The 56554-nt window shown below is 61.9% G+C and carries 53 protein-coding genes and 4 pseudogenes (1 of these 57 only partly in view); 24 read left to right on the top strand and 33 right to left on the bottom strand.

The genetic code is table 11. The features are described from left to right. Positions 1-725: 725 nt before the first annotated feature. Genes ACUSIJ_RS14115 through ACUSIJ_RS14105 form a run of 3 tightly spaced genes read left to right on the top strand, consistent with a single transcriptional unit; the run spans position 726 to position 3726 of the window. Complete coding sequence (locus tag ACUSIJ_RS14115) at positions 726-1520, top strand: enoyl-CoA hydratase/isomerase family protein (RefSeq protein ID WP_449309036.1); 795 nt, start codon at positions 726-728, stop codon at positions 1518-1520. Next, positions 1520-2566: a CoA transferase gene (locus ACUSIJ_RS14110; RefSeq protein WP_449309035.1), complete on the top strand. Its 1047-nt coding sequence runs from the start codon at positions 1520-1522 to the stop codon at positions 2564-2566. The genes ACUSIJ_RS14115 and ACUSIJ_RS14110 overlap by 1 nt, the downstream gene beginning before the upstream one ends. Continuing rightward, positions 2563-3726: a CaiB/BaiF CoA transferase family protein gene (locus tag ACUSIJ_RS14105; protein ID WP_449309034.1), complete on the top strand. Its 1164-nt coding sequence runs from the start codon at positions 2563-2565 to the stop codon at positions 3724-3726. Before ACUSIJ_RS14110 ends, ACUSIJ_RS14105 begins: the two co-directional genes overlap by 4 nt. 18 nt (positions 3727-3744) lie before the next feature. Here the strand turns inward: ACUSIJ_RS14105 and ACUSIJ_RS14100 are convergent, their stop codons facing one another. From ACUSIJ_RS14100 to ACUSIJ_RS14080, 5 genes are read right to left on the bottom strand one after another with little or no spacing between them, the layout of a single operon-like run. After that, positions 3745-4668 carry a LysR family transcriptional regulator gene (locus tag ACUSIJ_RS14100; protein WP_449309033.1) on the bottom strand — a complete coding sequence of 308 codons (924 nt, stop codon included), beginning with the start codon at positions 4666-4668 and terminating at the stop codon, positions 3745-3747. Between the two features lie 42 nt (positions 4669-4710). Beyond that, on the bottom strand, positions 4711-5688 hold the full coding sequence (locus tag ACUSIJ_RS14095) for an ABC transporter ATP-binding protein (RefSeq protein WP_449309032.1): 978 nt from the start codon (positions 5686-5688) through the stop codon (positions 4711-4713). Further along, positions 5681-6730: an ABC transporter ATP-binding protein gene (locus ACUSIJ_RS14090; RefSeq protein ID WP_449309031.1), complete on the bottom strand. Its 1050-nt coding sequence runs from the start codon at positions 6728-6730 to the stop codon at positions 5681-5683. Before ACUSIJ_RS14090 ends, ACUSIJ_RS14095 begins: the two co-directional genes overlap by 8 nt. 1 nt (position 6731) lies before the next feature. Further along, positions 6732-7613, bottom strand: coding sequence for an ABC transporter permease (locus ACUSIJ_RS14085; protein WP_449309030.1), 882 nt, complete (start codon positions 7611-7613; stop codon positions 6732-6734). Between the two features lie 49 nt (positions 7614-7662). Beyond that, positions 7663-8604: an ABC transporter permease gene (locus ACUSIJ_RS14080; protein ID WP_449309029.1), complete on the bottom strand. Its 942-nt coding sequence runs from the start codon at positions 8602-8604 to the stop codon at positions 7663-7665. A 486-nt stretch (positions 8605-9090) separates the two neighbouring features. Here ACUSIJ_RS14080 and ACUSIJ_RS14075 point away from each other — a divergent pair. After that, a pseudogene (locus tag ACUSIJ_RS14075) lies at positions 9091-9318 on the top strand (FAD-binding protein); the annotation flags it as partial. Positions 9319-9642: 324 nt separating this feature from the next. On the opposite strand, the pseudogene ACUSIJ_RS14070 reads toward ACUSIJ_RS14075, so the two are convergent. The 5 genes and pseudogenes from ACUSIJ_RS14070 to ACUSIJ_RS14050 form a co-directional block, all read right to left on the bottom strand. Further along, positions 9643-9827 (bottom strand): annotated as a pseudogene (locus ACUSIJ_RS14070) (transposase); the annotation flags it as partial. A 648-nt stretch (positions 9828-10475) separates the two neighbouring features. Continuing rightward, the gene (locus ACUSIJ_RS14065) at positions 10476-11417 is read right to left on the bottom strand and encodes an SRPBCC family protein (protein ID WP_449309028.1); all 942 of its coding nucleotides are present in this window, start codon (positions 11415-11417) and stop codon (positions 10476-10478) included. Positions 11418-11421: 4 nt separating this feature from the next. Continuing rightward, positions 11422-11904: an SRPBCC family protein gene (locus ACUSIJ_RS14060; protein ID WP_449309027.1), complete on the bottom strand. Its 483-nt coding sequence runs from the start codon at positions 11902-11904 to the stop codon at positions 11422-11424. Beyond that, a complete protein-coding gene (locus tag ACUSIJ_RS14055) occupies positions 11901-12242 on the bottom strand; it encodes an ArsR/SmtB family transcription factor (RefSeq protein ID WP_449309026.1) in 342 nt (113 codons plus the stop codon). The genes ACUSIJ_RS14060 and ACUSIJ_RS14055 overlap by 4 nt, the downstream gene beginning before the upstream one ends. 177 nt (positions 12243-12419) lie before the next feature. Next, positions 12420-12740: a putative quinol monooxygenase gene (locus ACUSIJ_RS14050; protein ID WP_449309025.1), complete on the bottom strand. Its 321-nt coding sequence runs from the start codon at positions 12738-12740 to the stop codon at positions 12420-12422. A gap of 458 nt (positions 12741-13198) precedes the next feature. On the opposite strand from ACUSIJ_RS14050, the gene ACUSIJ_RS14045 reads away from it, so the two are divergent. From ACUSIJ_RS14045 to ACUSIJ_RS14035, 3 genes are all read left to right on the top strand, one after another. Next, entirely contained in the window at positions 13199-14158 is a 960-nt protein-coding gene (locus ACUSIJ_RS14045; RefSeq protein WP_449309024.1) for an ABC transporter ATP-binding protein, read from the top strand. Beyond that, a complete protein-coding gene (locus ACUSIJ_RS14040) occupies positions 14155-14916 on the top strand; it encodes an ABC transporter permease (protein WP_449309023.1) in 762 nt (253 codons plus the stop codon). The genes ACUSIJ_RS14045 and ACUSIJ_RS14040 overlap by 4 nt, the downstream gene beginning before the upstream one ends. Before the next feature lie 84 nt (positions 14917-15000). Then, entirely contained in the window at positions 15001-15354 is a 354-nt protein-coding gene (locus ACUSIJ_RS14035) for a DUF2200 domain-containing protein (protein WP_449309022.1), read from the top strand. A gap of 478 nt (positions 15355-15832) precedes the next feature. Here the strand turns inward: ACUSIJ_RS14035 and ACUSIJ_RS14030 are convergent, their stop codons facing one another. Further along, the gene (locus tag ACUSIJ_RS14030; RefSeq protein ID WP_449309021.1) at positions 15833-17080 is read right to left on the bottom strand and encodes an MFS transporter; all 1248 of its coding nucleotides are present in this window, start codon (positions 17078-17080) and stop codon (positions 15833-15835) included. A gap of 163 nt (positions 17081-17243) precedes the next feature. On the opposite strand from ACUSIJ_RS14030, the gene ACUSIJ_RS14025 reads away from it, so the two are divergent. Then, positions 17244-17879, top strand: a complete 636-nt coding sequence (locus tag ACUSIJ_RS14025; protein WP_449309020.1) for a LysR family transcriptional regulator — start codon at positions 17244-17246, stop codon at positions 17877-17879. Positions 17880-18344: 465 nt separating this feature from the next. On the opposite strand, the gene ACUSIJ_RS14020 is transcribed toward ACUSIJ_RS14025, so the two are convergent. Beyond that, positions 18345-18932 (bottom strand): glutathione S-transferase family protein, encoded by a 588-nt coding sequence (locus tag ACUSIJ_RS14020; protein ID WP_449309019.1) that lies wholly within the window; start codon positions 18930-18932, stop codon positions 18345-18347. A gap of 65 nt (positions 18933-18997) precedes the next feature. Here ACUSIJ_RS14020 and ACUSIJ_RS14015 point away from each other — a divergent pair, with 65 nt between their 5' ends. The 6 genes from ACUSIJ_RS14015 (at position 18998) to ACUSIJ_RS13990 (ending at position 23396) form a co-directional block, all read left to right on the top strand. Continuing rightward, the gene (locus ACUSIJ_RS14015; protein ID WP_449309018.1) at positions 18998-19723 is read left to right on the top strand and encodes a helix-turn-helix transcriptional regulator; all 726 of its coding nucleotides are present in this window, start codon (positions 18998-19000) and stop codon (positions 19721-19723) included. A gap of 198 nt (positions 19724-19921) precedes the next feature. Next, positions 19922-20671, top strand: coding sequence for a type I methionyl aminopeptidase (map, locus tag ACUSIJ_RS14010; RefSeq protein WP_449309017.1), 750 nt, complete (start codon positions 19922-19924; stop codon positions 20669-20671). Between the two features lie 299 nt (positions 20672-20970). Next, positions 20971-21564 (top strand): ankyrin repeat domain-containing protein, encoded by a 594-nt coding sequence (locus tag ACUSIJ_RS14005; RefSeq protein WP_449309087.1) that lies wholly within the window; start codon positions 20971-20973, stop codon positions 21562-21564. A gap of 85 nt (positions 21565-21649) precedes the next feature. Continuing rightward, positions 21650-22198 (top strand): AAA family ATPase, encoded by a 549-nt coding sequence (locus tag ACUSIJ_RS14000; RefSeq protein ID WP_449309016.1) that lies wholly within the window; start codon positions 21650-21652, stop codon positions 22196-22198. A gap of 53 nt (positions 22199-22251) precedes the next feature. Then, entirely contained in the window at positions 22252-22812 is a 561-nt protein-coding gene (locus ACUSIJ_RS13995) for an RNA polymerase sigma factor (RefSeq protein WP_449309015.1), read from the top strand. Continuing rightward, on the top strand, positions 22809-23396 hold the full coding sequence (locus ACUSIJ_RS13990; protein ID WP_449309014.1) for a hypothetical protein: 588 nt from the start codon (positions 22809-22811) through the stop codon (positions 23394-23396). Before ACUSIJ_RS13995 ends, ACUSIJ_RS13990 begins: the two co-directional genes overlap by 4 nt. Positions 23397-23799: 403 nt before the next feature. Here the strand turns inward: ACUSIJ_RS13990 and ACUSIJ_RS13985 are convergent, their stop codons facing one another. Then, complete coding sequence (locus ACUSIJ_RS13985) at positions 23800-24888, bottom strand: 4-oxalomesaconate tautomerase (protein WP_449309086.1); 1089 nt, start codon at positions 24886-24888, stop codon at positions 23800-23802. A 109-nt stretch (positions 24889-24997) separates the two neighbouring features. Between ACUSIJ_RS13985 and ACUSIJ_RS13980 the strand changes: the two genes are divergently transcribed. Next, positions 24998-25924: a LysR substrate-binding domain-containing protein gene (locus tag ACUSIJ_RS13980; RefSeq protein ID WP_449309013.1), complete on the top strand. Its 927-nt coding sequence runs from the start codon at positions 24998-25000 to the stop codon at positions 25922-25924. A gap of 429 nt (positions 25925-26353) precedes the next feature. Here the strand turns inward: ACUSIJ_RS13980 and ACUSIJ_RS13975 are convergent, their stop codons facing one another. From ACUSIJ_RS13975 to ACUSIJ_RS13920, 12 genes and pseudogenes are all read right to left on the bottom strand, one after another. Then, on the bottom strand, positions 26354-26785 hold the full coding sequence (locus tag ACUSIJ_RS13975; RefSeq protein ID WP_449309012.1) for a nuclear transport factor 2 family protein: 432 nt from the start codon (positions 26783-26785) through the stop codon (positions 26354-26356). A gap of 107 nt (positions 26786-26892) precedes the next feature. Next, positions 26893-27876 (bottom strand): Bug family tripartite tricarboxylate transporter substrate binding protein, encoded by a 984-nt coding sequence (locus ACUSIJ_RS13970; protein ID WP_449309011.1) that lies wholly within the window; start codon positions 27874-27876, stop codon positions 26893-26895. A 721-nt stretch (positions 27877-28597) separates the two neighbouring features. Further along, complete coding sequence (locus ACUSIJ_RS13965) at positions 28598-29575, bottom strand: D-2-hydroxyacid dehydrogenase family protein (RefSeq protein ID WP_449309010.1); 978 nt, start codon at positions 29573-29575, stop codon at positions 28598-28600. Between the two features lie 186 nt (positions 29576-29761). After that, the gene (locus ACUSIJ_RS13960) at positions 29762-30784 is read right to left on the bottom strand and encodes an aldo/keto reductase (RefSeq protein ID WP_449309009.1); all 1023 of its coding nucleotides are present in this window, start codon (positions 30782-30784) and stop codon (positions 29762-29764) included. Between the two features lie 236 nt (positions 30785-31020). Next, the gene (locus tag ACUSIJ_RS13955; RefSeq protein ID WP_449309008.1) at positions 31021-31818 is read right to left on the bottom strand and encodes an HpcH/HpaI aldolase/citrate lyase family protein; all 798 of its coding nucleotides are present in this window, start codon (positions 31816-31818) and stop codon (positions 31021-31023) included. A 38-nt stretch (positions 31819-31856) separates the two neighbouring features. Next, positions 31857-32702 carry an FAS1-like dehydratase domain-containing protein gene (locus ACUSIJ_RS13950; RefSeq protein WP_449309007.1) on the bottom strand — a complete coding sequence of 282 codons (846 nt, stop codon included), beginning with the start codon at positions 32700-32702 and terminating at the stop codon, positions 31857-31859. Next, positions 32702-33829 carry a CaiB/BaiF CoA transferase family protein gene (locus tag ACUSIJ_RS13945; RefSeq protein WP_449309006.1) on the bottom strand — a complete coding sequence of 376 codons (1128 nt, stop codon included), beginning with the start codon at positions 33827-33829 and terminating at the stop codon, positions 32702-32704. Before ACUSIJ_RS13945 ends, ACUSIJ_RS13950 begins: the two co-directional genes overlap by 1 nt. Next, positions 33829-34989 (bottom strand): acyl-CoA dehydrogenase family protein, encoded by a 1161-nt coding sequence (locus ACUSIJ_RS13940; RefSeq protein WP_449309085.1) that lies wholly within the window; start codon positions 34987-34989, stop codon positions 33829-33831. The genes ACUSIJ_RS13945 and ACUSIJ_RS13940 overlap by 1 nt, the downstream gene beginning before the upstream one ends. A gap of 66 nt (positions 34990-35055) precedes the next feature. After that, positions 35056-35298 (bottom strand): annotated as a pseudogene (locus ACUSIJ_RS13935) (aldehyde dehydrogenase family protein); the annotation flags it as partial. Positions 35299-35433: 135 nt separating this feature from the next. Then, complete coding sequence (locus ACUSIJ_RS13930; protein ID WP_449309005.1) at positions 35434-36372, bottom strand: LysR family transcriptional regulator; 939 nt, start codon at positions 36370-36372, stop codon at positions 35434-35436. Positions 36373-36501: 129 nt separating this feature from the next. Continuing rightward, positions 36502-36716 (bottom strand): annotated as a pseudogene (locus tag ACUSIJ_RS13925) (IS110 family transposase); the annotation flags it as partial. Between the two features lie 132 nt (positions 36717-36848). Continuing rightward, on the bottom strand, positions 36849-37016 hold the full coding sequence (locus ACUSIJ_RS13920; protein WP_449309004.1) for a hypothetical protein: 168 nt from the start codon (positions 37014-37016) through the stop codon (positions 36849-36851). A gap of 93 nt (positions 37017-37109) precedes the next feature. Between ACUSIJ_RS13920 and ACUSIJ_RS13915 the strand changes: the two genes are divergently transcribed. Continuing rightward, positions 37110-38084: a Bug family tripartite tricarboxylate transporter substrate binding protein gene (locus tag ACUSIJ_RS13915; protein ID WP_449309003.1), complete on the top strand. Its 975-nt coding sequence runs from the start codon at positions 37110-37112 to the stop codon at positions 38082-38084. 89 nt (positions 38085-38173) lie between these two features. On the opposite strand, the gene ACUSIJ_RS13910 is transcribed toward ACUSIJ_RS13915, so the two are convergent. The 6 genes from ACUSIJ_RS13910 to ACUSIJ_RS13885 form a co-directional block, all read right to left on the bottom strand. Then, on the bottom strand, positions 38174-39193 hold the full coding sequence (locus ACUSIJ_RS13910; protein WP_449309002.1) for a cyclase family protein: 1020 nt from the start codon (positions 39191-39193) through the stop codon (positions 38174-38176). Positions 39194-39562: 369 nt separating this feature from the next. Beyond that, positions 39563-40258, bottom strand: a complete 696-nt coding sequence (locus ACUSIJ_RS13905; RefSeq protein WP_449309001.1) for a GntR family transcriptional regulator — start codon at positions 40256-40258, stop codon at positions 39563-39565. Positions 40259-40355: 97 nt separating this feature from the next. Further along, a complete protein-coding gene (locus tag ACUSIJ_RS13900) occupies positions 40356-41858 on the bottom strand; it encodes a tripartite tricarboxylate transporter permease (protein WP_449309000.1) in 1503 nt (500 codons plus the stop codon). After that, on the bottom strand, positions 41858-42301 hold the full coding sequence (locus tag ACUSIJ_RS13895) for a tripartite tricarboxylate transporter TctB family protein (protein WP_449308999.1): 444 nt from the start codon (positions 42299-42301) through the stop codon (positions 41858-41860). The genes ACUSIJ_RS13900 and ACUSIJ_RS13895 overlap by 1 nt, the downstream gene beginning before the upstream one ends. Before the next feature lie 71 nt (positions 42302-42372). Continuing rightward, positions 42373-42681 (bottom strand): DUF4387 domain-containing protein, encoded by a 309-nt coding sequence (locus ACUSIJ_RS13890; RefSeq protein WP_449308998.1) that lies wholly within the window; start codon positions 42679-42681, stop codon positions 42373-42375. Between the two features lie 9 nt (positions 42682-42690). Then, positions 42691-44082, bottom strand: coding sequence for an acyclic terpene utilization AtuA family protein (locus tag ACUSIJ_RS13885; RefSeq protein ID WP_449308997.1), 1392 nt, complete (start codon positions 44080-44082; stop codon positions 42691-42693). Positions 44083-44777: 695 nt separating this feature from the next. On the opposite strand from ACUSIJ_RS13885, the gene ACUSIJ_RS13880 reads away from it, so the two are divergent. Continuing rightward, complete coding sequence (locus ACUSIJ_RS13880) at positions 44778-46748, top strand: ABCB family ABC transporter ATP-binding protein/permease (RefSeq protein WP_449308996.1); 1971 nt, start codon at positions 44778-44780, stop codon at positions 46746-46748. A gap of 140 nt (positions 46749-46888) precedes the next feature. Here the strand turns inward: ACUSIJ_RS13880 and ACUSIJ_RS13875 are convergent, their stop codons facing one another. Both ACUSIJ_RS13875 and ACUSIJ_RS13870 read right to left on the bottom strand, forming a co-directional pair. Beyond that, the gene (locus ACUSIJ_RS13875; protein ID WP_449308995.1) at positions 46889-47725 is read right to left on the bottom strand and encodes an SAM-dependent methyltransferase; all 837 of its coding nucleotides are present in this window, start codon (positions 47723-47725) and stop codon (positions 46889-46891) included. 26 nt (positions 47726-47751) lie between these two features. Then, positions 47752-49122 (bottom strand): APC family permease, encoded by a 1371-nt coding sequence (locus ACUSIJ_RS13870; RefSeq protein ID WP_449308994.1) that lies wholly within the window; start codon positions 49120-49122, stop codon positions 47752-47754. 450 nt (positions 49123-49572) lie between these two features. On the opposite strand from ACUSIJ_RS13870, the gene ACUSIJ_RS13865 reads away from it, so the two are divergent. From ACUSIJ_RS13865 to ACUSIJ_RS13835, 7 genes are all read left to right on the top strand, one after another. Then, on the top strand, positions 49573-50292 hold the full coding sequence (locus ACUSIJ_RS13865; RefSeq protein ID WP_449308993.1) for a response regulator: 720 nt from the start codon (positions 49573-49575) through the stop codon (positions 50290-50292). Next, entirely contained in the window at positions 50289-51737 is a 1449-nt protein-coding gene (locus ACUSIJ_RS13860; protein WP_449308992.1) for an ATP-binding protein, read from the top strand. Before ACUSIJ_RS13865 ends, ACUSIJ_RS13860 begins: the two co-directional genes overlap by 4 nt. A gap of 421 nt (positions 51738-52158) precedes the next feature. Continuing rightward, entirely contained in the window at positions 52159-52818 is a 660-nt protein-coding gene (locus ACUSIJ_RS13855; RefSeq protein WP_449308991.1) for a hydrolase, read from the top strand. Between the two features lie 174 nt (positions 52819-52992). Then, the gene (locus ACUSIJ_RS13850) at positions 52993-53244 is read left to right on the top strand and encodes a XapX domain-containing protein (protein WP_449308990.1); all 252 of its coding nucleotides are present in this window, start codon (positions 52993-52995) and stop codon (positions 53242-53244) included. A 5-nt stretch (positions 53245-53249) separates the two neighbouring features. Further along, on the top strand, positions 53250-55181 hold the full coding sequence (locus ACUSIJ_RS13845; RefSeq protein WP_449309084.1) for an amidohydrolase: 1932 nt from the start codon (positions 53250-53252) through the stop codon (positions 55179-55181). Between the two features lie 2 nt (positions 55182-55183). Then, the gene (locus ACUSIJ_RS13840) at positions 55184-55603 is read left to right on the top strand and encodes a DoxX family protein (protein ID WP_449308989.1); all 420 of its coding nucleotides are present in this window, start codon (positions 55184-55186) and stop codon (positions 55601-55603) included. Continuing rightward, positions 55600-56554 carry the 5' portion of an MFS transporter gene (locus ACUSIJ_RS13835; protein WP_449308988.1) on the top strand. It continues 635 nt past the right edge of the window, so 955 of the gene's 1590 nt are visible here — the first part of the coding sequence; its start codon is at positions 55600-55602; its stop codon lies off the right edge, out of view. Before ACUSIJ_RS13840 ends, ACUSIJ_RS13835 begins: the two co-directional genes overlap by 4 nt.

Here is a 56554-nt window from a genome sequence, read left to right as displayed (position 1 = left end):
CGATAGTCATTTGTTTGTTCCCGGCGGCGGCGACCAATCGATCGGCGCCGATGTCCCGGTCTTCAGCTTCGTGCCGGTCTGGATCGCTGATCCTCGCCTCATTCATCGCGGAAGAAGCGGCTTCTGCTCGACGAAGTCACCGTGGAATACCCCCGTCACTCCAGTTCGACGCGTCTCATGCAAGAGCGGGCCGTCTCCTGCACATCTCGGCAATCGGCGACAATCGATCTTGCATTAAGAATTCAATCAGGTCCAGCCTATACCGGAGCTCTTAGCCGTTTGACGCCCTGTTGGGACCAGGCGTCCCGCCTCCTCGCGGCGTTGCCTGCTCTCGGATAGACGAGGTGCATGACTTTTGCTCATGCTTGAACTTCCAAACAATCGTTCGTAGATTCCGTAACGCTGATGTTAATAGAAAATTCAAATGAAACTGTTGATAAGAGAGGAGGACATAAGAGGATAAATTATTGCATTTCTCTCGACAAAAATCATAAAATAATATTGCATATACTATAATATAAATGCAATGCTCGGCTCGATGACTGCATTCCCAGCGCGGCGCGTCGAGCCTCGGGCTTGCTCCGGAAGAGGCACGGCATCGGAACCGGATCGGCTGCAGCGTTTCCGCTTGCCGCTCGATCACATGACCCCCGTGATGTCCACATGCGGCCGTCGAGGGGCGGCATGAGATTCCGGATGTCGGTCCTCAGAACAGGGAGGCAGGAATGTCACACGTCACCACGCAGATTTGCGACGAGATTAAGCTGTTCCGGAAAGCTGAATACGCGATCCTGCAGATCGACCGCGAGGCAAAACGCAATGCGATGAACCGCAGCGCCCGGATGGGTATGCTCAAAGCCTTGGATCAGGTCAGGGAAGACTGCCCCGTGGTCGTGCTCACAGGAGCCGGCAAGGCGTTCTGTTCGGGAATCGACCTCAAGGAGCGCAGCGCTGACGTCGAGCGCGGCGCCGCTACCGGCTCCCAGGAATGGGCGGACGTTAATGTGGCTATCCGCCAGCATCCAGCCATCTTCATCGCGGCCGTGAACGGCATCGCGCTCGGCGGCGGCGTTACCCTGATCAATGTCTGCGATCTTGCCCTTGCGGCGGAAGATGTCGAGATCGGCATGCCAGAGCAGATGTATTCCACCTATCCGGGCCTTGCGGGCCCCGCGACCCAGTTGTCCCTCTCGCGCAAGCGGGCGGCATGGATGGTTCTTACCGCGGAGCGCATATCGGCTCAGACCGCGTTGGAATGGGGCCTTGTCAATGGCTGCATGCCGGCGGCGGAGCTGCTGCCGACAGCCGAGGCCCTGGCCGGAAAGATCGCCACGTTCAACCCGATAGCCCTATCCGCCTCAAAGCAGGCGCTGGATCGCATTCCCGCGACCATTACCGACTGGCGCCAGGCATTCGCCTATGGCGGACTTACCAATGCCGGCATCCGCCTGCGGATAGGCACCAACAACCCCTATACGGGCTTCCTCGATGCCGGCTCGTCGACGAAGGGGCCGGAGTGATGGCCACGTCAGCGATAGCGGGAGCGCCGTCATGGACGCCACTCACCGGAATTCGCATCGTCGAACGCTTCGGCGGGGAATCGACAGAACTGGGCATCGTGGCGGTGTCGTTCGCGGGCACGCTTGCCTCGCGCCTTGGCGCGACGGTGTTCCGCGCCCTCGACCCGTCCGCCGATCCGTTGCGTCACCGGCCGCCGCGGTTGCCGGATGGCACCAGCGCGCTGTTCCGATTTCTCACCTCGTCAAAGATCTTTGGCGAGGTGCTGGGCGGCAGTGACCACCATTATGTTCTGACCGACGACGCGGGCGTCGCATCGAGCGGCGCGACGGACCGCGTGATCCACGTCAAGCGGAGCTTCGACGCCGAAGGAGGCAGCCGGCCCCAGAGCGAGCTCACCATCCAGGCGGTTGCCGGTCTGCTCGACATCATGGGCGAGGAGGGACGTCCGCCCCTGCCGCTTCCCGGCAATCAGGCGGCTTACACGGCGGGCCTCGCGGCGTTCAATGCCCTGCTTGCCGTGCATCTGTCGGAACTCCTGGGGCGGCCGCGCGCGGCCGCGCAGGTCGGCATCGCCGAAGCGGCAACCTGGGTAAACTGGAAGCATCAGCTCGACAGTGTCAGCAACGCCCGCGAAGCGGGGCGGGAGCAGCGCGACGAATGGGTGGCGATGCCCTGCGCGGACGGCTTCATCGCCGTCGTCTATCGCGACGGCGACATCCAACGCCTCGCCGAGTTGATTGGCGACCCACGTCTCGCCGCCCCGGAGTTCCGCACCCGGCGCTCGCGTCAGGCGAACCTCGTACGCTTTCAAGGTCTCGTCGCCGACGCCTTGCGCACGCGTACCAAGGCGGACATCGCGACCGCCTCCGCGCGGCTGCGGCTTCCGCTGGCGCCCGTGGTCGCTCCCCACGAGCTTGCCGAGGACGAGCAGATGATAAGGCGCGGCTTCTTTGCCGAGGAGGACGGATCGCGGGTTCCGCGCCTGCCGTTGCTGTGGCGCGGACCGACCGCCTCGGACAATTCGAGTGAGGAGGGTCTGCCGTGACGTCGCCCGCCTATGAAGTTCTGAAAGGCATACGCGTCATCGATCTGGGGATGATCACCGCGGGTGCGAGCACGTCGGCGATCCTTGCTGATCTCGGCGCCGAGGTGATCAAGGTCGAAGGACCGAACTATCTGGACCCTTTCCGCGACTGGAACGGAAAGGCCGAGGCTGCCGATTGGTGGAACAGGAGCCCCTCCTTCGTCGCCACCAACCGAAACAAGCGAGGCGTATGTCTGAACCTCAAGACGGATCACGGGAGAGACGTGTTCCTGCGGCTGGTCGAGGAGAGCGACGTCGTGGTCGAGAATTTCCGCGTTGGCGTGCTTGAAGGCCTCAGGATCGATTATGCGACCCTATCGAAAGTGAACCCGAGGATCATTCTCGCCTCCATTTCGAGCCAGGGAGCGACGGGACCACAGGCGAGAAACGTCTCGTTCGGATCGACGCTGGAGGCGTCCAGCGGATTTGCCTCCCTCATCCGCTATCCCGACACGGCGACGCCGCATATCACCGGGCGCTCGCTGAATTATCCCGATCAGGTCGTGTCGCTGTTTGCCGCCGGCATGGTCATGAGCGCCATCGTAGATCGGCACCGCACCGGCCGCGGGGGTCACATCGACATGTCCCAGCGGGAAGTCACCTCCTACCTCATCGGCGAGGTGCTGCTCGCGGCCCTCAATGGCGGCAGCCTGGAAGAGACGGCCCCGACGGACGACAATCCTCTCGAAGGCGTATTCGCAAGCCGCGGTGGCGAATGGGTCGCGGTCAGCCCGGGGGACGATGCGAGGCGGTCCCTGCCCGCCCTGTTGGGAGCCAGTCCCTCCGAGCCTGTGCTCAGGGAATGGATAGCCGCCCGGTCGGGCAGGGAGGCGGTCGCACAGCTGCGCGCGGCGGGGTGCGCGGCGGAGATCGCCGTCACCGGAGCGAACAGGCGCACATCCGACCGGTTCGCTGTCGCCGGCGCCTTCGCTGCCGATCCGGAAGGCAACATGGTGAAAGGTCTTCCCTTGCGGATCGGGTCGCGGGACGTAGATATAATGCGGTGCGCGCCGGAGCTGGGCGAGCACAATCACGAACTGGCGGCGGCCCTGGGCATGTCGGAACAGGAATATCGCGCCCTGTGGGAGGATGGCATATTCGCCGACAAGCCGTCAGCATGAGCGCGCGCATGATCAGCTCTAGCGCCGGTCCGCCCGCGCGTATCCGGCAATGTCCGCAAGCATTTCCCTGTCCTCGACGGTCTCGGCAAGGATCCAGTCGCGGAAACTCCTCAAGGCTGCGGACCGGGAGTGCTGAGGCATGCAGGCAATATAGTAGGCCTTCGAAACCTCGACGATCATGGGAAGTGGCGCGACCAGCGCGCCGCTTCGCAGGCCGGCCTGCACGAATTGGGGCTGGGCGACCGATACGCCGAGGCCCTTCTCGGCAGCGACCAGCGCCATTGCCGACGACTCGAACCGAAGGCTGCGGCTGGTATCCAGCTCTCTCAGGCCGACGCCCTCCAGCCATGTCGGCCATTTCGAGGGCGCGGCGACCGAGTGGAGAAGCGGCGCGTTGACCAGCTCGGCAGCGTCGCCCGCCGGAAGGAACTCCGTCTGCACGGCTGGACTGCAGACCGGCATCAGTGCCATCGGAAACAGGCGGTCCGCCAGATAGAAATCTCCCGGCCCGCTGCGGATCACGGCATGCACACGCTCCTGCTCGGGATCGATCGGCCTTGTGGACGCCGTCAGCTGCAGGTCGATATGCGGATGCATGTCCTGGAATTTCTTCATCCGCGGTATTAGCCAGAACATGGCGAATGTCGTATAGGAACGGATGTGAAGGATTTCCTTGCCGCGGGCCGCTCGCTCCGTCGCCCAGGCCATGCGCTGAAAGATGTCCGCCAGCTCGGTCTTGTAGCGCTCTCCCTCCGGCGTCAACACCAGCAGGCGCGGCTTGCGCACGAACAGCGCCACGCCGAGCCAATCCTCGATATGTCGGATATGGCGGCTGACGGCCGATTGCGTGACGTTCAACTCCTCCGCCGCCTTGGTGAAGCTGAGGTGGCGAGCCGCCGACTCGAACGCCCGGATCGATGAAAGAGGCGGTAGCTTCGGCATCGCGGGAATTTCCCGGCAGCGGCGGTTTCACATCCGGCCCGCTCAATCGTAGAGATGGCAGGCGACGGTGCGGGTCCCGGTCTTGGCCGCTAGCGCGGGGCTCTCGACCTTGCAGCGGTCGAAGGCCGCCGGGCAGCGGGTGTGGAAGTGGCAGCCGGAGGGCGGCGACACCGGGCTTGGCACGTCGCCCTTGAGCACGATGCGTTTCGGGCGCCGCCGCGGATCAGCGATCGGTGCCGCCGACAGCAGGGCCTGTGTGTAGGGATGCAGCGGTTCCGTGAATAGAGCCTCTGTCGGCGCCAGCTCAACGATGCGCCCGAGATACATCACCGCGACCCGGTCGCTGATGTGGCGGACTACGCCGAGATCGTGGGCGATGAACAGATAGGCCAGCCCCAGGTCCCGCTGCAGGCGCATGAACAGGTTGATGATCTGCGCCTGCACCGACACATCCAGCGCAGAGACCGGCTCATCCGCGACGATCAGCTCGGGATCCAGCGCCAGCGCCCGCGCGATGCCGAGCCTCTGCCGCTGGCCGCCCGAAAATTCGTGCGGATAGCGCGCCGCCGCGTCGGCGCGCAAGCCGACGCGCGCGAACAGCGCCGCCACCTGCTCCCGACGCTCGGCGCCCGACAGCAGGCCGTAATTGTGGAACGGCTCCGCGACGATGGCGCCGGCGGTCGACTTCGGGTTCAGCGACGAATACGGGTCCTGAAAGACCACCTGCATGCTGCGCCGATGCTCGCGCATCTGCGCCCTCGAGGTCTTGGCTATGTCGGTGCCCTTGAGCAGGACCTTGCCGCCGGAAGGCTCCACCAGCCGCAGAATGGTCTTTCCGGCCGTCGTCTTGCCACAGCCGCTCTCGCCGACGAGGCCCAGCGTCTCCCCCCTCTCCAGGGTGAAGGAGATGCCGTCCACCGCCTTCACGCTCAGGCCCGATCCGCCGAGGAAACCGCGATGGAGCTGGTAATGCTTCTGCAGCCCTTCAACCTGGAGAAGCGGCGTTGATGTCTCAGGCATGGGTGCTCCCCGGCATCTCCTTGGCGTACCAGCACGCCGCCCAATGACCGGGCTGGTGCTCTTCGAGCGGGGGCTCGACGAGATGGCAGCGCTCGGTGGCGAACTGGCAGCGCGGTGCAAAGCGGCAACCCGGCGGAAGCGCGTACAGCGGGGGAACCAGTCCCGGTATCTCCGCCAGCTCGCCGTTGCCGCCGCGCTCTTTCTCGACCGACGGCATCGAGTGCAGCAGCCCGACCGTGTAGGGATGCAGCGGGGTGCTGAACAGCTCGGTAACCTCCGCCTCCTCCACCTTCCTGCCGGCATACATCACGACGACCCGATTGGCGGTCTCGGCGATGACGCCGAGATCGTGGGTTATCAGCACGATCGCCGTCTGGGTGCGTTGCTGCAGCTCTGCCATCAGTTCCAGGATCTGCGCCTGCACCGTGACGTCCAGCGCGGTGGTCGGCTCGTCAGCGATCAGCACTTTCGGGCTGCAGGCAAGCGCCATGGCGATCATCACGCGCTGGCGCATGCCGCCTGAAAGCTGGTGCGGATATTCTTTCAGCCGCCGCGCGACGTCCGGGATGCGCACCAGTTTCAGCATCTCCCCCGCCCAGTCGAGCGCGGCGCGGCGGGACAGCCCCTCGTGCAGGCTCACGGCCTCGGCGATCTGGCTGCCGACCGGCATCACCGGGTTCAGCGACGTCATGGGCTCCTGGAAGATCATCGACACGTTCTTGCCGCGTATCCGCTGCATCTCGCGGTCGCTGAGATCCAGCAGATTCGTCCCCTCCAGCATGATGCGCCCGCCCACCGTCTGGCCCGCCGGCCGCGGCACCAGGCCGAGGATCGACAGCGCCGTCACGCTCTTGCCGCAGCCGGACTCCCCGACCACGCCCAGCGTCTCGCCGCGGCCGACACTGTAGGACACTCCATCGACCGCCTTTGCAACGCCCTCCCGGGTGAAGAAGTAGGTCTTGAGATCCTCGACGCTCAGCAAGGGCGCTCCGTCCGCCGTCGATGGCGATGAAGCCTGCCCTTCCGACACCAGGTGAAGCATCTCAAATCCTCCGCGCCATCCGCGGGTCGAGCATGTCGCGCAGCCCGTCGCCCAGCATGTTCACTGCGAAAACCATCACCGCCAGGAAGCAGCTCGGAAACAGCACCCCCCACATCCCCAGCTGAATCATTGTCCGGCTCTCCGCGATGATGTTCCCCCAGCTCGGTATCTCCGGCGGTGTTCCGACGCCCAGGAAGCTGAGATAGGCTTCGGCGAGGACGGCGGCGGCGCAGATATAGGTCGCCTGCACGATCAGCGGCGGGATGGCATTCGGCAGCACATGGAAGAACAGGATTCGCGGGAACCGCGTGCCGACCGCCTCGGCCGCCTGGATGTAGGGTTGCTCGCGGATCGACAGCACAACCGACCGGATCAGCCGCACTACATGCGGTATCTCCGGTATCGCGATTGCCACGATGATGAGCCAGATGCTTTCGCGCGTCAGGGCCATCAGTGCGATCGCCAGCAGGATGCCCGGTATCGCCATCAGCGCATCCATCACCCGCATGACGATCGCGTCGACGCGCCTCACGAATCCGGTGATGACGCCGATGACGCAGCCGAAAATCATGCTCAGCAGCGCCACCCCGACCCCGACGACGAGAGATACCCTGCCGCCATAGAGCGTCCGCGCGAACACGTCGCGGCCATGGCTGTCGGTTCCGAACAGATGCTCGGCCGACGGCGGATGCATTCGGACGGTGCCATCAAGGCGAATGGGATCGTAGGATGTCAGCAGCGGCGCGGCGATCGACACCGCGGCGATGGCGAAAAGCAGCCCCCCGCCCAGTGCGAAGGTCGGATGCCTCCTGACGAAGTTGAAGATGACGCTCTTCGACCGCACCGGGACGTGTTCAGCGGGACTTGCCGCAATTTCCGTCACGTGTTCCTCCATAGCTTAGGGACACATTCATAGCCGCAGCCGAACAGCATCAATAGCGGATACGCGGATCAAATAATGTATAGCTTAGATCTATCAAAAGATTTATTACAACATACGTGAAGGCGCATACCAAGATCACGCCTTGTATGACAGGATAGTCGCGAGAATTTACCGCATCTATTGTAAGTCTCCCGATTCCGGGAATGGCAAAAACGCTTTCTGTCACAACGACGCCGCCGATGAGCGAGGCCAGGCTCAGACCGATCGTGGTTACGATCGGAATGGCGGCGTTCTTCAGGGCGTGCCGGAACAGCACTGCGCGCGTGCTGACGCCCTTGGCGCGGGCCGTTCTTATGTAATCCTCGTTGAGAATTTCCAGCATCGTCGAGCGCGTCATGCGCGACAGCAGCGCCGTATAGATCAAGCCCAGCGCGACGCACGGCATGATCATATGCCTGATGAACGGAACGAATCCGTCAAAGATGCTGCGATATCCCTGAACGGGAAGGAATCTCCACTCGATAGAGAAGCGGAACACCAACAGATAGGAAATCAGGAACACCGGCAGCGAAAAGCTGATCACGGCAAAGGTCATGATAGCCCGGTCGATCATGGTTCCATGCTTGACCGCGGCAATGATGCCGAGCGGAATTGCCAGAGAGATCGAGAAGATGAGCGTTAGCACCGTGATGGAAATCGTCGGTTCGATCCGTTGCAGGATCAAGCCCAGTACCGGCCGCTGGTTGAAGACCGAATTTCCTAGATCGCCCTGAAGAAGATTTCCGAACCAATGGATGAACTGCATGAGCAGGGATTGGTTGAGCCCGAGCTGCTCACGAATACGCTCGACATCCTGCGCCGTCGCATCGTCACCCGCAATAAGCTGCGCAGGATCGCCCGGTGCCAGGCGCATCAAAAGAAATACTACGACCGCGACCGTAACAAGAATCGGAATCGCGGCCAGCAGACGCCGAATGGTGTACGCTAGCATTGTCATTTTCCTTGGACGCCGCGGCGATCAAGCGCCGTCGTTCTTGTTGAGCTCAGCGATTTTTCCATACAATGAAAAGTCGTAGTCTCTTGAATTATGAATTCAATCGTACATGGCCGGCACGAATCTGTCAACTTGAGAGCCTTGTCCGGACGGCGCCTGATGCCGGTGGCGCCCGTCGGAGTGAGTCGCGGACTCCAGGCGGCCGATGCGGCGCTCGCTCTCCGGCGAGCCGGGTCGACGGTTCGTCGCCGTCGGGTACGGCGATCGCCGGCGAAGGAACGGCCCCGATGCCTCCGGGAGGCATCGTAGTCAGCACCGGACCAAATCCTGTTAACGGCCGAGCAACAATTGAATCATGAATGCAATTATACTGAAACAATGTCTGGGAAGCAGGCAGGAGTTTTGCCTGCGCGGCCGCTGCGCCGGTGCCACCCTTCACCGAGATCATTCGAGATGGGCTTCGGGAACCATCAATGACGATATATGGCGGATCGGAATCGACGGACAATGAGCGGCATGCAGACACGGAAATATGAAGCGGACGTCGTCGTGGTCGGTTTTGGCGGCGCCGGAGCCCGCGCGGCGATCGCAGCAGATGAAGCTGGCGTCGACGTTATCCTCATCGCGAAGCAGCCGGAGGACCGGCATTATCCGAATACGCGAATGAGCGGCGGCGGATTTCACAGCCCCCATCAGGACGGCAATCGCCAGGCCCTGAAGGAATATGCCAAGGCCATGTTCAGCGGGGAGAACCTGCCATACAGCCTTGAAGGCGAGCAGCCCGACATGTCGGAGAAGCTTGCGGAGGTCTGGGCGGATCTTGCTCCTCAGAACGAGGACTTCATGTGCAGCCTCGATCCGGCCTTCAAGACGTTCAAGCTGAGCAATGCCGCCTTTCCGGATTTCCCCGGTGCGGCCGAATCCGGCTATGCAGTGGTCAGGAGCACCTATACCGGACGCTCCGACGAGGAATCGCGGGCCCGGAACACACGGGAAGCCAGCAAGGACGAGAAGGAAGCCGGCGAGGCCTTCTATATAGATCGTCTTTGCCGGACCGTACCGAGGTGGTACGTCACGCCTCGTCCGCCAGTCTTCAGGATGTGCAGGATACCGCTAATGACGCGCCGGTCATCGACCCGGCGGGCACCCGGCTGGTTCTTCGGTAGATGTGGTTCCAGTGCCGCCCAGGCTTCGTCCGAGAGCCAGAATAGATCGCGCATGGCTTCCCCCGTGCAAAAAACCATCCACGAACAGAATCGGCCAATCTTGACAAGAGTTTGATAAAGTCCCCTACCTAGACGATCCCACAGTGAACGACAACGCCGCACGCATCGCGGACAGGCATTCCGTAGTCAACGGACGGCCGTTATCAGAAACAATTGGGATGCTCCCCAGCCTGAACACCCTCCGTCACAGCGCGACTCTCAAGCCTGGCTTTTATCGGGCCGGACGCTGGCCCCAAATGGAGGTGGCGGGTTAAGTGGCGGGCGCGGTGCCATAAACGGCAAAACCCGCCTTTCTGGCGATTAAGCTATTGATTTAATTGTGATAATATGGTTGCGAGGGCCGGCAACCATCTTTATTTGCAATTCTTCTCGACGTATCGGCATCTCCTTGAATGGGTTGCGTCTGAGGACGCTGGAGGGTTAGTGCGAGTAGCGGCGTAGTTTGGGCCGCACACTTCTATTTTTTGATAAATTTATGATATCATAAATTTTTTTAGAACAAGCACGGAAACTGGATCGGTCACTTTCATAAGACTCCGCTCGGAACGTCAGCCCCTTTATGAAGTGCCAGCTTCGCCGCCACGTCGCGGAGTGCTCGACCAGGCGGATCGAAATCGCATTCGCTTCGGTGGCCGCGGCTTTTCATTCGGCGCCGACGAAGCGCGCCAGCTTGCCCAGGGTCTGGAGCCCCAGTTCCACCGCACCGAAGCCCCTGGCCTCCTGGAACTCGGCCGCCGTGCTGAAGACCATGCCCAGCGTGACCTTCGTCGCGCCATTGGCATCCTCGAACGAGGCCCAGGCGTCGGCGTGCTTCGGCCCGTTCTCACCCCAGAGAAGCGTATAGCCGATGCGGTCTTCAGCCCGGACCTCGCCATACAGGTGGTGGTTCGGGAAGACGGTGCCATCCGGCGCGATCATGTCGAAGACCCATTCCCCGCCCGTCCGCAAGTCGATCCTCTTGGTCCGGCAGGTGAACCCGTCCGGCCCCCACCATTGCGGCAGGGTTTCCGGGTTCATCCAGGCGCCCCAGACGACGTGGCGCGGCGCCTTGATCACCCGCTCCAGCACCATGGTCCGTTCAGCCACGCCCGCCAGATTGTCCAGCCCCGCGTCGAAGCCCTGCCGGTAACCCGCCTCCATATCCTCGGCCAGCGAGGACAGCTGCACCGTCACCACAAGCCGGCTGCCCTCGCCCGCATCTGCGAACTCGGCCGTCACCAGCGCCGCCGATTGCGTGACGCCTTCGCTCCGCGATTCTTTCCTTGGAGCGAATTCTGATCGATCAAACGATTCCGTTTGATCGGAAGGCGCTCTGGAGATCACCTCGTAATTCACGCTGCGTCGTGCGGGCTGCAACGCCAGCCAGCCGCAATCGCAGCGGATGTCGGGCTGGCCTGCCACCTTGCACAGCGAGACCTCGCGCCCGCCCACCTTTGTGTCGGCCTCCAGAAACTCTACCGTGACCGAGGGCGCAGGCGCGGCCCAGACCGCCCGCGCGGCAGGCGCCGTCCAGGCCTGCCACAGGGTGGCGACAGGCGCGGCCACCTGCCGCTCGAAAGTCAGCGTCACGAAACGACCGCTCATATCATCAGCCCCCTGTCACCAGCCCTTTGGCATAGGCTTCCAACTGCGTCACCACCGTGCCCCAGCCGTCGAAGAAGCCCATGTCCTCATGCGCCTTGCGGGCGTCGGGATTGCGGTGGCGGGCAATTGCCGTATAGGTCGTGCCGCCGCCCGGCGCATCCGACAGCAGCAGGATCGCGGTCATGAAAGGCTCGGGCGCGGGCTTCCAGCCTTCGGTATAGGCATCCGTGAAGACCAGCTTCTCGCCCGGTACCACTTCCAGATAGACGCCCTGATTGTCCATCACATTACCTTCCACATCGAAGATCGTGTTGAACCGCCCGCCGACCCGCAGGTCGATGTCCACCGCCGTCACCTTGTGCGGCGCGGGAACGAAGAAATGCGGGATATGCTTCGGCTCCGTCCAGCATTCCCAGATCAGCTGCCGCGGCACGGCCAGCGTGCGGGTAAAGCTCAGGTCGGTGTTCGGATCGAGATCCGGTTTCATGTCTCACGCTCCTTCATCAGTTTCATCACGTAGTCGTCCAGGCGGTCGAGCCGGGCTTCCCAGATGGTCCGCTGTTCATCGAGCCATGTTCGCACAGGGGCCAGCGCCTCGGGCACGATGGCGCAGGAGCGTACCCGACCGTCCTTCGATGTGGCGATCAATCCCGCCTCCTCCAGTACCGCAAGGTGCCGCATCACCGTCGGCAGACGCAGCCCCGTGGGCTTGGCGAGCTCGGTTACCGGTGCAGGCCCCTCGGCCAGACGCGTCAGGATCGACCGCCGGGTCGGGTCCGCCAGCGCATGGAACAGCTCCGAGAGATCGGGATCATGCTTAGTCATAAGACTAACTATAATCAGCCTCCATGCCGTGGCAAGAAAAAACTTTGCCGATCGACTAAGTTTCCTCCGCGGTCTTTCGATGTATCTACGATATGGCGCTAGATACCGCATCGGTCGATGGCCTTGCAGGCCATAAGGCGGCTTTCCCTCGCTTGAACCGCCGGGGATGCCTCCTGCTCATCCGGCCTGCTGTCGGTCCGCCGTTGCGCTCCAGAGGGGCGACAGGATCGTGATCTCGCGCTCGGCCTCGAGCAGATCCGGCAGTGCCTCGTGCCAGGACCGACGATAAGGACGGTTCAGCTGCACGTTGATCACGTCCTCACGGCTGGCCCATGTCTCATGGAGCACGAATTCGTTCGGCCGCTCAGTGACCTCAGAAAGCCGGGCGTCGATGAAAGTATCCTCGTGGCGCATCCGGTCCAGGACTCCGGTCAGCAGGTCCAGAAACCGCGCGCGCTGCCCGGGGCGCACGATGAAGCGGATCAGATAGGTTTCCATTGTCTTCTCCTTTCTGCCAGTCTGCGAGAGAGTGGGGGAGGAACCCGCGGCGGAATACTGGTGGCAGGGGCGATGGCACGCCATGACCTTGGAGGTCATATCCTGCGCAGAAGCTCTCGATAGAATGGGCTCGAAAAGGAGGCTCCTCACCATGACAGTTCCGGGCAGCACGACGATCTCGGGCGCAACCGGCGGGTTCACGACCCGTAGGGACGGCAGGTCCGCACGGGGACCGTGGGCGGGGTTGGTGTCAGCCGTTCATCCGAGCCGCTGTGGACGTCCACCCCCCGCCCCCCTGCGTCAGCTTGATAGTCAGGCGAGTCAGCCGCTCTCTGATGGCCTCGCTCCGATAAGAATGTGATTTGCGATGCGAAAAGGGGCCTCTTGCCGATCGGGCTGGTGGCGTCTACCGCCGGGGAGACCTATATGCGCCGGACCAGCCCGCACAGGATCGCATCATGCAGCCAGTCATATCCGTCAGGAACCTGACGAAGACCTACCAGAACGGCTTCGACGCACTGAAAGGCGTCGACCTCGACATCGCGGAGGGCGAGATCCTCGCTCTGCTGGGGCCGAACGGCGCCGGCAAGACCACGCTGATCTCCATCGTTTGCGGCATTGTCAACGCCAGCGGCGGCAGCGTCACCGTCGCCAGCCATGATATCGTGCGCGATTACCGCGCCGCGCGCAGCCTGATCGGGCTGGTGCCGCAGGAGATGCATGTCGACTCATTCGAGACCGTCTGGGCCTCGGTCTCCTTCTCGCGGGGCCTGTTCGGGAAGAGGCACGACGACGCCAAGGTCGAGGAGGTACTCTCCGACCTCTCTCTGCTCGACAAGAGGAACGAGAAGATCATGGCCCTGTCGGGCGGCATGAAGAGGCGCGTCATGATCGCCAAGGCGCTGGCGCACGAGCCGCGCATCCTGTTTCTCGACGAGCCCACGGCGGGCGTGGACGTGGAACTGCGCAAGTCCATGTGGGAGTTGATCCGGCGGCTCAACCGCTCCGGCGTCACCATCATCCTCACCACCCATTACATCGAGGAGGCGGAGGAGATCGCCGACCGCGTCGGCGTCATCAACCATGGCGAGCTGGTGCTGGTCGAGACCAAGGACACGCTGATGCGCAGGATGGGTGAGAAGGTGCTCACCGTCGAGCTGCGCGAACCGCTGGCCGCCGTGCCGGCCGCGCTGTCGTGCTACAACCTCTCGCTCGACGCGGGCGGAACCAGCCTTACCTACAGCTACGACGTGAACGCCGAGCGCACCGGCATTTCCGCGCTGCTCTCCGACCTGCACAGCGAGGGCGTCGCCATGCGCGACATCTCCACCAGGCAGAACTCGCTCGAGGAGATCTTCGTCAACCTCGTGCGGCAAGGCGCTCAGAAACAAGACGCGCAGAAGGAGGCGGCCCAATGAACCTGCTCGCGATCCGCGCCATCTACAGGTTCGAGATGGGGCGCTGGTGGCGCACTTTCTGGCAGAGCATCGTGTCGCCGGTCTTGTCCACCTCGCTTTATTTCGTCGTCTTCGGCGGCGCCATCGGCAGTCGCATGGAGGACATCGGTGGCGTCTCCTACGGCGCCTTCATCGTGCCGGGCCTGATCATGATGACCATGATCACCCAGGCGATCGCCGTCGGCTCCTTCGGCATCTACCTGCCGAAATTCACGGGCACGATCTACGAGATCCTGTCGGCGCCGGTCTCGCCCATGGAGCTGGTGGTCGGCTATGTCGGCGCGGCGGCCACCAAGGCCGTGGCCCTCGGCCTGCTGATCCTGGCGACGGCGGCGCTGTTCGTGCCCATCCAGATCACGCATCCGGTCGTCATGCTCGCCTTCCTGGTGCTGACGGCGGTGACCTTCGCGCTGTTCGGCTTCATCATCGGCATCTGGGCCGACAATTTCGAACGGCTCCAACTCATCCCCATGCTGGTCGTCATGCCGCTCGTCTTCCTCGGCGGCGCCTTCTACTCGATCGACATGCTGCCGCCCTTCTGGCAGACGGTCGGCCACTTCAACCCGGTGCTCTACCTCGTCAGCGGCTTCCGCTGGTCCTTCTACGAGCACGCCGACGTCGCAGTCGGTGTCAGCCTGGCGGCAATCGGCGCCTTCCTGGCAGCGTGCCTCGTCGCGATATGGGCTATCTTCCGCGCGGGCTGGCGGATCAAGAAATGAGCGGCGTGGCAGGGGAGCAGCGACCGGATGTCAAAAATCGGCCGATAATGGCCTAAATCCGCAGGGGCTCAGGAGCAGAAACTCATGACGAAACACAGGATCTATACGACCAGCCTCGCAAGCGTTTATCCGCACTACGTTGCGAAGGCAGAAAGAAAGGGACGCACAAAAGCAGAGGTCGACCAAATCATCTCCTGGTTGACGGGTTATAGTCAGAATGAGCTGCAAGCTCAACTGGAAAAACAGACTGACTTTGAAACATTTTTTGTAGAGGCTCCTGAAATCAATCCCTCGCGAGCCTTGATCAGTGGTGTGGTTTGCGGTGTCCGGGTGGAGGATATCGAGGAACCAACAATGCGAGAAATTCGCTACCTGGATAAACTCATTGACGAGTTGGCGCGGGGAAAGGCGATGGATAAAATTCTGCGAAAGAATTGATGGCTAGAATGCTCCCCGTTTCACCGTCCCCAGGCGGACGGGGCAGACACCGCGTTCAGCCGCCAATTGAAACAGGTCGTCATCCGAGCGAGGCGGGAGGGGATCAGGCGCAAGAATATACCGTCATGCTCGGTGGATCTCCTCCGGGAGCAATGTTCACCATCGCCTGCGAGAGCTCGGTCTGTTTCCGGCCCGAAGCGGTTATTCGACAGTGCCGACTGCGACTGCCTTTCCGATAGCGGCCGTTCTGCTCTCCGCGGCGCGATAGGTACGGCATGTCGGCGATGCGGGACGGACCGGACGTTAGCCCAGGGCTTTTCCCTGCCGCAACTCATGTCGCGAAACTTCTGCCATATGCGGCAAGGATGCGCGACACGTCCGCGCCCGGAAAATCCGACCCTCGGCGAAGTGGCGCAGGCTTCAGGAGTTCCGCGACATCCCATGGACCGGAATGCGATCGTCGGCGCATGTTTGCCCTCTATTCTTTGACCTGAAGCTTGGTGTCTCCGGGTTCGGGCATAAGGGCGACTATCCCGGCCGCTACAAGAGAAAAGGCGGCGCTGATCGCAATTGGCAGGATATAATTGCCGAAGACATCGAAAGCATCACCCGCGAGCCTTGGGCCGAGCAGCGTTCCGATTGACATCGCCGTATAAAGGATGCCGATAATGCCAAGAGAATTATGGGTGCCGTAATAGTCAACGCATAGCGCGGGAAACAGGGCTACAAAGCCCCCATACGCGGCTCCAAAAACAAATGCGAATAGATACAATTGCCATGCAGAACTCGAACCCATCCACCATAGCAGCATCAAAGCAAGGGTAGCGAATACCGCCGCGAGAGTCCTTCTTCGACCCAAACTGTCAGCCACGCCGCCGCCAATGAACCGGCCAAAAGTGCTGCCAAGACCAAGCGCGCTCAGTATCCAGACGGCAGCGTTGTGGGACAGCCCCTGATCCTCGGCATATGGCACGAGATGAACGAATGGGATGAATGCCCCAATCGAAATAAGCGCCATCGAAAGATAGAGCAGCACGAACGTGCGGGACTTAACAGCCTCAAAGAGACCGATTTCCTCGCTTAGTGGCGGTGAACTATTCGTCGCGACGCTGCTGGCAGGAGCCGCAACAGCCAGCGGGGCTTTCTTGACAAACAGCAGCGCAAATCCACCTGCGCTGACCATCAAAAGCCCCAGCACTGCCCATGCGATCCGCCACCCGAACGCATCAATGAGATGAGCAGCAACCAATGGCATGCAAAGCGTGCCGAGGCCGATACCTGAAACAGCGATCCCTGACGCAGTACCTCGGCGGGTGCTGAACCACCCCTGGACCGCGCCAATGGCCGGCACATAGGAGAACCCAATGGCTATCCCCGCACCTATCCCGAATCCGATATAGACTTCCCACAATGCTTCTGCCCGAGCTGCGACGAGTATTCCAATGCCACCGATGACGACCCCCAATAGGCCGATCCTTCTCGGGCCGTATCGGTCGGCCAATGGTCCGCTGACGCCGCCCAATGCAAAGTAGAGCGGCACTGCGATGGAGAATGCCATTGAGACGGCGCCTCGCGAGGCCGAAAACTCGTTCTGAAGCGAGGCGATAAATGACGCGAAGCTGTAGGCCAGTCCGAAAGTGAAGAACATAACCGTGAACGCGCCCGCGACGACCGTCCATCCCTCGCGTGGGGCGGTCCTGCCGATATGATCCAGGATACGCGCCATCAGCAACTCCACGGTTCAACTTCACGGCTCCTGCTCAGGCAGCCATGTTTTGCGTGCTATTGTCCGCTCCCGTGCGCATTGTGCAAACCAGCTTTCGTCTCTGGTAGCCGCAGAAAATCTATTGCAAAATCGAGCCATCGCCGAACAAAGGAGGCGCGATCACGTGACCCATTTGCTTCCACCACTCAATGCGTTGCGAGCCTTTGAGGCTGCGGCACGACATCTCAGCTTCAAGCTCGCCGCGCATGAACTTCATGTAACGCCAGGGGCAGTCGGGCAGCAGGTGAAGGCCCTTGAGGAGCGCCTTGGGGTGAAGCTCTTTCAGCGGATTCATAGGCAATTGATTCTGACGGAGGCTGGCCAGACCTACCTGCCGCCAATCCGTGACGCGTTCGGCCGAATTGCTTCAGCGACGGCAGCGCTCGTGCCACAAACGACAATGGTTGTCGTCAATCTGGGCTTGCATGCGGGTTTCAATTGGGCCGAACTACGCGCGGAACTCAACCGGTTCCGTGAAACCCATCCGGCTATCGGGGTGCGGGTTAACCATCCCGCAGGATTGCATGAGCTGCTTGACGGCAAGATCGATCTTCTCGTGGACCGAAGCCTGGGGCATCATCCAGGATATCGGTGCGACCAACTCATAAGCGGTCATCCCGGCGAGTTTCTGATTTGCCCGGAGGGCACCTCCGACTGCCCGGAAATAGAGACAGTGAGGTCCTGGCTCCTGGTTGAAAGCGCATCTTGCCTAGTTTCCCGGCGACATGAGTTGGCGGCGGGGCCGATGAGCCAAGCGTGAAAATGATGCTGCCATATTTCCTGGCTGCACGGAGAAGAAGCGTTTTCGTCATTCCGGTGTCTCCCATGCACCTATTCGCCACCCCGAGCCGAGATTGATGTTCGGGCTTTCCGGGCTTTCGGAGCGAGAGATTGGCGCGGATGTTCGATCAGGAAAGGTTTCGTGAAACGTCGAAAGAGGCGACAGCTTCGCATTTGAACGACACGCGTACGTCTCAACCTCCGCTCAGGGCTCAATGCATCGGACGGCAGCGTGGAGCAAGTCGTGCTGCCACCGTCATCGGTCGTCTGACGTTCCCGGCCCCAACCGGTCACTTGAGGTCCGCGCAGCGAAACCGGGAGGTCGTTGTCGGCGATGCGGGACGGACCGATCGCGAGTCTATCTGACAGGCGCATCCTGCTCGGGCGTCGCCACGCCGGGCGCAGCCCCCGTATCGGCTAGGAGCTGCGCGTAAGGTGGACGGCGTCAACGCTCTCCGGTCATCCGAACCGCGGGCCGGTCCATGCAGCGGGCGACCCAGTCCCGGATCGCCGCCGTGCTGGGCAAGGCATCGCCGAACCAGGCGAAGGGAGCCGCGCACAGGAGATCGGCGGCGCTGTACTCCTGCCCCAGAAGATAGGGCTGCTTCGTCAGCACCTCGTCCAGCCGTGCAAGCGCCGTGTCATAGTCGCGCAGCGATGCCTCCACCGCCGGGTGTTTCACCCCGGCCCAGCCCAGAATGGCAACGGGCTCGAATACGCCCTGATACCAGGCCAGCCAGGACAGGTAGCGCCCACGCTCGGAATGCCCGACGGGACGCCCCAGCCCCGCCTGCGGGAAACGATCTGTCAGGTAAAGGATGATCGCCGCCCGCTCGCGAACGTGATCCTCGCCGTCGGTCAGATAGGGCACCTTGCCCTCGGGATGCGGATTTGCCGGGTCTCGCCCGCCCGACCCGTCCTGGCGCGGGATGGTCACCTCGACCGTTTTGACCTGGTCCTCGATGCCAAGCTCGAGGATCAACTGCTTTACGCTGGTCGAGCGGCTTTTGGGCGCATGATAGAAGGTCAGCATGATTTGACTCCGTCGCTGTTTGCACCGACAACCCTAACGCGCCCCTACTGACAGAAGGTGACAGGATGGCCCGGACCGACCGGCTGATGCGCCTGATGGATACGATGCGCCGCCTGCCCGCCCCGGTTACGGCGGCGCGGCTGGCCGAGGAAACGGGTGTCTCACCACGCCAGCTTTATCGCGACATCGCCACGCTGCGGGCCGGGGGCGCCCTGATCGATGGCGAGGCGGGTTTCGGCTATGTCCTGACCGAGGATCCGGCCCTGCCTCCGCAAAGCTTCTCGCAGCTGGAAATCGAGGCGCTTTTGCTCGCGGTGCAGTCGCTGGACCGGATCGGGGACGCCGAGATGGTCGCGGCTGCACGGGAGGCCATGGCGCGGATCGTCGCCACCCTTCCCGAACATCAGGCGCGGCAGTCGCTGCATGCGATCACGCGCAGTTTCTCCGTCGGACCGGAGCGCGATCCCCCGGCCATCGACCTGGCCGTCCTGCGCAGGGCCTGCTGGGAGGAAGAGGCGGTGAAGATCGTCTATACCGACCTGAAGGGCAGCGTGTCCGAGCGGCTGATATGGCCACTCGGCCTGTCCTACGGCGACCGCAACCTGATGCTTCTGGCGCATTGCAGGCTGCGCATGGATTTTCGCCTGTTCCATGTCAATCGGATCGCCTCGCTGGAGCGGACGGCGGAAAGCTTCCGCCCGCAGCGGGTGCCCCTGATGCGGGACTATCGCCGGAGCAGGCTGGACACCAGCTCATACCGGGGGTCGTCGTCCGGGCCGGAAGTGGCTTAGCAACGCCGGCGTGCTGGCGGGCTGTCAGATTTGTGCCGGCCCCATACCCGCCCTTCAGGTAGCGCTGGTCGCTTCCCAGAAGCGACCATTCGTGCTTGCCGCAGCGCAATCCGCACGACGGTGTCGGCGATGCGGGACATTCCCGACATTCGCCGCTAAAATGTCCAACTTATCCGCTGCTTCAGAAGAGACGGAAGAATGACGATTACAAACCAGGACGAGCTGGACGGGATGAAGGAAGTCGGCCGGATCGTTGCCAACACCATGCAGGCCATGGCGAAGGCGATGGAGCCCGGCATGACGACCCGGGAACTGGATGAGATCGGTCGCGGGTTGCTGGAGCGTGAGGGCGCTTTGTCCGCGCCGCAAGCCACTTACGATTTTCCGGGGGCGACCTGCATCAGCGTGAATGAAGAAATCGCTCACGGCATCCCCGGTGACAGGGTGATTGGGCCGGGGGATCTGGTCAACATCGACGTATCTGCCTCGAAGAACGGCTATTTTGCGGATACCGGGGCGACCTATCGTCTCGCGCCGGTGCGCCCCTCGCTGGATCGTCTTTGCCGCGACGGAAAACGCGCCATGCGGATCGGCATTGCGCAGGTTGGCAGTGACAAGCCGCTGGCAGGCATCGGAAAAGCCATCGGGCGCTTCGCTTCGGATCGCGGCTACACGCTGATCCGCAATCTCGCCAGCCATGGCGTGGGCCGGTCGTTGCACGAATATCCCGAAGCCGTTGCGACCTGGCCCTCTCGTGGCGAGAATCGCCGCATCAACAAGGGGCTTGTGCTGACAGTCGAGCCATTCCTGTCTACGGGTGGACTCTGGGCGACCGAGGGGGACGACGGCTGGACACTCTACAGCGAACCCTGTGCCCCTGTCGTGCAGTATGAGCACACGGTTGTTGCGACGGATCGAGGGGCAATCGTGGTTACATTGCCCGGCTGAACACACCCGCTTCGGGCACGAAGCGTTGGACGGCAGCGTCGTGCTGCGGCCAGCGCCAGTCGGACGACGTGTACGGCCCTGAGCTGACGTTCAGTTTCCCCATCCGGGCAGTACCGGCTTTGCAAACAGGGTGCCCGATAGCTACTCTCCCAGCGGAGACGCTGTGGGCGCCCGTCAAGGCACGCCGCCGGCCCAATGCGCGAACGAGGAGGAGCACGACCATGCTTCGCCGTCTGGTTATCCTTGGTGCCGCTCTGCTGGCGCTGACATTAGCTCCTGTCATGGCTTTGGGGGAAACGATGGGCGAGACGCCTCTGCACACGGCGGCGAAACGGGACGATGTCGCGCGGATCGAGACGCTTCTGTCCGATGGCGCGGATATCGAGGCGCGTGACGACAGCGGCGCTACCGCCCTGCTCGTCGCAACCCATGAAAACACCGTTGCCGCGGCCCGGGCGCTGATCGCAGCCGGCGCCGACGTCAATGCGAAGGACAAGATCAGCGACAGCCCGTATCTCTACGCCGGCGCACGGGGCCACCTCGACATTCTGAAGCTGACTTTGGCGCATGGCGCCGACCTGAAAAGCACCAACCGCTTCGGCGGCACCGCTCTCATCCCCGCTTCGGAACGTGGTCATGTCGAGACCGTGCGCACACTGATCGAGGCCGGGGTCGATGTCGATCACGTCAACAATCTCGGCTGGACCGCCCTTCTGGAGGCCGTCATCCTGGGCAACGGCGGCGAACGCCACCAGCAGATCGTCGAGCTGCTCATCAAGGCCCGCGCGGACGTCAATCTTGCGGACCGCGAGGGCGTTACGCCGGTTCAGCACGCCCGCAGCCGGGGCCACCGTGAGATCGAACAGCTTCTCCTTGCCGCAGGGGCGCGATGAAGATGAACGGTTCCCCATGCGGATACCGTGGGGGCGTCGCCATGAAGGCGGTATCGCCACCGGGCCGGCCGCCCGCGAGACATCGATGAACAGGTTCGTCGTGATTTCCGGATGCTCCGGCGGAGGCAAGTCGACCTTGCTCGAGGAACTCGGCGCGCGCGGTTTCGCGGTGGTGCAGGAACCTGGCCGGCGGATCGTCAGGCAGGAGCTTGAAACCGGCGGCCCTGCGTTGCCCTGGATCGATGTGATCGCCTTCGCGCGCCGCGCCATCGAAATGGCGCTGGCCGACCGCGTCGCGGCAGGTCGGCGGGCGGGATGGATCTTTTTCGATCGCGGGCTCGTCGATGCCGCCGCAGCGCTCCAGCACCTGACGGGCGAGCCGGCGCTTGCGGAACTGGCGAGGGTGCACCGCTATCACGCGCGGGTCTTCCTCACGCCGCCGTGGCCGGAGATCTACGCGAACGATCCGGAGCGGCGCCATGGTTTCGACGACGCGGTGGCGGAACATGAGCGGCTTGCCGCAGTTTATCCCATGCTCGGCTACGAAACCGTGATGCTGCCGAAGACCGACGTGTCGGCACGGGCAGATCTCATGCTGAGCCTGTTGCCGGACGATCCCGGCGATGCGACATAGCTTGCCGCTTGGATCATGTGTAAGAAATCCGCCCGCCGGGCGACTGACTGACCATGAGCAGCGAACGGGCATACATAAGCGACGCGGATACGGCCGTTCCGGCGGATGCCGACAGCCGTTACGCGCTTGCGGTCGAGCTTCTGGGAGCGGCGCTCGCGCGGCTTGCGGCAGGCTACGAGGCAAATCCGGCCGAGCGGCAGGACCTGTTGCAGGATATCCATCTCCAGCTCTGGCGCAGCCTCGCGCGTTTCGACGGCCGTTGCTCACTGAGGACATGGGTCTATCGCGTGGCGCACAATGTCGCCGCCGACCATGTCGCGCGCTCGCGCCGCCGGGGCCGCACGGCCAGTCTCGACGATGCCGATGCGGCGGCAGATAAAGCCGCTCCCTCCCATGAGGCGGTCGTGTCGGACCGGCTGGCGCTGTCACGGGTCTACGACCTGCTCTACGGTCTGGCGCCACTCGACCGGCAGGTAATGCTTCTCCACCTCGAAGGCGAGAGCGCCGCCACAACAGCCGAGGTCTGCGGCCTGTCGTCCGGCGCGGTCGCCACCCGCATCCATCGCCTCAAGCGTTTTCTGGCGGAACAGTTCAAGGGGGAAGCGCAACCATGACGAAGACGATTCACGATCACTGGAAGGAGCAGGCCATGACGACGGCAGGACTCTCGCTCGATGACCTCAGGCGGCGCGAAACGCAGATCGACCGCGCCACGCGGCGGCGGAACATGCTGGAGTATGTCGCGGGAGGAGCCGCGGCAGCGTTTCTGGCGGTCATGAGCGTCTTCACCTTCATGCGTGCCGAGGATGCGGCCGATTTCGTGCTCGCGGGCGGATTCGCCTTGCTCGTTGCCGGCATGCTCGTCGCCGGCCGCCATCTCCACCGCAACAGCCGGAAGCTCCACACCGACCTCGCCCAAAACGGCATCGCCCATCTGAGGCGGCGTCTCGAGCGCGAACGCAACTTGCTGCGCTCGGCCTGGCTCTGGTATGTCGGGCCGATGGTGCCGGGCTTTGCGCTCATCTATGCAGGCGCGTGGATGGCGAGCCCAGACAATCCGACCTTCCCGCTGGTGGCGGGCGGTCTGACGTTCCTGTTCCTGATCGGGGTGGCATTTCTCAACCGCCATGCCGCGAAAAGGATCGGGCACGAAATCGACGAGTTGGAGCGCACTGCCCCGCGCCGGGAGAGAGCATAAACACATATTCTTGAATGCTACAGCAAATCTGGCCGATCTTCCCGCCGATCCTGGCTGTAGCGACCGGTGCACGATTGGCCGATGTCAGCCGGATCTACCTGATTGATATAAAACGGATAATTTCGCTCCAAGCCGGAATATGGCCGATCCTGTCCACAGTTCTCCATCGCGGCCGGCTGCTCAAGCGGCAGCCTTTAACTCCCTATCTGGCAGGACGACCAAGCGTGCCAGTCGCTCCGATCGCTCATCGATCAGCTCGCCAAATTTATACTGTAGTCGCGGCTCTCGTGGTTCTTCAGCAAGGCCCAGGGTGGCTCCAACAAGGCACCGCGCGACCAAGCTTTCTGACATTGTATGATTCTGCCTCACTTTGTGGGGTGAGTCTCACGCAAGCTTAGACTGCCTATCCCTCAAGATTGAGGGCGGTCTGTTCCGGCCGCACAAGAACCGCACCTTCGAACAACCTTCTCGCCGTGCGGATTACGGATGCAACGGGTGTGCGGCCGTCTCTCATCTCAACAGCTACATCCAGCCGGCCTGCAGAATGTGCAAATGATAGCGTCACCGGCAAAGTGATCGCTCCGCACAGCTCCGCCGCGATCGTTCCAAGCGTGGCACACGCGCTGGCGAGAGCGATTGAGCCAGTGATTGCAAGCGCCGTGTGGCATTGGTGCGGCATGAAATAACGTGTCGTCAGGTGTGCGCCATTGGTGCCTTTAGCGATGAGTATCGGCTTGGGGATCACCCGATCTGCGGTGTCCGCCAGACCCATCAACTTGCCTGCGGTAATGCGGATATTCTCCAGGCGCTGAAGGAAATCTCTGTCACGATTGAGTTCAGCGGGCATTTCCATGGCCGTTTTGCCAAGGTCCCGGGCACGAATAAGAACAACCGGCATAGCTGCATCGATGCAGCTGACCTCGATCCCTTCGATCATATCTTTCGCCGCACCGGTTGGAAGCAGGGCACCCGTCTTCGAGCCGGCCGAATCCAGGAATGTGAGCGCAATCGGCGCACCCGATCCGGGCACTCCGGAAATCGAGGTGGCGCCACGATAGGCAACGCTTCTATTGGCCGTCGGAATACGTGCCTCGATCACCTTACCGGTATTCACGTTGTGGATACGGATCATCGTCATCTCGGATTCGACAATGACCAGTCCGGACTCGATGGCGAAAGGTCCAACCCCGGCAAGCATGTTGCCACAGTTGGGTCCAGTGTCGACAACATTCTCATAGACGTTCACTTGCGCGAACAAATAGTCCACGTCAGCATCCGGTCGCCGCGATGGCCCGACGATGGCAACCTTGCTCGTTAGAGGGTGTCCCCCTCCGATTCCATCTATCTGCAACTCGTGTCCCGAGCCCATCGCTGCAAGCAGAATGGCATCGCGCCGCTGCGGCTCTTGAGGCAGGTCTGAAGCCAGGAAGAACGGCCCACGTGAGGTCCCTGCCCGCATAAGGACACACGGAATTCTTTGTAGGTCATTCATATGAGCAACCCAATCAATGCACAAAAGGGAACGACCATCGACTTGCATTCCGATAGTACCCTGGTGGCTTTAAGTTGACAAATGCAATGTTCGGAGCTATTAATTACGAATGCGTATAAATCTTGAATTGCTGGATCTGAGGGTGTTCCTTGCGATTTTGGAAGAGGGCAGCTTTGTGGGAGCGGCCGAAACGCTGAACCTCTCTCAGCCAGCACTGAGCCGTCGCATAAAGCATCTTGAGGCGTCGATCGGGGCGGTTCTGCTCGAGCGCACGACGCGCCGTGTTACTGCCACGTCTGTTGGGCAGAAACTTCAGCCGATATTCGCGCGCATGATCGATGAGCTAGAGATGTCGATCCTGTCGATGAGTGAAACCGGCAATCGGCAGTCGGGTATAGTGACCATAGCCAGTGTGCCGACTGCGGCTTTCTACTTCCTGCCTCGGGTGATTAAACAATTCAACGCGCAGCATCCGTGCATACGTTTTCGTATCTATGATCTTCCCGCGCATGAAGGCTTGCAGAGCGTTGCCGACGGACATACGGAGTTTGGAATCAATATGCTCGGGTCCGCCGATTCCGATCTTCGCTTCACGCACCTCATGGACGATCCGTTCGTGCTCGCCTGCCATCGGGACCATGCACTGGCGCAACAGGATAGAGTGCGATGGACGGATCTTGCTGGCTTTCCACTTATAGGTGTCAGCCGCCATAGCGGTAACAGGACGATACTCGACAATGCCCTGGCAAAGCTCGACGTTGATCTCGACTGGTTCTACGAGGTCAATCATCTTTCGACTTCGCTTAGCCTGCTCGAAGCCGGGCTCGGCGTTTCTGTCCTTCCCAGACTTGCCACGCCTCAGGGCAATCATCCGTCGATAGTCATCCGGCCGATCGAGGATCCGGTCGTCATCCGACCCATCGGCATTGTCGAAAGGCGGGCCGGTCGGCTTTCACCGGCCGCTGCTCGTTTCCGGGGTATGCTAATCGAAAGCTGGAGCGGCGCCGGAAGCGGGCAGCGAGACTGCAGTTCCTGAGCTTTTCGAAGGGCCGCTTGATCGGGTTGCGCCATTTGTATGTGTGTCGATCGCGCATGTTGGGTCGCGCTGATTCCTTTTGGCTGGGATGGCATCCCCTCGTTCAGCCGGAAGCAAAGGCCCGATCAGCGTCCGCTCCTCATCCGACATCCGATCCGTTCGCCCAAGAATACCGCCAAATCGGAACCTTTGACCGGATCAAAGGACGCTCAGTCGGGACGCGTGCGGCCGGGCTCGCGCAGAACACTGTCTCCTGCCTGCATCCACGGCTGGCGCAAGCCATGAACAACTATCTCTACATCTGCCAGGCTTTGTCTAAGACTACAACTTCGCTTGTGACGTTCGAAGATATCATGTCTTGCGAATTCATCTGTAAACAATGGGCTGCAGAATCTCAAAGATTAGACATAAGTCCAATCCATCAAATACCTAAACCGATTGCTGGAAAAGCCGTTTCACTTCGCGAAACTCAAACCGCCATCCGTCAGGGGTCCGCACGTAGCGGTCATGCCATTCGCCCATGCTGTAGGCACCGCCGAGTGGAAGTGGAAATTCTGGATCGGGAACACCTGCATCGTGCCGAAACACGATGTAGTAAGAAACCGCCGACGCGTGGTTCTCATCCTGAACATTGACGACAGTGTTGGCGGTGAAATGGCGGCTGATCGCCGTTGGCGGGCGCGATGACGATGACAACATTTGCTGGTGCCCGGTGTAAGGCTTACCGCCGCGGATCCAGGTGCCGTCCGGAACGAAGAGACTGACCGCTTCGGCAACTTGTCCGCGATCGGACAGCTGGGCATGGCGATAGAGCAGGTTCCTGCAGTCATGTTCGATCTGTCTGTGCAGATTCTCGTCCATCTCGAATCTCGTTTGGTTAGGAGGGGATGGGGCTGCCGGAGGGGAAACCCGCCAGCAAGCGATCATGGCCATATATGCGGCGGAGATCAGGTCAGACTCGGCCTTTGCTATTGAACGGTGAAAATACCGCGATCAATGAGATCCTTCAGCACATTCGTATCGCGCTGGATCAACGCCTTGGCATCCTCCGGCGAGCCGGTCTTGACCATGTTGCCGAACTGGATGAACTTCTCCTTGATGTCGGCCCGGTTGAGGTATGCCACGACCTTTTCGTTGATTTGCTCGACCAGTTCGGGTGGCAGGTCCCGCGGAGCAGACAGCATGTACCAGCCACTGGAGACCGCGTCCGGATAGCCAGCCTCGATCGCGGTCGGTATTTCTGGAAGTTCCGGAAGGCGCGTATCTCCCATTACCACGAGCGGTTTGAGGCTGCCATCGTGGATGCCGGGAAGGAAGCCGCTCGCACCAATTCCGGTCGAAATATCGATTGTGCCCGCCATCAGGTCTGCGATGCGCTCGCCAACGCCGCCATAGGGAACGGCTGTAAGCTTCGTGCCGGTGGCTTCCTGCAGGATTACGGCCGACAGGTGCCCGAGGCCGCCGAAGCTGGAGACACCTACATTGACCTCTCCGGGGTGCTCTTTGGCGTGTTCGACCAACTCTTGCAGGGAATTCGGCGGGAACTTGGCGCTGGCGGTCAGCATGAAGGGAGATTCGGCGATCTGGGCGATGGAGACTAGGTCGCGATCCGGATCGTAAGGCAGGTCCTTGCCGAATTTCACGTTGACCAGCGGAGCCTGCGACGTCACCATCAGCGTATACCCGTCAGGCTTGGCTTTGGCGACAATGTTAGCGCCAATAGCCCCATTCGCGCCGGGCCGAAAGTCGACCACGACCGGCTGCCTGAATGCTTCCTGAAGAGCGACCGCAACCGTACGTGCAACCGGGTCGGCACCACCGCCCGCTGCAAAAGGGACGACGATTGTGATCGCCCGCTCAGGCCACGCTTGTGCCTGCGCGCCAAAACTTGCGAGCGTTCCGACGACGATCGTCGTCAGGGCGGTAAATGTGTTCCCTAGTCTTTTTTTCATTTCATTCGTCCCAGCTTTTTTGGTCCAAATGTTGTGATTGACGACGCGAAAGTAGACTGAAGCCCAGCCATCTACTCGGATCGCGATCTTGCGCTTCAGTTTCCGCCGCTGGCATCTTGGGCGATTTGCGTGACGATCTGAAAGGGGCGTTGAAGGCTCAGATCAACAACCACCAGTAAGGCTCCACCAGGTATCACGTCACGGTAATCTCGTGATTGCCTTCCCCTTTTGTGCCGGCTGCCTCACGGCATTTCGTTCTAACCGACCGGCCATGTCAGCCTCCACGTCTGCACGCCCGTTCCACAATCGTCCCTGACGCGTCAGGGGCCAGTGAAACACCCACCGGTAGCCTTACGAAGACAGGCAAAACACAGACGTTGCCGCACGGACCGTCAGAAGTCGGCTCGTAATCCCAAGCGGGATTGCCGCATAGCTCCTTCGGGAAATTCGACCATCAATCCGTAGCATCTGACAATCAACTAGAGTATAACATTATTCCTTATATGATGCTTGTCAAGTGAATTCGCCAGGTGTTCATCGGGAACTGCAATCGATCTGAAGGAAGCGCCAGAGCAGTTTGACAATGGCTTGCCATTCAACCAGTCCGCGTCAGTCCCCCCACCAGCGTGATCAAGAAATCACGCGAGCGCCACGCTAACTGCCAAGCAGATCAGGCCGGTGGGAACGCCCTTCCCGTTCATCCCCGCTCGCTCAACGCCAATTAATGGTTGGTGCGAGAATCCCGTTCATCGCCAAGCACCCGTATGGGCGATTGCTCCAAGAAGGCAGCGATATCCGCGACGGCGTCCTCGAAGAACACACGATATCCCTCCTCGGTGACATACCCTATATGGGGAGTGAGCAAGGTGTTAGGCGCCTTGGCCAATGGGTGGTCGGCACCGTTCAGCGGCTCGTCATCGAAGACGTCGAGGGCAGCGCCTGCAATCGTGCCTTTCTCGAGAGCATCGACGAGGGCGTCCTGTTGAATGATCGGCCCGCGCGACGTGTTGATGATGATCGCACCGGGCTTCATTGAGGCGAGTTCCTTCTCGCCGATCAACCCCCTCGTCGTCTCGCCCAGCACTATGTGGATAGTGACGATGTCGGATTGACCAAGCAGGTCAGGCAGCGGAATGCACTTTGCCCCCGCGGCGGCCGCTCGCTCATCGGTCAGGTTCGGGCTCCACGCGACGACATCCATGCCGAAGGCCTTGGCATAACCGGCCACCTCTGTTCCCTTCCTGCCAAGGCCTATAATGCCGAGGGTCTTACCCCTGAGGCCGCGGCCGAGCTTCGTCTGCCATCGGCCCTCACGAAGCGCACGATCTTCGGTCGCAATCTGACGCATATGCGCCATAATCAGCGTCCAGGTAAGTTCCGCCGTCGGATATCCCAATCCCCTCGTCCCGCATACCACAATGCCCTGTGACTGAGCGGCCTGCAGATCGATAGCGCTATTTCGGCGTCCGGTCGTCACCAATAACCGCAGCCCCGGAAGACGTCTCAGCAACGATGCCGGAAAAGGGGTCCGCTCGCGCATCGCGACGATGACGTCGAAGTCGCTGAGCCGGGCCACGAGGTCGTCTTCGTCGCGCAAATAATCGTTGAACGCGACAACCTCGCAATCAGACAGCGAATCCCAGTCCGCCAGCCTCAGCGCGACATTCTGATAGTCGTCCAAAATGGCGACTCGGACCATGGTCTGCCCTCCTCTATAAGTACGGACACCCCATCGGGCGATACTTCAATCGCCAGATACTTCCGTATATTCGTCACGCACTACGACCAACGCACAATCTATTTCACAGGCTTCGCTCATCTCACGACGGCAAATGATCAATTTCCTGAATATCGATCCGGCCCAGGTTCTGTTGCGCCATTATATTCAGGAGCGTCGCAGGTTCGGACTTGCATCGAATGGCATGGGACTACAGTCCGTCATCGGCCTTCGGTTCACGGCTCTTGACGTCGACTCCAACCCGACCCCGACGAGATGGCCGAACAACATGTGGATATTCTCGGTGTCTTCGGCCGGTAACGGAGGCCGCGTGATGGAGGTGACGTTGCTGTGAACGTGTTGAGGGTTTCCTGTCCCGAACACCACGACATTCACGCCGGCCTGATGACGAACGAAGCGGTATGCAGCGTCAACAACGGTTTGGGCTCCTCCCTCGTGGATCAGAAAGTCGAGTGGGTTTTCCTTGTGGTCGAGCTCCGCAGGCAATTGCCCCGCGGCACAGAGCTCCCTCACCTTTGCGCGTAGAACCTCGCCATTCGCAAAGATGTTGCGAACGGCATACATTCCCACAGCGCCGGTCTGGTTTGCCTGGAGCCGCGGAAGCAGTTCGTGGCGCGCATTCTGGTGCATCATGTGAAAAGCCAGCAGCATCACCTCGAACTCAGTATGCGCCGTTGCGCGAAGCAGAAGAAAATGATGGGGATCATCGCCTGACTCGGTGAGTCCGATGTGGCGGATCTTGCCGCTCTCCTTGGCTCGAAGCAGAACGGGAAGCACCACTTCCACCAAATGAGCAAAATTCTCCGGCCGCGGTGCATGCGGCTGGTAGACATCGATATAGTCCGTCCTCAGCCTCTTCAAAGAAGCATCGATATTATGTGCGATTTTATCGGCGGAATAGAGCTCGCCTTGCCGATGCACGCGCCCCTTGGTGGCGATGACCAGCGTGCTGCGATCACGGCCGCGGATACCCAGGCCGACGGCTCCCTCGCTCTCATAAGCTTCCGCAGTGTCGATGTAGTTGACGCCAAGATCGAGCGCAACGCGGACAATGTCAGCGGCCTCGGCCTCCGTCTTGCCATGCGACAGGCCGAGACGGCTGAAACCGCCGCACCCAAGCCCGGCAACACTCACGGTGAGGCCAGTTCGTCCGAGCGTTGTGTAGTCCATGGTTTTCCGCTTTCGCAATGCCTTTCATAAACTATACAACATATTATTATAACATGATAGATGCGAGAGGAGCCGATTAAAGGGCATACCAAGGCTGAAAACGATCGGCGTGCAAAGGACTTTTTTGGAGACTGTCATGGACTTGGTGAAGACGCCGGTGTCGGTTCGGCGCGCCACACCTCCGCATCATTCAGGAGACCGGAAATCAATATGAGCTGGGGCAGATCGGCCACGGCTCACCGGGCCTGCACGAGGATGGCGCGGGCGCGGATGCGTACCGGCTCATCCACCATGGCGCCGTCGACCGAGACCGCGCCGTCGCCAGACGCCAGCACCTGCCGCGCCCAGGCGATCTCGGCTTCCGTCGGAGCGAAAGCACGTTTCACTTCGGCGATCTGCTTCGGGTGGATACATAGTTTTCCCGTGAAGCCGAGCGCACGCGCATGGGCAGCATCTTCATGGGTGACAGTGGGATCATCAAGCTGCACCGTCACGCCATCAATGGGCGCGGCGATCCCTGCCAGTCGTGACGCGAGCACCAGCTCCGATCGCGGCGGCAGCAGGACCTCACGCAGGTGGGCGCAACCCAGATCGGCGCAGAAATCGATGGAGCCGAAGGCCAACCTCGCCACACCTTCAGCCGCCGCGATGGTGCACGCATTGGCAAGGCCGCGAGCGCTTTCGACCAGCGCGATGACCGGATGGCCAAGCACCCGCGCCACCGCAGTCACCGCCCCGGCCTCTTCCGCCTTGGGCAGCATCACAGCCGCTACCGGCAGCGGGGTGACCGCCGCCACATCGGCCTCGTGCCACGGCGTGCCGATCGCGTTGATGCGCACGATCACCGGCATATCTGTGAAGTCGCTGGCGAGCGCAGCGCGCGCGGCATCCTTCACCTTGGCGGCGACGGCATCCTCCAGATCAAGGATCACCGCATCCGCTCCCGAGGCGGCCGCCTTGGCGAAGCGCTCGGGGCGGTTGGCGGGAACGAAGAGCGGCGCGCGGATGGACCCCAGATCCACCTTTCTGCCCAAGCCTGCCTTTCTGCCCGGGCCTGCCTTTCTGCCGAAGTCTACCATTCTGCTCTGGCCTCCATCGCCACAGGGCCGCCGACGCGGGCAGTCCACAGTTTCAGCGCAGCCCCGTCTTCCGCTGCATTGATAGTAAAGTCCGCGTTGTCGAACAGTGGTGAAAGACTGCGGAACGAAAAGCGCGCAGGTGCCCTCCCCCGGACTTCGGCGGCAAGATGGAGCAGCAGCGTCGCCTGCATCGGCCCATGAACGACAAGGCCCGGATAGCCCTCGACGCCGCGCGCGTAGGGTGCGTCGTAGTGGATGCGGTGGCCGTTGAAGGTGAGCGCCGAATAGCGGAACAGCAGGGTCGTGGTCGGCATGATGCTGCGACGGTGCGCTCCCTCCGGGGCGGCGGTGGGGGGTGCGGTCGGCACTGAAGCCGGCTTGGCCCCTTCGGCATCACGATAAACGATGTCCTGCCGCTCAGTGAGGGCCGCGCGGCCACCGGCACTGATGCCGTGCTCTACCGTGACGAAGCATAGTTGCCCCGACCTGCCCTCTTTCAACGCCACATCGATAATCCGGGAGGAGCGCGTCACCGTCTCGCCGACGCGGATATCGTCGTAGAAGGTGAAGGCGCCGCCCGCCCACATTCGACGCTGCAACGGCACCGGCGGCAGGAAGCTGCCGCGGGCGGGGTGGCCATCGGGGCCGAGCTCAGCCCCTGGAACCGCAGGCTGACCGAGGCAGAGATGGATCAGCAGCGGCGCCGGATCGCCCGGGTCACTGCTGCCGTCCAGATCCAGCGTGGCGTTGAAGCGGCGGACCAGTTCCGGCGTTACTATATCGGAGACGCTGTCCTCGCGCCCGATCCATTCCCGCAGATGCGCGATATCGACACTCATCAGACTTCCCCCCTGCCGGTCTCTTCCTTTTCCTTATTAAGCGCTGGAACCGCGCCATAACGGCGCTCCTCGCCCACAAAAACCGGCGCCGGCGCGGGATAGGACAGGGGGCCGTTGGGTGTGTCGATTGTGATCCGTCGCAGGTGCGGATGGCGCGACAGACCCTCCATGTCATTGACCGAAGCAAAGGCCACATCCGCCGCCTGAATGGCCGCCAGCGCCTCGTCATTTGTCCGCGCGGCAAAGGCCGCACTCACCACGGCATCGGTTTCCGGACGGTTGTTCACCCGCGCCACGTTGGTGGCGAAGCGCGGGTCGGTTCCCAACGCCTCATCCCCGAGGAAGAGCTTCGCCAGATTGCGCCACTCGCGGTCGCTCTGCACCGAGATCAGGATCTGCTTGCCGTCGCTGGTCGAAAACACCCCATAGGGCGCGATCGAGGGATGCCCGAGACCGATCCGCTTCGGCGACCGGCCGCCTTCGTGGTTGAGAAGCGGCACGGTCAGCCAGTCGGCCATCACGTCGAACATCGAGACATCGATATGGACGCCCTTGCCGGTGATGCTGCGCCGTATCAGCGCCTCGAGGATCGCTGAATAGGCGGTGGCGCCGGTGGCGATGTCGGCGATCGAGATACCCACCCGCGCCGGGCTCTCCGGCCCGCCGGTGACCGAGCACAGCCCCGATTCCGCCTGGATCAGCAGGTCGTAGGCCTTGCGCGACGCCATCGGCCCGCCTTCGCCATAGCCCGAGATAGAGAGCTTAATCAGTCGCGGATAGTCCCGTGATAGCCGCTCGCGATCGAAGTCGAGCCTGTCGAGCGCACCGGGTTTCAGATTCTGGACGAGCACGTCGGCGCCGGCCAGCAATTCGGCGAGCCGGGCCTTGCCCGCGGATTTCGTCAGATCGAGCGTGACCGATTCCTTGCCCCGGTTCAGCCAGACGAAATAGCTCGACAGGCCAGACGCGACATCGTCGTAGCCGCGCGCGAAGTCCCCCTCCGGCCGCTCGATCTTGATGACCCGCGCCCCCGCATCCGCCAGACGCGAGGACGTGAAGGGCGCTGCCACCGCCTGCTCGATGGCGACGACAGTGATACCCTCAAGCGGCAGTTTTATCCCTGTCATCAGAACGACCTCGGCAGGCCGAGCACGTGCTCGGCCACATAGGACAGGATGAGGTTCGTCGAGATCGGCGCCACCTGATAAAGCCGCGTCTCGCGGAACTTGCGCTCGACGTCGTATTCGCACGCGAAGCCGAAACCGCCGTGAAACTGGAGGCAAGCGTTGGCCGCCTCCCAGGACGCCTTGGCGGCAAGATACTTCGCCATGTTGGCCTGCGTGCCGCAGGGTTGATGCGCGTCATAGAGCCGGCAGGCCTCGAAGCGCATCAGGTTCGCCGCCTCCACCTCGATAAAGGCTTCCGCGATGGGGAACTGCACGCCCTGGTTCTGGCCGATGGGACGGCCGAAGACGACGCGCTCCTTGACGTATTCGGACACTTTATCGATGAACCAGTAGCCGTCGCCGATGCATTCCGCCGCGATCAGCGTGCGCTCGGCGTTGAGGCCGGTGAGGATGTACCTGAACCCCTGCCCCTCCTTGCCGATCAGATTCTCGGCGGGGATTTCCAGGTTGTCGAAGAACAGCTCGTTGGTTTCGTGGTTCACCATGTTGGGGATGGGGCGCACTTCCATCCCCTTCTTCACGGCCTGCTTGATGTCGACGATGAAGATCGACAGCCCTTCCGACTTTTTCTTCACCTCGGCCAGCGGCGTGGTGCGCGCCAGCAGGATCATCAGGTCCGAGTGCTGTACGCGGCTGATCCAGACCTTCTGGCCGTTGATGACGTAGCGGTCGCCCTTGCGCACGGCGGTCGTCTTGATCCTGGTCGTGTCGGTCCCGGTCGTGGGTTCGGTCACGCCCATGGATTGCAGGCGCAGCTCGCCAGAGGCGATCTTCGGCAGGTAGCGCCGGCGCTGCTCCTCGGAACCGTGGCGCACCAGCGTGTTCATGTTGTACATCTGCCCATGGCAAGCGCCCGAGTTGCCGCCCGCGCGGTTGATCTCCTCCATGATCACGGATGCCTCTGTGAGCCCGAGCCCCGAGCCGCCGTATGCCTCCGGGATAAGCGCTGCCAGCCAGCCAGCCTTGGTGAGCGCGTCGACGAATTCCTCCGGATAGGCCCGGGCCTCGTCGATCTTGCGGTGGTACTCCGCCGGAAACTGCGCGCAGAGGTCGCGCACGGCCTCGCGAATGTCCTGATACTGGTCTGACACGGCTTGTATCGCCTCCCCCAAAATTTCACCGCAGGACGAAGAGGTTCGAACCTCCTCGGCCAGGTTCAGCCCGATGCCGCTCTTCTTGTAATCCCCGAAAGGCGCCAGAAAACTCATCGCCCGATAGGTATTCACCCAGACCGTGCCTGCCTTCAGCGCGTCGGCCATACGGATCGCGCGGCGCGCGTTCTGCGTCCACACGCCCGCGGCGAGCCCGTAGATCGTGTCATTGGCGATGCGGATCGCATCCTCATCGTCCTCGAAGGGAATGATCGACAGCACCGGGCCGAACACCCCCTCGCGCGCGATGCGCATGTCGTTGGTGACGTTGCCTCGGCCCCTCGAGCCTGTTTATTGGCATCATTTCCTCCAAGCACAGCAGCGAGGAAAAGTCGTAGCGCGCTAGAGGAAAATCAAAAAATGCTATTTTGCTCTTCTAGCTATAGCGGGATTCTATATCTTCTTTTTGGCATCGAGAATTTGTCCACCCCAGATGCCGGCATTCACCAGTTCGGTCGCAATCTCGATGAAGCTATCGCCGACATAGCGTGCGGCGGGGCTGACGGGCCTGTCCGCCGAGTAGCAAACAACCAGCTTGCGTTCGGGTGTCGGGTCTGTGAGCGGCGCGGCGGACAGTCTGCCTTCGCGCATGAGGCGGTGGATCGGCGCCAACGGCAGAATCGTGGCTCCGAAGCCGGCACAAGTGAGATCCGTCATTGCTGCGAACGAATCCGCCTCCACCACATGGGTATAGGTAATCCCCGCCTGTCTGGCGCATTCGTCGAAGATCACGCGCAGGCCGTGGCGGGGGCTGGGCAGGACCAATTGCTCGTCGGCCAGCTTCGCAAACTGAACTGGCTTGTCCAACGACAGCCCCGGACGAGCGCTCACGAGATAGAGCTGCTCCATCATCACGGGTGTCACCCGCAGTGATTTCGTCGGAGGAGGGTCGTAGGAGACGACGATGTCGAGCTCCCCCCTTTTCAGCCATTCGGGAAGGTAGCCGCTGAAGGCCGAGGAGAAACGGATGTTCAGGTTGGGATGGGCCTCGCGGATGCGCTGCATCAACGGCACAGTGACGATATCGGCGACCGTGGGCGTGGTGCCGATCCGGACGATGCCGCGGAAGGACGTCCTCCCCTCCTCAACAGAACGGCGCATGGCTTCGAGCTCGGCCAGCACCCTGACCGCGTGGTCCAGCACGTCTTTTCCCATCTCCGTAATCGCCATGCCGCGTCCATGACGCTCGAACAGGGGAACGCCGAGTTCCTGTTCCAGAAGCCGGATCTGGCGGCTCAGCGCGGGCTGAACAATATTCAGCCGATCCGCCGCCTTGCTGAGGCTGCCAAGCTCCGCGACATGGACCAGCGTTACAAGCTGAGAGACATCCATAACCGCCTCCTCCCTATCCCGGCATTGGTCCTTGAATCATTGCCTGATTCATCATTTTTAAGCATATCTCATGGCACGAGATATCGAAAAAGAAAATGGCAAAGCATGACCCCAGAGTATCCGTTATGATCAAGGGTGTTTTGGTGTCCAGTTTCTTTCGACCTTCAGGAGAGCGTTTGCGAGTGCGACGAGCTTCGCATGATGGCGGTGATGGCCTGTTTTGAGGCTTTTCCGGCAGCGATGAGTCGGTTGTACTTTTCCTTGAGGTCGGGATTGAAGCGGGATGCGACCAGCGCGGGCCTATTGAGGGCGCATCTGACATAGGCGCGTCTGCCCTGGAGGAAGTCCTCCATTGTCCGGACTGGTGGACCTTCGCTGCCTGTCAGACCTTGCGATCCAGCGTCGCAAATTCATCGCGTCGCTTCTTCCACGCGGCAAGCAGCGGCTCCAATATCTCGCTAAACTCCGGCACGTCCTCAATGAGTACCGGTCCCGGCTGCCTGCACACCGTAGGCTTGCTGACCAATGGTCGTGATATCGGCATTGCTAGTCATGGACGAGCCCGACGCTGCATCGATGCCATACGCGCGTTCGTCCGATTTTAAGTTGGCTGTCTCCTTAATTGCGAACAGCACCAGATGCATTCACCCCTTGAGTGATCCCTAAAGTGTTGACACTATGGGCATCCAGCGTATGGTTCTTCAATTGAATACCGTCGCTCAACATGGGAGGGTTCGATGACGTTGTTGAAAATTGTCGCTGCGGCAGGAGTGGTTGCAACGCTTGTTGCCAATGGGTCTGCGCTTGCGCAGGAATATCCCTCACGACCGATAACATTCGTTGTGCCTTTCGCGCCTGGTGGCGGGAACGACACTCTTGCGCGCGTGGTAACTGCCCAAGCTGCCAAGGAGTTGAATGGTGTTTTTGTCGTGGAGAATCGGCCTGGCGCAGGCGGAGGCGTAGCAGCACAGCTTGTCGGCGAGGCCTCGGCGGACGGTTATATGGTCCTGCAAGGAAACGTCGCCCATGCCATCAATATGTCGTTCTATAAGAACCCCGGATATGACTTTGTTAAAGATTTCACGCCGGTCACGCTGATGGCCACCACGGCGCTGCTGATCTGCGTCAACCCCAAGGTGCAGGCCAGCACGCTCCAGGAATTGATCGACCTCGCCAAAGCAAACCCTGGCAGGCTCACCTATGGCTCCTCGGGGATCGGTGGATCCAGCCATCTGGCGGTAGAACTGTTCAAGACGAAAGCCGGCGTCGATATCCTTCACATTCCCTATCAGGGAGCTGCGCCCTCTATCACTGATATGATTGCAGGCCGGCTGGATATTGCCCTGCCCACGCCCAGCAATGCGAAACCGCTGATGGATGCAGGTCAGATGCGCTGTCTGGCGAGCACCGGCGCTAAACGGTCCGCTTCCATGCCGGATATGCCGACTGTCGCGGAGGCGGCCAATATCCCGGACTATGAAGCCGCGCCTTGGTACGGCGTCGTTACCAAGGCCGGCACACCGGTCGAGGTCATAGAAAAGCTCGCTGACGCGTTCAAAAAGGCGCTCGCCGATCCTTCAGTGCAGGCAATGCTCAACCAGCAGGGCTTTGAGATCGCGAGCAACTCGCCGGCCGAATTCGGGGAATACATTGAATCCGAGGTCGCCAAATGGGGCGAAGTGGTCAAGACGTCGGGAGCGACGGCGGACTAAATACTTCTGGCGGTCCCGGGGAATTCCGGGATCGCCCTATCCATCCTACTTAGAAGAAGGCCGCAGCTTGTGCCACGGCCTCTATTGATTCAGACTGTTGCAACCGGAGTGACCGGAGCGCCAGCGGCGCCGGGCAATCGAAGAGGCGGGGCAGTCAACAGGAAACGACTGCGGTTGTTCTGCCGCAGCCATGCAGCGAGTTCCGTCAGGTACCACAACTCTCCAAGATGGATGCCAAGCTTGAACAGACAGTGCCTATGCAGGGGCAGGCCAGTACCGATGTGGCAGGCATGCGGGTTCTTCCCCAACGTGGATGAACGCTCAACCGCCAAATTGTCGGCCGCGATAGCTGATAGACCGGTCTCGGTAATCCAGTCCAACAGCCTTTGGTCCGATCCCTCGATAACAGCGCAGGACGTGCGCACCGACGGATCGGGATCGCCTTCCGATTGCATAATAAGATCTGCCAGGCCGGTGTGGAAACACACGATGTCCCCCTCCTCGACGGCAACGTTGTCAGCCTTGAGAATGTCGGACAGAATGTCGAAATCGACATTCACTCGTTTGTCGCCGAGATGGTGCCTGAGGTCAATCAGGACCCCTCTGCCCTGCACGCAAGTCTCGGCCATCTCCGTGATGGAAACCGCCGCAGCGCCAATATCGCCCTGAGTGCCCTTGCCATGCTCATCGGTGATCCTGAATCCGTTGTAAAACAGGGGTTCAGGCTCGCCGTCGCCATCCGCGTCAAACATCGCGCCCTTATGTGCAAAGCCATCCCAGTGCGTCGAATACTGATTGTAGAGCAGCACGGCATCGTCCGAGTGCACATCAGTGGAATGTTCGTCGACCTTGCTCATCTGCATGTTGAAGGCGACATGCCCATCACGGACGATCGGCACGAGTTCAGGCGCCTTACGTCGTGGGTTGAGGATCATCCCCCCAGGTCGATCAAGAGGCAGGCTGAGACAGAAGCTGCGGCCTTCCCGAACCTCCGCCAACGCCAGACGCCGCCGTTCCTCCGTTATCAAGTTCATGCGGCCGTGTTGATCGTCGTCTCCAAAGTCCCCCCAGTTGGAACCCTCGGGCCGATTAATCCATCGTTTGCCCATGCATTTCCTCTCCTTCACTTATGGTTGCTCGCGGCCTCTGCACGACATTTCAAGCCGTAAAGAAATGGCCCCGCGGCCCGGCGCGAACCTGGAAGTAGACTGGCTCAACGAATCATAAGTGTCAACACTTTGATTGGCGGATCTCGACTGAATCTCGGCAATCAATGTTTCCCGGAGGAGAACTCAGGATATCGGAAATGCGGGGTGCGAGATGGAGGCAGGCGTACAAGCAATCTTGTGACGTTCCTTATGCCTCTCCACTCGCACGTGGATCACCTTATGAGGCATGATGATCAAGGCTCAGGATCTGCCAATGTGAACGAGATGACGCTTGGAACGACAATGATGCCAGGATCGAACACCTAACCTCTATATTCCGGTATCGGCTTGCTTCGATCTTTGAATATGAGTGCGCATTAGCGACTCGGCCAGATTCTCGTCCCTAGTCTTCATGGCTCTGGCGATCTGCCAATGCTCTATATGTGCCATACCGTCTCGTCCTGGCTCTGCTTTTGCTGTCCATCTATAGAGACGAACAAGCTCATAAACTTCATTCGTCAGCAGATCCTGGATTCTTCTGTTGCCGCAGTTTTCAACGATCAGCAGATGAAAATTGAAACGGAAGTCTGTCGTATAGAAACGGGCCAGACTCTGGGCATCGTGGACATGCTCGACCTGCGCCACGAACGCCTCCATCTGCTCATCGGTCATGATACGTGTCGCCAGCCGGCAGGCCATGCCCTCCAGGCATTCGCGTAACTCAAAAATCTCGCGAATCTGATTCGAGCCGAGCGGAACAATTCGAGCCCGTTGATAGGCTTCTCTAACAATGAGTTTACGCCCCTCCAGATGGCGAATCGCTTCTCGGATCGGGCCTCGGCTCATATCGAAACGCTTAGCCAGATCGACCTCGTTAACGATGCCGCCGGGCATAAGCTCGCCGGACCGAATAAGTTCTATGATCCGGTCAAGTGCGGCATGCGCAAGAGTGCCGCCGCTGTTTTCAGAGACGGAAGGTCTTTTCTTCCGACTGCCGCTATCGTCCGTCATTGCAATGGTGCTCATCGTCATCATGGCACCTTGAACGGGATTTTTCGCTTTTTGTCCAGAGCGGCGTCATCCAAATGCCTGATATCGAATGACGCAGCATTCCATCCGCTCGCTATTCCGACAAGACCGCCTCTTCCTTTTTCCTGCGGATCGCGGGCACAGCCATGGCCAGCAGCACCAGCAAGGTGACGCCCAGGAAACCGGCACTGATCGGGCTGGTCAGGAAAGTAGTGGGGTCGCCGCGCGAAAACAGCATGGCTCGGCGCAGGTTTTCCTCCATCAGAGGTCCTAGAATGAAGCCGAGGACGAAAGGGGCAGGTGGGCAATCGAGTTTCATGAAGATATAACCGGCGATGCCGAAAATCGCCGCAAGTCCCAAATCCGTAGTACTGAAACCGATCGAATAAAGCCCAATGCAGGAGAACATCAGGATCGCCGGGCAAAGCCACCGATAAGGAACTTTCAGCATCTTTACCCAGAGACCGACGAGCGGAAGATTGAGGACCACCAGCATCAGGTTGCCGATCCACATGCTGGCGATCAAACCCCAGAACAGTGTCGGGCGCTGTTGCATGACTTGTGGTCCCGGGCTGATACCCTGGATCATCAATGCGCCCAACATCAACGCCATTGTGGAACTGCCAGGTATGCCGAGCGTCAACGTCGGGATGAAGGCCGTCTGCGCGGCGGCATTATTGGCCGATTCCGGCGATGCCACACCTTCGATGGCACCCTTTCCGAAGCGGGAGGGGTCCTTCGCAATCTTCTTCTCGAACATATAGGCGGCGAAGGAACTTATAGTCTGGCCTGCCCCCGGCAGCACGCCGAAAAAGGAGCCGATTGCACTGCCGCGTAAAATCGGCTTCCACGTCTCCGCAAGGTCCCGTAATCCGAATCTGATTTTGTCGACCGGCGCGGCCGTCTGGTTTTCGTCCTCCGGAGTCTCGAGCGTCTTGACGATCTCCGAGAACGCGAAAAGCCCCATGGCAACGACAGCGAAATCGATTCCGTCGACGAGTCCGGTCAGCCCGAAAGTATAGCGCGACACTCCTGAATTCACGTCGTTTCCTGCAAGCCCCACGATCACGCCGAGCAACGACATCGCAATTCCAATCAGAAGTGATCCATGGCCCAGTATCGTTGAGAAGACCATGGCCATGACCATCATGGCGAAATAGTCGGCCGGTCCAAACTCCAGCGCAATACTGGTCAAAGGTCCCGCGAAAGCGGCAATCAGCGTCGTACCAATCGTCCCTGCTACAAACGAACCGATGGCAGCCACAGCCAAAGCCCGGCCGGCTTGTCCCTGACGCGCCATCTGGTAGCCATCAATGCATGTCACCGCGGCTGATGATTCGCCCGGCAGATTGATGAGGATTGCCGTCGTTGAACCGCCATAGGCCGCACCGTAATAGATGCCGGCCAGCATGATGAGCGCGCCCTCCGGTGGCAGTCCAAACGTCAGCGGCAGAAGCACGGCGATCGTGACAAGCGGGCCGACCCCTGGAAGGACCCCGATGAAAGTGCCGAGAAGAACGCCCAAAAAGCAGTAAAGCAAATTTGCCGGCGAAAGCGCGACGCCAAAGCCCAGCATGAGATTGGAGACTATATCCATCACCAAGGCCTTAGCTTCAGCGGAAGGTTCAGCCCAAACACGAAAATGCCTATGGCGATCGCGGTCAGCACCACAAAGATCACAGTCAGCTCAACGATCCCCCTGCCGCGTATCGCGATGCGACTAACGGCGACCAGGGCCGCCATCGCCACAACAAGCCCAAAGCGGTCGATAAGCAAGCCGAACGCCAAAATCGCAGCGACTATAATCGCGAGAGGACGGACATGAAATTCCGTTACAGGCTGGGCCGCATCGGGGTTGAGCATAGCTTTGGCCGCGATTGCCACGCCAAGCAGGGCGACGGCGCTGCTCAGCATGACCGGGAAATATCCAGGCCCCATTGAGGTGGCTGTCCCAAGCCGATACTGCATGCCCATAAACAATGCTCCAAGCCCTAAAGCTAGAAACATCAGGCCGCTCAGAAGTTCTTTCGTCAGTTTCACAGGCACCTCCCGAAGCCAGGATGGTCACAACGGACCATCGTTCCAACTGCGAAAAGCCGATGTTCGGCTGATCAGGGGACTTCGATGTCGATGAGCGGCGCGTATTGCTGACCGCCATGACCGTCGGTGTCCGTTATATCGCCTTGGAACTGGGCACGCGGTATGGATGCCTTGAACGCCAATGCAGCCGGGACCTCGAAGAATTTCACATCGTCGACCGGAAGATGGTAGATGTCCGCGATAGACTCGGCCGACAACATTTTGCTTTTGCGGACTCGCTCGAACGTCGCCAGATCGTCAAACATGATATCGAATGTCAGTTCGAACGGTCCTGCATTCTTGCTGCGAATGAGGAGAGCCAATTCACCAAGCTTTGCCATGATCCATCCTCAGCCTGCGTTCACATACTCGATGGGAAACATTTCGTACGGATCGTCCGGTGCAACCACATGATTCACGTTGAAGCGATAGACCTCGCCGCGCTCGACATAAGCGGGACTGTAAGTACACGCCACGCCGGTGATGAAGCCGCCCCATTCAGGAACAGGTAGATGTAAAGCCTGATGGCGCGCGATGGAGACAATGCCTGTCGCCGCCTCCTGCGTTGCCGCAGTGACCTCCATAACGATACAGATTTCGTGCGACGTAATGGTCTGGACGGGCTCTAGTGCACCCATAACCCCGTTTTTGCCGTATATTCTAACATTGAAGATATGTTCGCCCGCTGCCGGATCTTTGGCATACATTTCACGGGCACGCGAAGCGACCTTCTCCTTCAGACGTTCGGCCCAAGAGTCGATCTGCCTGATAATATACGGGTCGCGGATGCCGCCGATGACGATACTTTGATAGCCAGCCCGTTCGGCACCTTCCAACTTTACCGTATAAACCTTGGCCGGCTCGAACTTGCTGCCGCGGACGCGGACCCGTCTATCATCCAGCGCCTCGTAGGCCGCATCCGTCAGATCAAGCGTTCCGCTTGACTCGACCAGCCGGTAAGGATCCGCATTCTCATAAAGGCTATGAGCGGCGACGCTTTGTGGGCTGCATCGAAGTCCAGGATCGAGCGGCTCTATATCGAAATGATCGTCGCGCAAGGTGGCGAACATGCAATCGGGCGATGGCCTGGCCACGGCAGCGGCCGCACCGCATTCGAGTATCTTGGCAGCATGCCAAGCCAACCCCGGAGCTATGTCCATCTTGATTGGGATACCAGCAAAGATTGCACAGTCGCTGGACCGCCCAGCGATGACCACTTCCGCGCCGTTGTTTATGGCGCGAAGATAAGGCTCTGCACCCATCATGCCGACGATACGCTCCGATCTGTCGATGACCGCTTCGTCGAAATGCGGCGCCGGCTTGAGCGGCGTAATACGGCCCTCGCCAAGCCTTCGCTTCAGATACTCCTTGTCCTGCTCGGAACTGATTAGCGCCAAGGAAAACTTCAGAACCTCCTCCCGCGCGATTTCGAGAGCGATCTCCTTGAATTTGGCCAGATGCGGCGCCCCGCCGGCCGTACCGGCCGATCCGATGAGAAGCGGGATGCCAGCGCGTTTAGCAGCCTTGATCATAAGCGCCAAGTCGCGCTTGATTGCTCGGGATGGAAAAGCCATGCTGCCGGATCCAAGAGAGAACGGACCAGGGTCGGTCGAACCTGCGTCGCAGCCTATAAAATGCGGCTTCTTGGCAATTCCGGCTTCAAGCGAACTTTCCTTGAATCCTGATCCGCAAACGCCCGTGGCTGAAAGCACTCTGACTTCAGCGGCTTCTTTCGGCATCATCAATTCTACCTCGCATCATTCTATTCTGAGGAGATCAATCTGGTCGGCCGCACGTCAACCCACTGTGCATAAAGAACCACGAATCTGTCAACACATTATTCGGACTGCGGCCGATCTACTTCTAATTTTGCGATTCGGAAACTCTATCACCCCTCATTTATTCTGATTTACGCGCCGTACGCCACAACATCTCTTGCTTCAAAAACCATACAATCCCCATAGTGTCAACACTTTTCACTCTCCGCAGTCGGTAGTGCCAACTCTCTTTTGACAATCGAGTTGCATCCATGCTGATTTTTGAATCCAGGCTTTAATGGTGTGGTGGATGCGCTATGGCTTGGCTCAACAAATACGGATGCGAGGTTCCGCAGCCGTGTTCCCGGTAGCATGCCTGTCGCTTGCGCCCGGAGCGGCCGCAGGATTCGAGGTCCCCGCCATGGCGCTCGTGCCGATACCCCATGGCATGCCACCGGCGCTCGGCCGATGATCGGGCACGGGCGCGGCACACCCATCGATGGAGATCGCCCGGTCATCGCGCCGATCGTCCATAAAAATCAGCATCGACGATCCATAATTTCATCAAAAGTGAATGGGAAATATCCTACAGCGCGACTTGATGGGGCGTTGCGATTCGGAAAAGGCGTATCTTGCGCTGTCCGCATGTTGGCCGATTCGCTGGGGTGGGAACGATAACAATGTCTGATCGACACATCGGTGCCGGGGGCGATCCCCGCCCGGAGGACGCGCGTGCCGAAAGCGATTCCGCCACGCCGCAAGCCAAGCCAGCCGCGAGCGGACGTGGCTTCCGGCAGACGCTGCGCGGTCTTTGGCCCTATCTGTGGCCGCACGACCGCGCCGACCTGCGGCGCCGCGTCTATTTCGGTTTCCTGTTGTTGCTCGCGGCGAAGATCATCACCGTCGCCATGCCTTACGGCTTCAAGTGGTCGGTCGACGCGCTGACCGGGGAGGCCCGGGGCAGCGAGGCGGCGACGCTCGTCGCCGGCGCGGTGTTTCTCACGGTCCTGTACGGCGGCATGCGCATCGCCATGGCGCTGCTGACGCAGTGGCGGGACGGGTTGTTCGCCTCGGTCGCGATGAACGCCGTGCGCCGGCTGGCGCTGGAAACCTTCCGGCATATGCACGCCCTGTCGCTGCGTTTCCATCTGGAACGCAAGACGGGCGGGCTGACGCGCGTGCTCGAACGCGGGCGGGAGGGCATCGAGGAACTGGTGCGCATGTTCGTCCTCAACCTGCTGCCGACGATCCTCGAATTTCTGCTCGTCCTCGGCGTGTTGTGGTGGCAGTTCGACTGGCGGTTCGCCGCGGTCGTGTTCGTCATGGTGGCGGCCTACCTCGCCTTCACCTACCGCGTGACGGAGTGGCGGATCGACATCCGCCGGCGGATGAATGAATCGGACAACGACGCCAACACCAAGGCGATCGATTCCCTGCTCAATTACGAGACGGTGAAGTATTTCGGCGCGGAGCGGCGCGAGGCCGAGCGGTACGACGCCTCGCTCGCGCGCTACGAGGGCGCCAGTGTCGATACCTATGTCTCGCTCGCCTATCTGAACGGCGGGCAGGCGGTGATCTTCTCCCTCGGCCTCGTGGCCGTGATGGTCATGGCCATCTATGACGTGCGCGCCGGCACCGCCTCGGTCGGCGGTTTCGTCATGGTCAACGCCATGCTCATGCAGCTCTATTTTCCGCTGAATTTCATGGGCATGCTGTATCGCGAGATCCGGCAGGCGCTGATCGACATCGGCGAGATGTTCGCCATTCTCGCGCGCGATCCCGAGGTGAGGGACAGGCCCGGCGCTCTGCCGCTCGTGGCGAAGGCCGGCGAACTGCGTTTCGAGGACGTGCGCTTCGCCTATACGCCCGAACGCCCCATCCTGCGCGGCGTGAGCTTCACCGTGCCTGCCGGCCGCACCGTTGCGGTGGTCGGCCCCTCGGGGGCGGGCAAGTCGACGCTGTCGCGGCTCATCTTCCGCTTCTACGAACCGCAGGCCGGGCGGATTCTCATCGACGGACAGGACATTGCCGACGTGCAGCAGGAAAGCCTGCGCGATGCCATCGGCATGGTGCCGCAGGATACGGTGCTGTTCAACGACACCATCGAATACAACATCCGCTACGGGCGGCCCGATGCGTCGCAGGCCGAAGTCGCGGAGGCGGCCCGGTTCGCGCAGATCGACGACTTCATCCGCTCCCTGCCGCAGGGCTATGACACGCAGGTGGGCGAGCGCGGCCTCAAGCTCTCGGGCGGCGAGAAGCAGCGGGTGGCCATCGCCCGCACCATCCTGAAGTCGCCCCGTATCCTGGTGCTCGACGAGGCGACGTCCGCGCTCGACAGCTTCACCGAGCGCGAGATCCAGCGGGCGCTCGACAAGGTCTCGGAGGGACGGACGACGCTGGTGATCGCCCACCGCCTGTCCACGATCGTCAATGCCGACGAGATTCTCGTCTTCGACCGGGGCGGGATCGCGGAGCGGGGAACCCATGCGCAGTTGCTGGCGCGAGGAGGCCTCTATGCCGCCCTGTGGGACCGCCAGCGCCAGGTGGATGCCGCCCGCGAGACGCTCGCCCGCGATGCCGACGCGGTCTCGCCGTCGCCGGTCGGGCGCGAGGGAGGCGAATACGAGGAGCTGACCGAGCCTGTCTAGAGCAACGGACATTCAGACAGAATCGTGCCGCCGCTCTATCGATCTGTTTACGCATCAAGCCGAAAAGCGCACACTTTCCGGCTTGATGCTATAGAGCAGCCTTCCGATCAAACGGGATCATTTGATCGATCGGAATTCACTCACTCGCCCACACGCGAGGCGCTCCATTCCCCGCCGCCTTCAATGGTCCCACTGATGTTGCCGTCGTCGTTGACCTGCCCGGAATAGCGGCTGCCGCCGGCGGTGAAGACGATCGAGCGCCCGTCCATGCGCGCGTCGGTGATCGGGGTCGCCTGCCCGTTCTGCGTGAGCGCGCCGCTCAGCATCTGGTAGGTCTGGGTCAGCGACAGCTCGCCGTCCCCGAGGCGCCAGTTGCCCTGCACCTTGGCCGGAATGATCCAGAGATGGGCGGTGCAATAGTTGACGCAATCGCTGCTCGCCTCGACGCTCTCGTCGGGTTCCCAGTCCCCCATGTCGAACGAGTTGGACACGACGCGCGTGCCGGGTTCCATGTCGAGCAGCAGGGGCCGGAGCTTGACGTTGAGGCTCGGCAGCAGGAACAGGGTGATCACAGTCGCCTCCGAAAAGTCGGATTCGAAGATGTCGCCCTGCACGAAGGTGGCGCGCTCGCTCACGCCCGCCGCCTCGGCGTTGCGCTGCGACAGCGCCACCAGGCCGGCATCGTATTCGATGCCCCGGGCACGCGCGCCGAGCCTGGCTGCCGTGATGACGGTGCGGCCGTCGCCGGAACCGAGGTCGATGACATAGTCGTCCGGCGTGACCTTGGCGATTTCGAGCATGCGGTCGACGAGCCCCTGCGCGGTCGGAAGCCAGATGACATCCTTGCCGGCCTGGCCGACGGAGGGGGTCGCGGCGTCCGCGGGCGGGCTGGAAGGCGCCGTCGTCTGCGCCAGCGGGCCTGTTGCGGTGAGCGCGGATATGGCGCAGGCGATGGCAAGTTTGCGAAGATTGAACATGGCCTTTCTCCAGGTTGAAATCACGGTCAGTCGGGCAACCTGACGGTCGCCGGCAAAGAGCGGCGGGGGACATCGGCGGTCGCCTCGGTCCGGCGGAAGAACAGCAACGGCACGCCGGAGGCAAGAACCGCGAGGCCGATCAGCGCCGAGACGCCTGTGTAGGCGACGCTGGCGTGCAGCATGTAGGCGCAGGTGGCGCAGAACAGCACCGGCGTCAGCGGATAGAGCGGCACCCTGTAGGGCAGGCTGCGGTCCGGTTCGCGCAGCCGCAGGATGATGAGTCCGAGGCCGACCAGCAGCATGAACATCCAGAACACGGGCGCCGTGTAGTCCACCATCGCCTGGAAACCGTCGCGCGTTGCCGCGCCCAGTGCGACGAGGGCGAGCGCGACGATGCCCTGCGCGATGAGCCCGTTCGCGGGGTTGCGGCCGCGCTCGTCCCACTCTCCGAGCTTCGGCAGCAGGGTGAGGTCGCGGGCCATGGCGAAATAGACGCGGGCACCGGTGAAGATCGTCGCGTTCAGCGTGGAAACGGCGGCCGCCAGCACGGCGAGGCTGACGATGAGCGCGCCGGAAGGTCCTGCGACCCGCTGCATCATGTCGGCGGCGACGGCTTGCGACGCGCGCAGGCCGTCGAGCCCCAGGATGGAGAGGAGCGCGACGTTGATCAGCACGTAGAGCGTGGTCAGGATGGCTGAACTCAGGATCAGGACCTTCGCGATGTTGCGCGGCGCATCCTTGAGTTCGCCGGTGAGATAGGCCGCCTCGTTCCAGCCGCCATAGGTGAGCAGCACGAATATCATGGCCATGCCGAACGCGGCGGTGCCGGCCGGCGGCGTTTCGATCACCGGTTCCGCCGTTCCCGAGCCGAAGAGGCCGAAGGCGATGATGGCCAGGATCGCGCCGACCTCCAGAAAGGTGATGGCGACCTGGAGCGTCTTGCTCTGGAAAGTGCCGACGACGTTCACGCCGGTGAAGACGATGATCGCCAGCGCGGCATAGAGAGCAGGCCCGTATGGTCCCAGAGGCAGGATCTGCGCGGCATAGTCGCCGAGCACGAAGGCAACGCCCGCGATGGCGCCGGTCTGGATCACCGATCCCCGCGCCCAGCCGAAAAGAACGGCCGCGGGCTTGCCGTAGATCCGGGACAGGAAGTGATACTCCCCGCCCGCGTGGGGATAGGCCGCGGACAGCTCCGCATAGCAGAGCGCGCCTATCAGCGTGACGATGCCACCGATGACCCATATGCCGATGAAGGCGAGCTCACTGTCGACATTGGCAGCAACCAGCGAAGGCGTTCTGAAGATGCCGATGCCGACGACAAGGCCGACGATGATCACCACGGCATCGAAGGATGACAGAGACCCTGGAGAAACAGACCGGTTTTCCGCCGACATACGAGACTCGCCTCCGCTCGTTGGGCCTGGAGCATTCCTCCTTTTCGTCGAAAAGGAGGAATGCTCTATCTCTTTGTTTTTACGCAATTCCAGCAAAACCGGTCCCCGGTTTTGCTGGAATTGCCTTAGAAGCCGTTGGGGACCATGGACAGAGCCCGGACGCTGGCGACGTTGCCCGCTGCCGCGTCGCATCGCTCGCCGATACAACCGGTATCGGCCATGCAATGTTCCTTGCGTCGGACGGCCGGCCTCGTCCGGGTCCTGTCCATGGTCCCTGACAGCCTCAGGAATGCGGCGATCATGAAGAGCACCTGTCGCGCAGGTCTGTCAGGAATGCCCCCGGGCGTTGCAAGATTTCGCAAAAGGCGGCTGCTGACACATTTTGATACAATTTTGTTATAGGGTCCGGGCCGGGTGTTCTCTTATCTTCCGGATATGAGCCATGCTGCCATGAATCCGATGCCGCACATTGTCGTCGTTGATGACCACCGCGATATCCGCGATCTCGTGGGGCAATATCTGGCGCAGCATGGCTATCGCATCAGCAAGGCCGAAAGCGGCAGCGCCCTGCGGCGGCTGCTCGAGAAAATCGCCCCGGATCTCATCGTGCTCGATGTGATGATGCCGGGCGAGGACGGCTTTTCGATCTGCCGCCAGTTGCGCGGCGACGGCAGCATCCCGATTATCCTGCTGACCGCCATGGCCGACGACACCGACCGGATCGTGGGCCTCGAGCTCGGCGCCGACGATTACCTGACCAAGCCGTTCAACCCGCGTGAGCTGCTGGCGCGGATCAAGGCGGTGCTCCGCCGCGTCCAGAGCCTGCCCCCGCAGCGCGCCAGCCTCAAGGCACGCACGGTGGCGTTCGACCGCTGGGTGCTGTATACCGGCCGCCGGGAACTCGTCGCCGATGACGGGGTCGCCGTGCCGCTGTCGACAGCCGAGTTCCGGCTTCTTTCTGCGTTCATCGATCACGTCGGGCTGGTGCTCAGCCGAGACCAGCTTCTGGATCTGACGGTCGGGCGCAGCGCCGACTCGTTCGACCGCAGCATCGACAACCAGGTCAGCCGGCTGCGGAAGAAGATCGAGGCGGATCCGCGCAATCCCATGCTCATCAAGACCCATTGGGGCGGCGGCTACAGTTTCACCGCCAGGGTGGTGACGTCATGATCCGGCTGTGGGGACGGAGTCTCGCGGCGCAGTTCATCTGCGTGATATTGCTCGCGCTCGCGGTTTCCCAGAGCATCGGCGTGCTGGTCTCCTGGGAGGAGCGCGGCCAGGCGCTGCGGGCGGCGGCGAAGAGCGAGTTCCTGAGCCGCGCGGCCTCGATCGCCAAACTCATCGACATCACGCCGCCCGAACTCGCGGTCGACATATTGCGCGCGAGCGACACGGCCAACACCCGCTTCTGGCTGTCGGAGGACGGGCACGTGGATGCCGAGGCGTGGCAGGAACTCGCCAAGGCCCAGCTGGAAGCGCCGCTGCCGGGCCTGTCCAAGTTCGCCGGGCAGCATTCCCCCCTCTCCGCCCCGGTCGCGAAGGTGCCCAAGATCTATGCCGTCGAGGCGCTGACGCAACCGGCCCCGCTTGCCGTCGAGCCTCCCTGGACGAGCCTGCCGCCCTATGCGTGGCCGCTGTCGCGGCCGGCCAAGTTCCTCTCGCTCGACGACATGAACGGCATGGGCCTTGCCGTGCAGCTCGACAGCGGCGCGTGGCTCAACACCGTGTTCTCCAAGCCGATAGCAAACGACATCTGGACACGGCAGTCCGCCATCTCGTTCGCCATCACCGCCCTCGTCCTCTCGGCCATCGGCATTTCCGTGGCGCGCTGGATCGCGCGGCCGATGCGACAGCTTGCCGTCGCAGCCGAGGCGCTCGGACGCGGCGAGGCCGTGCCACCGCTTCCCGAGCGCGGGCCGGACGACATCCGGCAGATGACGGCGGCGTTCAACCTCATGCAGGCACGGCTCCAGCGCTTCGTCGAGGATCGTACACGGATGCTGGCGGCGATCGGTCACGACCTGCGCACGCCCATCACCTCGCTGCGGCTTCGGGCCGAATTCGTGTCCGATCCCGAGTTGCAGGAGCGGATGTTCGCGACGCTCGACGAGATGCAGACGATGACCGAGGCGACCCTTGCGTTCGCCCGCGAGGACGTGACGCTCGAACCGACCCGCACCGTGGACCTCAGCGCTCTGGTCAGCAGCCTGTGCGACGACCTGACCGATATCGGCCTCGACGTGACATTTTCCGCAAGCGAGCGAATCCTCTGCCGGTGCCGGCCGGATGCGCTGCGCCGTGCCGTCCGGAATCTGGTGGAAAACGCCGTTCAGTACGGCGAGCGGGCCCGCGTCTCGCTCGAAAAGCGAAAGCAGGGCGTCTTCATCCTCGTCGAGGACGACGGGCCGGGCATACCGGACGAAGCGCGCGAACAGGTCTTCGTTCCGTTCTTCCGCCTCGAGCATTCGCGCAACCGCGAGACCGGCGGCGTCGGGCTCGGCCTCTCCATCGCCCGGGCGATCGCCAGGCATCACGGCGGCGACATCGCCTTCGCGCACAAGCCGCAGGGTTTTCAGGCTTCCCTCCGGCTGCCGCTGTGCGAACCGGCATCATAGGCTTCTGCCTCTCTGCCCCTGACGCGCCATTACGCGGCGTGCCCGACAAAACCTCGCGGATCGGCGGCCTGTCCCACGCCTCGACACATGGTATGGTGGTGGCGCGTAGAAACCGAGCGCAGACCATTGATCGTGTCCTGTGCCCCGCGGCAGACGGCGCGGATCGCGCGACCCTCGTCGTTCACGGCGGCCTCGGGCCCTCGAGGTCACTGTTTCGTTGCGCTGAGGCGCGACGATCCTGGTGCTCTGGGAATCTCGACAGGCAATGATCGCTGATTCTGGAGCGGCTTATCTTATTAAATCCAGAAATCGATCGGCAACTTTTCAAGATAATCGAAAAATTACTACAAAATTATACAAGTTCTTCGGCTTATCGCTTTCTGGCATAGTGACGCCATCAGCACTAGAGAGGAGAGTAAACATGAGCCTTACTGCAACTCCGACGCCTGGAAAGACGCTGCTGTCGCCTTCGGACCACGCGCTGATACTCATCGATTATCAGTCGCAGATGGCCTTCGCCACCAAGTCGATCGCGCCCGAACTGCTGCGCAACAACGCCGGGCTGGTCGCGGCGGCGGCGGCCGGCTTCAAGGTGCCCACCATATTGACGACCGTCGCCGAGAAGAGCTTCTCGGGACCCATGTTCACCGAAGTCACCGAACCCTTCCCCGGCCAGGCGCTTCTCGACCGCACGTCGATGAACACCTGGGAAGACGCGGCTGTCATCGAGGAAGTGAACCTCATCGGCAAGCAGCGCCTCGTCTTCGCCGGGCTCTGGACCTCGGTGTGTATCGTCGGCCCCACCCTGTCCGCGCTGGATCAGGGCTTCGAGGTCTATGTCGTCACCGACGCGTGCGGCGACATCTCGACGGAAGCGCACGAGCGCGCGGTGGAGCGCATGGTACAGGCCGGCGTGCGTCCGCTGACCGCGCTCCAGTACCTGCTCGAACTCCAGCGCGACTGGGCCCGCACCGAAACCTACGATCTGACCACCGGAATCGCCAGGAAGCTGGGCGGCGGCTACGGCCTCGGCATCACCTACGCCAAGACCATGTTCGGTGCCTCCGAAGGCGGCCACTAGCCGTTCTCCTATGGGAATGCGTTCCAGAGACCTGAACCTGCGGGCATCTCCCGGAATGGCGGTTTTCCCGATCGCCGTTCCCCCGGCCTTGCGGGTCCTCGACACATCGTCCCGCGTCGGAACCGCCTGCGGCGGAAACGGTCCTGACGCGGATCATGCACGGGAGATCGCCGCATGAAGATGTATCTTCTCTCGCTCGGCGCCGGCCTGCTCGTGGGTGTCGTCTACAGCCTGCTCGGCGTCCGTTCGCCGGCCCCGCCGGTCGTGGCGCTGATCGGCCTGCTCGGCATGCTGCTCGGCGAACAGGTGGTGCCGCTGGCCAAGCGTCTCGTCGACGGGGAGAAAGTGGCATCCTTCGTGCGGACCGACTGCGCCGAGCATATTCTCGGGGAACTCCCCCACAACCGGGAAAAGGATGCGTCATGAGCAGGATCACGCGCCGCCAGACCATCGCGGGAGCCGCCGCGGCCGCGCTTGCGGCTCCCTTTCGCGCTCATGCAACGGAGAGCCCAATGTCCGGAAATGATCTGATCCTCGTCAACGCCAAGGTGACGACGCTGGACCGCCTGAACCCCGCCACGGAGGCGATCGCGATCCGCGACGGCCGCTTCCTCGCGGTGGGCACGGAGGGGGAGGTCCGCGCGGCGGCGCCGGAAGCGGAGATCATCGATGTCAAGGGCCGCCGGGTGATTCCGGGCCTGATCGACAGCCACACCCACATCATCCGTGGCGGCCTCAACTACAATCTGGAATTGCGCTGGGACGGCGTGCCGAGCCTCGCGGACGCCATGCGCATGCTCAAGGAGCAGGTCGCCCGCACGCCGGCGCCGCAATGGGTGCGCGTCGTCGGCGGCTTCACCGAGCACCAGTTAGCGGAAAAGCGCCTGCCCACCATCGACGAGCTGAACGCGGTCGCGCCAGACACGCCGGTGTTCATCCTGCATCTCTACGACCGCGCGCTGCTCAACGCCGCGGCGCTGCGCGTCGTGGGCTATACCAGGGACACGCCGAACCCGCCGGGCGGCGAGATCGCACGCGACGCGACCGGCAACCCGACCGGCTTGCTGCTGGCGCAGCCGAATGCGACGATCCTTTATTCGACACTCGCCAAGGGGCCGAAGCTGCCGGCCGACTACCAGATCAACTCGACGCGCCATTTCATGCGCGAGGTGAACGGCCTCGGCGTCACCAGCGTGATCGACGCCGGCGGCGGCTTCCAGAACTATCCCGATGATTACGCCATCATCGAGAAGCTGCACGCCGACGGCCAGCTCACGGTGCGCATCAGCTACAACCTCTTCACCCAGAAGCCGAAGGAGGAGCTCGGCGATTTCTCCTCCTGGGTGAAGCAGGTGTCGCCCGGCCAGGGCGACGACACGTATCGTCACAACGGCGCCGGCGAGATGCTGGTCTATTCCGCCGCCGACTTCGAGGATTTTCGCGTCGAGCGGCCGGAAATGCCGCCGAACATGGAAAGCGATCTCGAACCGGTCATCCGGCTCCTTGCGGAAAACAAGTGGCCGTGGCGGCTCCATGCCACCTATGACGAGACCATCTCCCGCGCGCTCGACGTGTTCGAGAAGGTCGACCGCGACATTCCGTTTGCCGGCATCAACTGGTTCTTCGACCATGCGGAGACGGTCAGCGAGCGCAACATCGACCGTATCGCGGCGCTCGGCGGCGGCATCGCCGTGCAGCACCGCATGGCCTATCAGGGCGAGTACTTCGTCGAGCGCTACGGCGCGAAGGCCGCCGAACGCACACCGCCGATCCGGCGCATGATGGAAGCGGGCCTGCCGGTGGGCGCGGGCACGGACGCGACGCGCGTGGCGAGCTACAACCCGTGGGTGTCGCTCTCGTGGCTCGTGACCTCGAAGACCGTGGGCGGCCTCACCCTCTATCCGGCAGCAAGCCGCCTCGACCGGGAGACGGCGCTCAGGCTCTGGACCGAGGCGAACACGTGGTTCTCCAACGAGCAGGGCAAGAAGGGCCAGATCAAGGCGGGGCAGTTGGCGGATCTCGCCGTGCTCTCCGACGACTACTTCTCCGTGCCGGAGAGCGACATCGTGCATCTGCGCTCCGTCCTGACGATCCTTGGCGGCAAGGTGGTGCACGGCGACGGCGACTATGCGCCGCTCGCGCCGGAACTGCCCCCGCCGGCGCCGGACTGGTCGCCGGTCGCCACCTTCGGCGGCTATCACAAGACGCCGGAAGCGCGCGCCAAGCTGTCGCTGCACTGCGGCTGCGCGAACGATTGCGCCGTGCACGGGCACGATCACGCCGCCGCGCTCGCGGCCGACGTGCCTGCCGCCGACGTCCGCACCTTCTGGGGGGCGTTCGGCTGCGGCTGCTGGGCGGTCTGAGCATGACGCCCGGCCCGATCTCGGCACTTCTGGAGGCGCGCGGGTTCGCGCGCCTTGCCACCGTTCTGCTCACGCTCCCCTACTGGACGAGCGGCATCGCGAAACTCCTCGACCTCGACGACGCCTTCGGCGAGGCCGCCCATTTCGGACTCGAGCCGGCCTGGCTCACGGTCGCGGCGACGATCGCCGTGCAGATCGGCGGGTCGCTGCTGGTGATCGCGGGGCCGTGGGGCTGGAGCTGGCTCGGGGCCGGGGCGCTCGGCGTCTTCACGGCGGTGGCGACGCTCATTGCGCATCCGTTCTGGCAGGTCGCCGACCCCATGGCGCGTTTCCACGAGCGCAATACCTTCCTCGAACACGCAGGGCTGATCGGCGGGCTCATGCTCGCCGCGATCCTGAACCATCGAACGGAGCGGACATGACGACGACCCAGCAAGCGCCGGCCGCCATCGCCGGCCCCCTGAGCTTCCCCGTTTTCCGCGCGCTGTGGATCGCCACCATCGTCTCGAACATCGGCACGTGGATGAACGATGTCGGCGCCGGCTGGCTGATGACGTCGCTGTCGCCGAGCCCGCTCCTCGTCGCCCTCGTGCAGGCGGCGACCACCTTGCCGATGTTCCTGCTCGCGCTCCCGGCCGGCGCGCTGGCGGATATCGTCGACAGGCGCAAGCTGCTGCTGGCGGCGCAGACGCTCGGCCTTGCGGCCGCGGCCGTGCTGGCGGTCCTGACCTGGCAGGATCTGACCACGCCCTATGTGCTTCTCACCGTCACCTTCGTGCTCGGCGTGTCGGCGGCGCTCAGCGCGCCGGTGTTCCAGGCGATCGTGCCGGAGCTCGTGGACCGGGCAGCACTGCCCGACGCCATCGCCCTCAACAGCCTCGGCGTCAATATCTCGCGCGCCATCGGGCCGGCGCTCGGCGGCGTCATCGTCGCGATTGCGGGAACGCCGGCCGTTTTCGCCCTCAACGCGCTGTCGGTCGTGGCGGTGCTTATCGTGCTGCTCCGCTGGGAGCGCCCGGCGAACGTCCATACGCTGCCGCCGGAGCATTTCATCGGCGCGCTGAAGGCCGGCTACCGCTATGCGCGCCACGCGCCGGCGTTGCGTCTGGTGCTCATCCGCGCGGTCGGCTTCTTCATATTCGGCAGCGCGCTCTGGGCCATGCTGCCGCTCGTCGCCCGGCGGGGTCTGGGGCTCGACGCCGCCGGCTACGGTGCGCTGCTCGCCTGCATGGGTGCGGGCGCGATCGGCGGGGCGCTGCTGCTCAAGAAGCTGCGCAAGCGCGTTCCCGCCAACACCATCTCCGTCGGCGCGACCATTCTGTTCGCCGTCGCCCTGCTGACGATGGCCATCGCGCCGAACGCGTGGGTGGCGG

This window comes from Pseudochelatococcus sp. B33, from assembly GCF_053570585.1.
The sequence above is the reverse complement of the archived record's forward strand: the minus strand, read 5'-3'. Positions and strand labels throughout refer to the sequence as shown.

Coding starts and splice junctions, on each gene's coding strand:
- ACUSIJ_RS14115 (WP_449309036.1), top strand. CDS start 726: ATGTCACACGTCACCACGCAGATTTGCGACGAGATTAAGCTGTTCCGG.
- ACUSIJ_RS14110 (WP_449309035.1), top strand. CDS start 1,520: ATGGCCACGTCAGCGATAGCGGGAGCGCCGTCATGGACGCCACTCACC.
- ACUSIJ_RS14100 (WP_449309033.1), bottom strand. CDS start 4,668: ATGCCGAAGCTACCGCCTCTTTCATCGATCCGGGCGTTCGAGTCGGCG.
- ACUSIJ_RS14095 (WP_449309032.1), bottom strand. CDS start 5,688: ATGCCTGAGACATCAACGCCGCTTCTCCAGGTTGAAGGGCTGCAGAAG.
- ACUSIJ_RS14090 (WP_449309031.1), bottom strand. CDS start 6,730: ATGCTTCACCTGGTGTCGGAAGGGCAGGCTTCATCGCCATCGACGGCG.
- ACUSIJ_RS14080 (WP_449309029.1), bottom strand. CDS start 8,604: ATGCTAGCGTACACCATTCGGCGTCTGCTGGCCGCGATTCCGATTCTT.
- ACUSIJ_RS14065 (WP_449309028.1), bottom strand. CDS start 11,417: ATGAGCGGTCGTTTCGTGACGCTGACTTTCGAGCGGCAGGTGGCCGCG.
- ACUSIJ_RS14060 (WP_449309027.1), bottom strand. CDS start 11,904: ATGAAACCGGATCTCGATCCGAACACCGACCTGAGCTTTACCCGCACG.
- ACUSIJ_RS14055 (WP_449309026.1), bottom strand. CDS start 12,242: ATGACTAAGCATGATCCCGATCTCTCGGAGCTGTTCCATGCGCTGGCG.
- ACUSIJ_RS14050 (WP_449309025.1), bottom strand. CDS start 12,740: ATGGAAACCTATCTGATCCGCTTCATCGTGCGCCCCGGGCAGCGCGCG.
- ACUSIJ_RS14045 (WP_449309024.1), top strand. CDS start 13,199: ATGCAGCCAGTCATATCCGTCAGGAACCTGACGAAGACCTACCAGAAC.
- ACUSIJ_RS14040 (WP_449309023.1), top strand. CDS start 14,155: ATGAACCTGCTCGCGATCCGCGCCATCTACAGGTTCGAGATGGGGCGC.
- ACUSIJ_RS14035 (WP_449309022.1), top strand. CDS start 15,001: ATGACGAAACACAGGATCTATACGACCAGCCTCGCAAGCGTTTATCCG.
- ACUSIJ_RS14030 (WP_449309021.1), bottom strand. CDS start 17,080: ATGGCGCGTATCCTGGATCATATCGGCAGGACCGCCCCACGCGAGGGA.
- ACUSIJ_RS14020 (WP_449309019.1), bottom strand. CDS start 18,932: ATGCTGACCTTCTATCATGCGCCCAAAAGCCGCTCGACCAGCGTAAAG.
- ACUSIJ_RS14015 (WP_449309018.1), top strand. CDS start 18,998: ATGGCCCGGACCGACCGGCTGATGCGCCTGATGGATACGATGCGCCGC.
- map (WP_449309017.1), top strand. CDS start 19,922: ATGACGATTACAAACCAGGACGAGCTGGACGGGATGAAGGAAGTCGGC.
- ACUSIJ_RS14005 (WP_449309087.1), top strand. CDS start 20,971: ATGGGCGAGACGCCTCTGCACACGGCGGCGAAACGGGACGATGTCGCG.
- ACUSIJ_RS14000 (WP_449309016.1), top strand. CDS start 21,650: ATGAACAGGTTCGTCGTGATTTCCGGATGCTCCGGCGGAGGCAAGTCG.
- ACUSIJ_RS13995 (WP_449309015.1), top strand. CDS start 22,252: ATGAGCAGCGAACGGGCATACATAAGCGACGCGGATACGGCCGTTCCG.
- ACUSIJ_RS13990 (WP_449309014.1), top strand. CDS start 22,809: ATGACGAAGACGATTCACGATCACTGGAAGGAGCAGGCCATGACGACG.
- ACUSIJ_RS13985 (WP_449309086.1), bottom strand. CDS start 24,888: ATGAATGACCTACAAAGAATTCCGTGTGTCCTTATGCGGGCAGGGACC.
- ACUSIJ_RS13980 (WP_449309013.1), top strand. CDS start 24,998: ATGCGTATAAATCTTGAATTGCTGGATCTGAGGGTGTTCCTTGCGATT.
- ACUSIJ_RS13975 (WP_449309012.1), bottom strand. CDS start 26,785: ATGGACGAGAATCTGCACAGACAGATCGAACATGACTGCAGGAACCTG.
- ACUSIJ_RS13970 (WP_449309011.1), bottom strand. CDS start 27,876: ATGAAAAAAAGACTAGGGAACACATTTACCGCCCTGACGACGATCGTC.
- ACUSIJ_RS13965 (WP_449309010.1), bottom strand. CDS start 29,575: ATGGTCCGAGTCGCCATTTTGGACGACTATCAGAATGTCGCGCTGAGG.
- ACUSIJ_RS13960 (WP_449309009.1), bottom strand. CDS start 30,784: ATGGACTACACAACGCTCGGACGAACTGGCCTCACCGTGAGTGTTGCC.
- ACUSIJ_RS13950 (WP_449309007.1), bottom strand. CDS start 32,702: ATGAGTGTCGATATCGCGCATCTGCGGGAATGGATCGGGCGCGAGGAC.
- ACUSIJ_RS13945 (WP_449309006.1), bottom strand. CDS start 33,829: ATGACAGGGATAAAACTGCCGCTTGAGGGTATCACTGTCGTCGCCATC.
- ACUSIJ_RS13930 (WP_449309005.1), bottom strand. CDS start 36,372: ATGGATGTCTCTCAGCTTGTAACGCTGGTCCATGTCGCGGAGCTTGGC.
- ACUSIJ_RS13920 (WP_449309004.1), bottom strand. CDS start 37,016: ATGCATCTGGTGCTGTTCGCAATTAAGGAGACAGCCAACTTAAAATCG.
- ACUSIJ_RS13915 (WP_449309003.1), top strand. CDS start 37,110: ATGACGTTGTTGAAAATTGTCGCTGCGGCAGGAGTGGTTGCAACGCTT.
- ACUSIJ_RS13910 (WP_449309002.1), bottom strand. CDS start 39,193: ATGGGCAAACGATGGATTAATCGGCCCGAGGGTTCCAACTGGGGGGAC.
- ACUSIJ_RS13905 (WP_449309001.1), bottom strand. CDS start 40,258: ATGAGCACCATTGCAATGACGGACGATAGCGGCAGTCGGAAGAAAAGA.
- ACUSIJ_RS13900 (WP_449309000.1), bottom strand. CDS start 41,858: ATGGATATAGTCTCCAATCTCATGCTGGGCTTTGGCGTCGCGCTTTCG.
- ACUSIJ_RS13890 (WP_449308998.1), bottom strand. CDS start 42,681: ATGGCAAAGCTTGGTGAATTGGCTCTCCTCATTCGCAGCAAGAATGCA.
- ACUSIJ_RS13885 (WP_449308997.1), bottom strand. CDS start 44,082: ATGATGCCGAAAGAAGCCGCTGAAGTCAGAGTGCTTTCAGCCACGGGC.
- ACUSIJ_RS13880 (WP_449308996.1), top strand. CDS start 44,778: ATGTCTGATCGACACATCGGTGCCGGGGGCGATCCCCGCCCGGAGGAC.
- ACUSIJ_RS13875 (WP_449308995.1), bottom strand. CDS start 47,725: ATGTTCAATCTTCGCAAACTTGCCATCGCCTGCGCCATATCCGCGCTC.
- ACUSIJ_RS13870 (WP_449308994.1), bottom strand. CDS start 49,122: ATGTCGGCGGAAAACCGGTCTGTTTCTCCAGGGTCTCTGTCATCCTTC.
- ACUSIJ_RS13865 (WP_449308993.1), top strand. CDS start 49,573: ATGAATCCGATGCCGCACATTGTCGTCGTTGATGACCACCGCGATATC.
- ACUSIJ_RS13860 (WP_449308992.1), top strand. CDS start 50,289: ATGATCCGGCTGTGGGGACGGAGTCTCGCGGCGCAGTTCATCTGCGTG.
- ACUSIJ_RS13855 (WP_449308991.1), top strand. CDS start 52,159: ATGAGCCTTACTGCAACTCCGACGCCTGGAAAGACGCTGCTGTCGCCT.
- ACUSIJ_RS13850 (WP_449308990.1), top strand. CDS start 52,993: ATGAAGATGTATCTTCTCTCGCTCGGCGCCGGCCTGCTCGTGGGTGTC.
- ACUSIJ_RS13840 (WP_449308989.1), top strand. CDS start 55,184: ATGACGCCCGGCCCGATCTCGGCACTTCTGGAGGCGCGCGGGTTCGCG.